Source organism: Promicromonospora umidemergens (assembly GCF_024171995.1).
Taxonomy (GTDB): Bacteria; Actinomycetota; Actinomycetes; order Actinomycetales; family Cellulomonadaceae; genus Promicromonospora; species Promicromonospora umidemergens.
In genome coordinates this window covers 510527-568197 of sequence record NZ_JAMTCT010000001.1, presented here as the reverse complement: position 1 = coordinate 568197, position 57671 = coordinate 510527, and the positions used below count along the sequence as shown (strand labels likewise).

General features: G+C 70.1%; 52 protein-coding genes and 2 pseudogenes (2 of these 54 running past the window's edge). 24 read left to right on the top strand and 30 right to left on the bottom strand.

The window, feature by feature from the left end; translation table 11 throughout:
- A protein-coding gene (locus tag APR04_RS02670) for a class II 3-deoxy-7-phosphoheptulonate synthase (protein WP_253867674.1) crosses the window boundary here: on the bottom strand, positions 1-648 show its start. 729 nt of this gene lie to the left of the window's left edge; 648 of the gene's 1377 nt are visible here — the first part of the coding sequence; its start codon is at positions 646-648; its stop codon lies beyond the left edge, outside the window.
- Positions 649-679: 31 nt separating this feature from the next.
- Positions 680-1906 (bottom strand): pyrophosphate--fructose-6-phosphate 1-phosphotransferase, encoded by a 1227-nt coding sequence (locus APR04_RS02665; RefSeq protein WP_253867672.1) that lies wholly within the window; start codon positions 1904-1906, stop codon positions 680-682.
- 648 nt (positions 1907-2554) lie between these two features.
- On the opposite strand from APR04_RS02665, the gene APR04_RS02660 reads away from it, so the two are divergent.
- Positions 2555-3106, top strand: coding sequence for a GNAT family N-acetyltransferase (locus APR04_RS02660; RefSeq protein ID WP_253867670.1), 552 nt, complete (start codon positions 2555-2557; stop codon positions 3104-3106).
- A 104-nt stretch (positions 3107-3210) separates the two neighbouring features.
- Here APR04_RS02660 and APR04_RS02655 read toward each other — a convergent pair whose 3' ends face one another.
- Positions 3211-5043 (bottom strand): AMP-dependent synthetase/ligase, encoded by a 1833-nt coding sequence (locus APR04_RS02655; RefSeq protein ID WP_253867669.1) that lies wholly within the window; start codon positions 5041-5043, stop codon positions 3211-3213.
- 165 nt (positions 5044-5208) lie between these two features.
- On the opposite strand from APR04_RS02655, the gene APR04_RS02650 reads away from it, so the two are divergent.
- Positions 5209-6153: an ROK family glucokinase gene (locus tag APR04_RS02650; RefSeq protein WP_253867667.1), complete on the top strand. Its 945-nt coding sequence runs from the start codon at positions 5209-5211 to the stop codon at positions 6151-6153.
- 85 nt (positions 6154-6238) lie between these two features.
- Here the strand turns inward: APR04_RS02650 and APR04_RS02645 are convergent, their stop codons facing one another.
- Positions 6239-6886 (bottom strand): hypothetical protein, encoded by a 648-nt coding sequence (locus tag APR04_RS02645; protein WP_253867664.1) that lies wholly within the window; start codon positions 6884-6886, stop codon positions 6239-6241.
- 55 nt (positions 6887-6941) lie between these two features.
- Between APR04_RS02645 and APR04_RS02640 the strand changes: the two genes are divergently transcribed.
- The 4 genes from APR04_RS02640 to APR04_RS02625 all read left to right on the top strand — a co-directional run bounded on the left by APR04_RS02640 (position 6942) and on the right by APR04_RS02625 (position 12278).
- A complete protein-coding gene (locus APR04_RS02640; RefSeq protein ID WP_253867662.1) occupies positions 6942-7706 on the top strand; it encodes a lysophospholipid acyltransferase family protein in 765 nt (254 codons plus the stop codon).
- A 126-nt stretch (positions 7707-7832) separates the two neighbouring features.
- Positions 7833-9497, top strand: coding sequence for an alpha-amylase family glycosyl hydrolase (locus tag APR04_RS02635; RefSeq protein WP_253867660.1), 1665 nt, complete (start codon positions 7833-7835; stop codon positions 9495-9497).
- A 156-nt stretch (positions 9498-9653) separates the two neighbouring features.
- Positions 9654-10484 carry a phosphoribosylaminoimidazolesuccinocarboxamide synthase gene (locus APR04_RS02630; protein WP_253867657.1) on the top strand — a complete coding sequence of 277 codons (831 nt, stop codon included), beginning with the start codon at positions 9654-9656 and terminating at the stop codon, positions 10482-10484.
- Positions 10485-10532: 48 nt separating this feature from the next.
- Positions 10533-12278 (top strand): DEDD exonuclease domain-containing protein, encoded by a 1746-nt coding sequence (locus tag APR04_RS02625; RefSeq protein WP_372496056.1) that lies wholly within the window; start codon positions 10533-10535, stop codon positions 12276-12278.
- An 81-nt stretch (positions 12279-12359) separates the two neighbouring features.
- Here the strand turns inward: APR04_RS02625 and APR04_RS02620 are convergent, their stop codons facing one another.
- The 3 genes from APR04_RS02620 to APR04_RS02610 all read right to left on the bottom strand — a co-directional run bounded on the left by APR04_RS02620 (position 12360) and on the right by APR04_RS02610 (position 14139).
- The gene (locus APR04_RS02620; protein WP_253867654.1) at positions 12360-12719 is read right to left on the bottom strand and encodes a helix-turn-helix domain-containing protein; all 360 of its coding nucleotides are present in this window, start codon (positions 12717-12719) and stop codon (positions 12360-12362) included.
- Between the two features lie 66 nt (positions 12720-12785).
- Positions 12786-13754 carry an HNH endonuclease gene (locus APR04_RS30885; RefSeq protein WP_253867651.1) on the bottom strand — a complete coding sequence of 323 codons (969 nt, stop codon included), beginning with the start codon at positions 13752-13754 and terminating at the stop codon, positions 12786-12788.
- A 1-nt stretch (position 13755) separates the two neighbouring features.
- Positions 13756-14139 carry a helix-turn-helix domain-containing protein gene (locus APR04_RS02610; RefSeq protein ID WP_253867650.1) on the bottom strand — a complete coding sequence of 128 codons (384 nt, stop codon included), beginning with the start codon at positions 14137-14139 and terminating at the stop codon, positions 13756-13758.
- A gap of 162 nt (positions 14140-14301) precedes the next feature.
- Here APR04_RS02610 and APR04_RS02605 point away from each other — a divergent pair, with 162 nt between their 5' ends.
- The 6 genes from APR04_RS02605 to APR04_RS02580 all read left to right on the top strand — a co-directional run bounded on the left by APR04_RS02605 (position 14302) and on the right by APR04_RS02580 (position 26572).
- A complete protein-coding gene (locus APR04_RS02605; protein WP_253867648.1) occupies positions 14302-17181 on the top strand; it encodes a DUF1156 domain-containing protein in 2880 nt (959 codons plus the stop codon).
- Positions 17181-20633 (top strand): DUF499 family protein, encoded by a 3453-nt coding sequence (locus APR04_RS02600; protein ID WP_253867645.1) that lies wholly within the window; start codon positions 17181-17183, stop codon positions 20631-20633. Before APR04_RS02605 ends, APR04_RS02600 begins: the two co-directional genes overlap by 1 nt.
- Position 20634: 1 nt before the next feature.
- Positions 20635-22140, top strand: a complete 1506-nt coding sequence (locus APR04_RS02595; RefSeq protein WP_253867642.1) for an ATP-binding protein — start codon at positions 20635-20637, stop codon at positions 22138-22140.
- Positions 22137-23099 (top strand): PD-(D/E)XK motif protein, encoded by a 963-nt coding sequence (locus APR04_RS02590; protein ID WP_253867640.1) that lies wholly within the window; start codon positions 22137-22139, stop codon positions 23097-23099. The genes APR04_RS02595 and APR04_RS02590 overlap by 4 nt, the downstream gene beginning before the upstream one ends.
- Positions 23096-26164, top strand: a complete 3069-nt coding sequence (locus APR04_RS02585; RefSeq protein WP_253867637.1) for a Z1 domain-containing protein — start codon at positions 23096-23098, stop codon at positions 26162-26164. The genes APR04_RS02590 and APR04_RS02585 overlap by 4 nt, the downstream gene beginning before the upstream one ends.
- A 126-nt stretch (positions 26165-26290) precedes the next feature.
- Entirely contained in the window at positions 26291-26572 is a 282-nt protein-coding gene (locus APR04_RS02580; RefSeq protein ID WP_253867636.1) for an Lrp/AsnC family transcriptional regulator, read from the top strand.
- A 31-nt stretch (positions 26573-26603) separates the two neighbouring features.
- On the opposite strand, the gene qcrB (APR04_RS02575) is transcribed toward APR04_RS02580, so the two are convergent.
- From qcrB (APR04_RS02575) to ctaE, 6 genes are all read right to left on the bottom strand, one after another.
- Entirely contained in the window at positions 26604-28310 is a 1707-nt protein-coding gene (gene qcrB / locus APR04_RS02575; RefSeq protein WP_253867633.1) for a cytochrome bc1 complex cytochrome b subunit, read from the bottom strand.
- Between the two features lie 170 nt (positions 28311-28480).
- Complete coding sequence (locus tag APR04_RS02570) at positions 28481-29110, bottom strand: superoxide dismutase (RefSeq protein ID WP_253867631.1); 630 nt, start codon at positions 29108-29110, stop codon at positions 28481-28483.
- Positions 29111-29275: 165 nt separating this feature from the next.
- A complete protein-coding gene (qcrB, locus tag APR04_RS02565) occupies positions 29276-31000 on the bottom strand; it encodes a cytochrome bc1 complex cytochrome b subunit (protein ID WP_253867629.1) in 1725 nt (574 codons plus the stop codon).
- The gene (gene qcrA / locus APR04_RS02560; RefSeq protein ID WP_372496055.1) at positions 30997-32079 is read right to left on the bottom strand and encodes a cytochrome bc1 complex Rieske iron-sulfur subunit; all 1083 of its coding nucleotides are present in this window, start codon (positions 32077-32079) and stop codon (positions 30997-30999) included. Before qcrA ends, qcrB (APR04_RS02565) begins: the two co-directional genes overlap by 4 nt.
- Positions 32076-32855 carry a cytochrome bc1 complex diheme cytochrome c subunit gene (qcrC, locus tag APR04_RS02555; protein ID WP_253867627.1) on the bottom strand — a complete coding sequence of 260 codons (780 nt, stop codon included), beginning with the start codon at positions 32853-32855 and terminating at the stop codon, positions 32076-32078. The genes qcrA and qcrC overlap by 4 nt, the downstream gene beginning before the upstream one ends.
- A 104-nt stretch (positions 32856-32959) precedes the next feature.
- Positions 32960-33613: an aa3-type cytochrome oxidase subunit III gene (gene ctaE, locus APR04_RS02550; protein WP_253867625.1), complete on the bottom strand. Its 654-nt coding sequence runs from the start codon at positions 33611-33613 to the stop codon at positions 32960-32962.
- Positions 33614-33791: 178 nt separating this feature from the next.
- On the opposite strand from ctaE, the gene APR04_RS02545 reads away from it, so the two are divergent.
- Together APR04_RS02545 and trpD are read left to right on the top strand one after the other, a co-directional pair.
- Positions 33792-34229 (top strand): response regulator, encoded by a 438-nt coding sequence (locus APR04_RS02545; RefSeq protein ID WP_253867624.1) that lies wholly within the window; start codon positions 33792-33794, stop codon positions 34227-34229.
- The gene (gene trpD / locus APR04_RS02540; protein ID WP_253867623.1) at positions 34226-35296 is read left to right on the top strand and encodes an anthranilate phosphoribosyltransferase; all 1071 of its coding nucleotides are present in this window, start codon (positions 34226-34228) and stop codon (positions 35294-35296) included. The genes APR04_RS02545 and trpD overlap by 4 nt, the downstream gene beginning before the upstream one ends.
- A gap of 63 nt (positions 35297-35359) precedes the next feature.
- On the opposite strand, the gene APR04_RS02535 is transcribed toward trpD, so the two are convergent.
- The 4 genes from APR04_RS02535 to ctaC all read right to left on the bottom strand — a co-directional run bounded on the left by APR04_RS02535 (position 35360) and on the right by ctaC (position 39570).
- The gene (locus APR04_RS02535; protein ID WP_253867621.1) at positions 35360-36202 is read right to left on the bottom strand and encodes a hypothetical protein; all 843 of its coding nucleotides are present in this window, start codon (positions 36200-36202) and stop codon (positions 35360-35362) included.
- 244 nt (positions 36203-36446) lie between these two features.
- Complete coding sequence (locus tag APR04_RS02530; protein ID WP_253867619.1) at positions 36447-36848, bottom strand: cytochrome c oxidase subunit 4; 402 nt, start codon at positions 36846-36848, stop codon at positions 36447-36449.
- Positions 36845-38659 (bottom strand): aa3-type cytochrome oxidase subunit I, encoded by a 1815-nt coding sequence (ctaD, locus tag APR04_RS02525; protein ID WP_253867617.1) that lies wholly within the window; start codon positions 38657-38659, stop codon positions 36845-36847. The genes APR04_RS02530 and ctaD overlap by 4 nt, the downstream gene beginning before the upstream one ends.
- Entirely contained in the window at positions 38659-39570 is a 912-nt protein-coding gene (gene ctaC, locus APR04_RS02520; protein ID WP_253867615.1) for an aa3-type cytochrome oxidase subunit II, read from the bottom strand. Before ctaC ends, ctaD begins: the two co-directional genes overlap by 1 nt.
- A gap of 362 nt (positions 39571-39932) precedes the next feature.
- On the opposite strand from ctaC, the gene APR04_RS02515 reads away from it, so the two are divergent.
- Together APR04_RS02515 and APR04_RS02510 are read left to right on the top strand one after the other, a co-directional pair.
- Complete coding sequence (locus APR04_RS02515; protein WP_253867613.1) at positions 39933-41111, top strand: cysteine desulfurase family protein; 1179 nt, start codon at positions 39933-39935, stop codon at positions 41109-41111.
- A gap of 34 nt (positions 41112-41145) precedes the next feature.
- Positions 41146-41391, top strand: a complete 246-nt coding sequence (locus tag APR04_RS02510; protein WP_253867611.1) for a sulfurtransferase TusA family protein — start codon at positions 41146-41148, stop codon at positions 41389-41391.
- 133 nt (positions 41392-41524) lie between these two features.
- Here the strand turns inward: APR04_RS02510 and erpA are convergent, their stop codons facing one another.
- Together erpA and APR04_RS02500 are read right to left on the bottom strand one after the other, a co-directional pair.
- Positions 41525-41878, bottom strand: coding sequence for an iron-sulfur cluster insertion protein ErpA (erpA, locus tag APR04_RS02505; RefSeq protein ID WP_253867609.1), 354 nt, complete (start codon positions 41876-41878; stop codon positions 41525-41527).
- Positions 41879-42021: 143 nt separating this feature from the next.
- Complete coding sequence (locus tag APR04_RS02500) at positions 42022-42621, bottom strand: hypothetical protein (RefSeq protein ID WP_253867608.1); 600 nt, start codon at positions 42619-42621, stop codon at positions 42022-42024.
- Between the two features lie 28 nt (positions 42622-42649).
- Here APR04_RS02500 and nadA point away from each other — a divergent pair, with 28 nt between their 5' ends.
- From nadA to APR04_RS02485, 3 genes are all read left to right on the top strand, one after another.
- Positions 42650-43864 (top strand): quinolinate synthase NadA, encoded by a 1215-nt coding sequence (gene nadA / locus APR04_RS02495; RefSeq protein ID WP_253867606.1) that lies wholly within the window; start codon positions 42650-42652, stop codon positions 43862-43864.
- 13 nt (positions 43865-43877) lie between these two features.
- Positions 43878-44468, top strand: a complete 591-nt coding sequence (locus tag APR04_RS02490; protein WP_253867604.1) for a DJ-1/PfpI family protein — start codon at positions 43878-43880, stop codon at positions 44466-44468.
- Between the two features lie 80 nt (positions 44469-44548).
- On the top strand, positions 44549-45094 hold the full coding sequence (locus APR04_RS02485; RefSeq protein ID WP_372496053.1) for an acyl-CoA thioesterase: 546 nt from the start codon (positions 44549-44551) through the stop codon (positions 45092-45094).
- Here the strand turns inward: APR04_RS02485 and APR04_RS02480 are convergent.
- On the bottom strand, positions 45091-46470 hold the full coding sequence (locus tag APR04_RS02480) for a dipeptidase (protein ID WP_253867602.1): 1380 nt from the start codon (positions 46468-46470) through the stop codon (positions 45091-45093). The two genes, APR04_RS02485 and APR04_RS02480, sit on opposite strands and share 4 nt — an antisense overlap.
- 56 nt (positions 46471-46526) lie before the next feature.
- Here APR04_RS02480 and APR04_RS02475 point away from each other — a divergent pair, with 56 nt between their 5' ends.
- The gene (locus APR04_RS02475; RefSeq protein WP_253867600.1) at positions 46527-47147 is read left to right on the top strand and encodes a DUF3043 domain-containing protein; all 621 of its coding nucleotides are present in this window, start codon (positions 46527-46529) and stop codon (positions 47145-47147) included.
- 87 nt (positions 47148-47234) lie between these two features.
- Here APR04_RS02475 and APR04_RS02470 read toward each other — a convergent pair whose 3' ends face one another.
- Positions 47235-48248, bottom strand: a complete 1014-nt coding sequence (locus tag APR04_RS02470; RefSeq protein WP_253867598.1) for an aldo/keto reductase family protein — start codon at positions 48246-48248, stop codon at positions 47235-47237.
- 42 nt (positions 48249-48290) lie between these two features.
- Positions 48291-48995 (bottom strand): membrane protein YczE, encoded by a 705-nt coding sequence (yczE, locus tag APR04_RS02465; protein ID WP_253867596.1) that lies wholly within the window; start codon positions 48993-48995, stop codon positions 48291-48293.
- A gap of 192 nt (positions 48996-49187) precedes the next feature.
- On the opposite strand from yczE, the gene yczR reads away from it, so the two are divergent.
- Complete coding sequence (gene yczR, locus APR04_RS02460) at positions 49188-50696, top strand: MocR-like transcription factor YczR (RefSeq protein ID WP_253867595.1); 1509 nt, start codon at positions 49188-49190, stop codon at positions 50694-50696.
- A 56-nt stretch (positions 50697-50752) separates the two neighbouring features.
- Here the strand turns inward: yczR and APR04_RS31240 are convergent.
- Together APR04_RS31240 and APR04_RS31235 are read right to left on the bottom strand one after the other, a co-directional pair.
- A pseudogene (locus tag APR04_RS31240) lies at positions 50753-50863 on the bottom strand (hypothetical protein); the annotation flags it as partial.
- A 64-nt stretch (positions 50864-50927) separates the two neighbouring features.
- Positions 50928-51176: pseudogene (locus tag APR04_RS31235) on the bottom strand (TetR family transcriptional regulator); the annotation flags it as partial.
- Between APR04_RS31235 and APR04_RS02450 the strand changes: the two are divergent.
- Entirely contained in the window at positions 51136-51957 is an 822-nt protein-coding gene (locus APR04_RS02450; RefSeq protein ID WP_253867594.1) for a DUF8817 family protein, read from the top strand. The pseudogene APR04_RS31235 and the gene APR04_RS02450 sit on opposite strands and share 41 nt — an antisense overlap.
- A gap of 47 nt (positions 51958-52004) precedes the next feature.
- Here APR04_RS02450 and APR04_RS02445 read toward each other — a convergent pair whose 3' ends face one another.
- The 5 genes from APR04_RS02445 to APR04_RS02425 all read right to left on the bottom strand — a co-directional run bounded on the left by APR04_RS02445 (position 52005) and on the right by APR04_RS02425 (position 54988).
- Positions 52005-52802: a putative hydro-lyase gene (locus APR04_RS02445; RefSeq protein WP_253867591.1), complete on the bottom strand. Its 798-nt coding sequence runs from the start codon at positions 52800-52802 to the stop codon at positions 52005-52007.
- A 104-nt stretch (positions 52803-52906) separates the two neighbouring features.
- On the bottom strand, positions 52907-53116 hold the full coding sequence (locus APR04_RS02440) for a hypothetical protein (protein WP_253867589.1): 210 nt from the start codon (positions 53114-53116) through the stop codon (positions 52907-52909).
- Positions 53113-54204: a quinone-dependent dihydroorotate dehydrogenase gene (locus APR04_RS02435; protein WP_253867586.1), complete on the bottom strand. Its 1092-nt coding sequence runs from the start codon at positions 54202-54204 to the stop codon at positions 53113-53115. Before APR04_RS02435 ends, APR04_RS02440 begins: the two co-directional genes overlap by 4 nt.
- Positions 54201-54629, bottom strand: a complete 429-nt coding sequence (locus APR04_RS02430) for a hypothetical protein (protein WP_253867584.1) — start codon at positions 54627-54629, stop codon at positions 54201-54203. Before APR04_RS02430 ends, APR04_RS02435 begins: the two co-directional genes overlap by 4 nt.
- Complete coding sequence (locus APR04_RS02425; protein WP_253867582.1) at positions 54629-54988, bottom strand: hypothetical protein; 360 nt, start codon at positions 54986-54988, stop codon at positions 54629-54631. Before APR04_RS02425 ends, APR04_RS02430 begins: the two co-directional genes overlap by 1 nt.
- Before the next feature lie 148 nt (positions 54989-55136).
- Between APR04_RS02425 and APR04_RS02420 the strand changes: the two genes are divergently transcribed.
- The gene (locus APR04_RS02420) at positions 55137-56687 is read left to right on the top strand and encodes a leucyl aminopeptidase (RefSeq protein ID WP_253867580.1); all 1551 of its coding nucleotides are present in this window, start codon (positions 55137-55139) and stop codon (positions 56685-56687) included.
- A gap of 2 nt (positions 56688-56689) precedes the next feature.
- On the opposite strand, the gene APR04_RS02415 is transcribed toward APR04_RS02420, so the two are convergent.
- Positions 56690-57043, bottom strand: coding sequence for an oxidoreductase (locus APR04_RS02415; RefSeq protein ID WP_253867578.1), 354 nt, complete (start codon positions 57041-57043; stop codon positions 56690-56692).
- A 299-nt stretch (positions 57044-57342) separates the two neighbouring features.
- On the opposite strand from APR04_RS02415, the gene lpdA reads away from it, so the two are divergent.
- Positions 57343-57671: the beginning of a dihydrolipoyl dehydrogenase gene (lpdA, locus tag APR04_RS02410; RefSeq protein ID WP_253867576.1), read on the top strand. 1090 nt of this gene lie beyond the right edge of the window; 329 of the gene's 1419 nt are visible here — the first part of the coding sequence; it begins with the start codon at positions 57343-57345; the stop codon falls past the right edge of the window.

The window sequence follows — 57671 nt, the reverse complement described above, 5'->3', positions numbered from 1 at the left end:
CGTCTTCTCGTACCGGGCGTAGGCGGGGTTGCGCATGAAGCCCCGGTTCCACTCGTGTACCTGACGCAGGTCGGCGAAGCCGCCCTGCGTGAAGGCCCGCACCACGTTCGCCGTGGCCGCCGATATGCGGTAGGCCTGCTCGAGCCGCTCCGGGTCGGGCATACGGTCGGCCGACGTGAAGGGGAACCCGTTGATCATGTCGCCGCGGTATGTGGGCAGCGTGACGCCGTCACGCGTCTCCGTGTCGCTGGAGCGCGGCTTGGCGTACTGGCCGGCCATGCGGCCCATCTTGACGACCGGCGTGCTCGCGCCGTGCGTGAGCACGACGGCCATCTGCAGGATGGTGCGGACCTTGTTGCGGATGCGGTCGGCGTTCGCCTCGGCGAACGTCTCCGCGCAGTCCCCGCCCTGGAGCAGGAACGCCTCGCCCCGGCCGGCGGCGGCGAGCCGCTCGGTCAGGGTGTCGGCCTGTGCGGGCACCACGATGGGCGCGGCCTGGGCCAGGCGGCCTGTCGCAGCCGCCAGCGCGGCCGGGTCCGGCCACGTCGGCTGCTGGCGCGCCGTGAGCGTGCGGTAGTGGTCGAGACCCGCCGGGTCCGCCGACCGTTCGGCCGGACCTGTCTCGGCCGAATCTGTGACAGTGCTCATCGGATCGCCGCTCGTGGTGCCCGCACCGTGCTCAGTGCTCCGCGGGGGCGGCCGGCACGAGCGGCTGGCCGATGTCCGCGAGGATCTGCCCGAACCACTCCTGCGAGACGTCGAACGCCTTGCCGCCGGCGATCCGCGGGAACGCGATGGCCTTGAGCCGGTCGCCGTCCTCCTCGTCGTGGCCGATGACGCCGGACTCGCCACGCAGCGCGCACTCCACCGCGTAGTCGGTCATCGACTTGATGAGGCGCAGGTCGTCGCTGTTCGCGGCCGCGGCGCGCGAGTAGTAGCCAGACTTCTGCACCATCGTCTTCTCGGCGCCCAGCTTCTCGGCGAACTGCTTCGCGAACCACTGGCCAGGGTTGATCGTGTCGAGCTTGACGTGGCCGAAGGGGTCGCGCTCCACGGTCTCGCCCGCTGCCTCGAGCTGGGCCACGATCTCGTGCATGCCCGCACCCTCCGACAGGAAGATGTTGACGTTGCCGATCTCGTCCATGACGCCACGCAGGCGCTTGGCCTCACCCTCGAGGTCGATCTCCAGCTCCGGCAGGAACACCGCGTGCACGTCCCAGCGCTCGCGCGACAGGCCGAGGGCCGGTGCCCACTCCTGCTCGTCGAGCCACTCGCGGTACTTGCCGGCCGTCGCGGCGGTCAGCCAGCCGCAGTGGCGGCCCATGACCTCGTGCACGATCAGCATGCGCGGACCCACGCGGTTCTCACCGATGATGTTGGCCGCGAACTTCGCGCCCTCCTCTGCGGCGGTCCACGCGCCCAGCGACTGCTTGATCGGCACCACGTCGTTGTCGATGGTCTTCGGCAGACCCACGACGGTGAGCTCGTAGCCGTTGTCGTGCAGGTAGGCGGCGAGGTCGGCAGCCGTCGTGTTGGTGTCGTCACCACCGATGGTGTGCAGCACGTCCACACCGTCGGCCTTGAGCTGCTCCGCGGCGACGTGCAGCGGGTCCTGGCCCTCCTTGACGAGACCGCGCTTGACCGCGTCCTTGACGTTGGTCAGCTTCACGCGCGAGTTGCCGATCGGCGAGCCGCCGAAGCGGTGCAGGGCCGGAGCCTGCTTGCGGGCCTCCTCGTCGATCTCGATCTTGTTGCCCGTCAGCAGGCCGTGGTAGCCGTGCAGGTAGGCAATGATCTCGATCTCGGGGTCGAGCTCGGTGTAACGCTCGATCAGGCCGCCAACCGAGGACGACAGGCAGGGCGCGAAACCGCCGGCGGTCAGCAGGGCCACACGACGAACAGCCATCTTCAGGCGCACCTCTCATCGGGAAAAGTTCACGGGCACCACAGCCGGCGATCGCCCGCGCGGCACCCTTCGTCGTCATCCTACTGACGGCCGGGCACCGCGCCTGGCACGTCCGGTGAATGAGCACCGGGTGGTCAGGGGGGTCAGAGGTGGTCAGAGGTGGTCAGGGCCCGCAACGCACCGCTTACGCGCCGAACCGCAAGCTACGCGTCGTCCCGGCGGCGGCGCTGGGGGCCGAACCGCAAGCTACGCGTCGTCCCGCCTTCGCAAGGGCGACGCACCGGCGCCCAACCGCAAGCTGCGCGTCGACCCGGCCGCGCACCAGCGCCCAACCGCAAGCTGCGCGTCCACCTAGGGCTCGATCCGAAGGTTGCTGGTCACAACACGCACTGATCGACGCGCAGCGTGCGGTTGGGCCGCGTGAACGACGCCCAACTTGCGGTTCGACACCCGCCGACAGCAAGAACGACGCCCAGCTTGCGGTTCGACGGTAGTCGAAACCCGCCGACAGCAGAGCGACAACAACGTGCGGTTCGACGGCGGGCGCGGCGCGGCCCTGCCAGAAGTTGCTGCTCGACTCGGGCCCGCAGCGCGTGAGAGACTCCCTGGGAGCCTCCCGGTGCCTAGCGGCCCGGGAGGCTTTCTGTTATGACGATCCTTCCCGGCGCCCGGCCGCCACGACTCACCATTCGCCCGACGACGCCTGCCGACCGCCTCGTCCTGGAGCGGCTCTGGCTCCTGTTCCGGCACGACCTGTCAGAGGTGTCCGGCGCGCTCCCCGACCCGAGCGGCCAGTTCCGGCGCGAGCGGCTCGACGCCGCGTTCACCGAACCCGGGTGGCGCGGCCTGGTCGCACACCTCGAGCCGGCTGACGGCGGCCCGGCGTCGCCCGTCGGGTTCGCACTCGTGCGCGGGCTCGACGGCCCGGGCCGGGTGCTCAGCTCGTTCTTCGTGGTGCGGGGCGCCCGGCGAGCCGGCATCGGGCGCCGGCTCGCCGCGCACGTGCTCGCGAGCTTCCCTGGCCGCTGGGAGATCGCGTTCCAGGACACCAACCCGCCGGCCGTGCGGTTCTGGCGAGAGGTTGCGGCCGCCGCCGTCGGGCAGGAGTGGGACGAGGAGCACCGCGCCGTGCCTGGTCGCCCGGACCTGCCGCCGGACACCTGGATCTCCTTCACCAACCTGCAGGCCCGGTACACCTAGACGGCCGCCGGCACGAGATCGGTCGGTTGCTTCGAGATCGGTCCGCCGTTGGACCGATCTCGAGACAACCGACCGAAGTCACGCGTCGTGGCACCGACCGCAGCTCAGCCGATCAGGTGCAGACTCTCCTTGTTCTTGTCCGAGTACAGACGCTCGACGTCGGCGTCGAAGTCCTTGAGGAACACCGCGCGCTTCACGCTCTGCTTCGGCGTGAGGTACCCGTTCTCGATGGTCAGGTCGCCCGGCAGCACCGTGTACTTGCGGATCGACTCCGCCGTGGAGACCGCCTTGTTGGCGCGCTGCACGGCGGAGTCCAGCGCGGCGAGGACGTCGGGGTCCTTGCGCGCCTCGTCCACGGACAGCGCCGGCTTGCCGTGCATCTTCAGCCAGCCAGGCAGGCCCTCCGCGTCGAGCGTGACGAGCGCACCGATGAACGGCTTGTTGTCCCCGACCACCACACACTGGCTGACCAGTGCGTGCGCCCGGATGCGGTCCTCGAGGTTCGAGGGCGCCACGTTCTTGCCACCCGCGGTGACGATGATCTCCTTCTTGCGACCGGTGATCGTGAGGAACCCGTCGTCGTCCAGCACCCCGAGGTCGCCGGTGCGGAACCAGCCGTCCTCGGTGAACGACTCCGCCGTCGCCGCCTCGTTCTTGTGGTACGCCCGGAACATGTGGTGTCCCTTGAGCAAGATCTCCGAGTCGGCGGCGATCTTGACGCCACAGCCCGGCAGCTGCGGGCCGACCGAGCCGATCTTCGTCGCCGACGGGCGGTTCACGCTGGTCGGCGCCGTGGACTCGGTGAGCCCGTAGCCCTCGAGCACCTTGAGGCCCAGACCGCGGTAGAAGTGGCCGAGGCGCTCGCCGAGCGGTCCGCCACCCGACACCGCGAAGTCCGCCTGGCCGCCCAGCTTGGCGCGCAGCTTGGAGAACACCAGCGCGCTGGCGACCTTGTGCTGCAGCTTCAGGCTCAGGCTCGGGCCCGACGGCGTGTCCAGCGCTCGCGACCAGGCGATACCGGTCGCCGTGGCCCAGTGGAAGATCTTCGCCTTGCCGCCGGCAGCGGCCGTCTGCTCCGCGGTGTTGTACACCTTCTCGAACACGCGCGGCACGGCGAGGATGAACGTCGGCTTGAACTCACCGAGGCCGTTGACCAGCGTCGACGTATCGGGCCAGTGCCCCGTGACCACGCCACCGGCTACGGCGAGCACGTGGATGTAGCGCGCGAACACGTGGGACATCGGGATGAACAGGAGGGTGCGTCCACCGTCCTTGGCGAACACCTCCGGCACCGCCTCGACGGCGTTCACGGCGAGCGAGGCGAAGTTGCGGTGGGTGAGCTCGGCGCCCTTGGGCCTGCCGGTGGTCCCCGAGGTGTAGATGATCGTGGCGAGGTCGTCCAGGTCGGCGATGGCCCGGCGACGGGCGATCTCCGCGTCCGGCACGTCGGCGCCCTGTGCCGCCACCGTGTCCAGCGCGCCGTCGTCGATGACGAGCACGTCGGACAGGATCGGACAGGCGTCGCGCACCTCTGCGACCGTGGCGGCGTTGCCTGCGGTCTCGGTGAAGATGAGCTTCACCTCGGCGTCGGACGCGATCCACTCGACCTGCTCGGCCGCGGAGGTCTCGTAGATCGGGACGGGCACAGCGCCCGCGGCCCAGACCGCGAAGTCCAGCACGGCCCACTCGTACCGGGTGCGGCACATGATGCCGACCCGGTCTCCCGGCTCGATCCCGCGGGCCACGAGGCCCTTCGCCACAGCGACCACCTGGGCGTCGAACTGGCCGGCCGTGACGACTCGCCAAGGCTCGCCCTCACCGCCGGGTACCTCCATCATCGGCTTGTCGGCACCAGCGCCGACCCGCTCCGCGAGCACATCGTTAAGGTTGGAGGTGGGGGGCAGCTCGATAAGGATCGGGCTGAAGATCTCGTCCATTCTGACTCCAGTGGCAGTACTGACCGTGCCTGCAAAGATACCGGGAAACGGACGCCGTGTGTTGCGTCTCGCGCTGTCGCTACCCTGGGTGTGCGCACCGCTTCGGTGCAGCCCCCTTCTCGACGGCCCAGCAGGTCGTCGCGCAACGAGAGAACGTGAGGACGAATGCACGCCATCGGGGTGGACATCGGCGGCACCAAGATCGCTGTGGGAGTCGTCGACGAGGAGGGCAAGATCCTCGCCCAGGTGCGCCGGGACACGGACGCGGACGACGTCGCGAACATCGACCGGGCCATCGCTGACGCGTGCAACGAGCTCGTCAAGGAGCACGAGGTGAGCGCGATCGGCCTCGCCGCCGCTGGCTTCGTGAGCCCGGACCGGACATCCGTGAACTTCGCCCCGAACATCGCCTGGCGGGAGTATCCGCTGGCGGCGAAGGTCGCGGAGCTCGTGGACGCGGACCTGCCCATCATGGTGGAGAACGACGCGAACGCAGCCGGCTGGGCCGAGTTCCGCTTCGGCGCAGGCCGCGAAGCCACCGACATGCTCATGCTCACGGTCGGCACCGGTCTCGGCGGCGCCGTGATCTCCGAACGGGAGCTCGTGCGCGGCAAGTGGGGCATGGCAGCGGAGGTCGGGCACATGCGAGTCGTGCCCGATGGCCACTACTGCGGCTGCGGCCACGAAGGGTGCTGGGAGCAGTACGCGTCGGGCAGCGCTCTCGAGCGCGACGCCCAGCACGCCGCCGTAGCGCGCGTGAACCAGGCCACCCGGCTGCTGGAGCTAGCGGGCGGCGACCCGGCCGCGATCGAGGGCAAGATGGTCACGGAGGCCGCTCAGGAGGGCGACGCGCTCGCGATAGAGCTGCTCGCGACGCTCGGCCGCTGGATCGGCGAGGGATCGGCGTCGGTGGCGGCCCTGCTCGACCCGGAGCTCATCGTCATCGGCGGCGGCGTCGGCGCGGCCGGTGAGCTGCTGCTCGGCCCCGTACGGCGGGGCTTCGAGGCGCAGCTGTCCGCCATGGGCCACCGGCCCGTCGCGAAGATCGAGCTGGCCGAGCACGGCAACGAGGCAGGCATCGTGGGCGCTGCGGACCTCGCCCGCCGCTGAACCTCGCCGCTCAGGTCACCGCACAAGTCAGAAGCTCAGGTCACCTTCGGTGGCCTGAGCTTCTGACACTCTTACCTCAGATGCGTCACACGACGGCGCCGGGGCCGTCGTCGTCAGGGTCTCGTTGGTGGGGCATGCGCCAGATCAGCACGCCGAGGCCCGCCACGAACAGGCCGACGCCGATCTGCCCGATCAGCGGCGGGATAGCCACCGACGGCATCGCCGCCGACACGACCATCCCGACAAGGGCCAGCGTCGGCACGCCCACGACAAAGCTCCAGGCCATCGTGAGCAACGGGTCGCGAGACAGCAGCGAGGGCGGCACCGGCGGCGTGAAGTGGGACTCCGCCTCCTCGAGCGCCTCGGACTCCGGCGACAGCGGCCAGTCGCGCGGGCCGGCAGGCAGGATCACGCGCGGCCCCGTCGTGTGCTCGCCGTCAGCAGGGTCGGTGGCGCGCGCGTCGGCACCGTCGTCGGCAGGGTCGTCGGTGCGGTCGTCGATGCGGTCGTCGGCACGGTCGTCGGCGCCGCTCTCGTCATCGGGCCGCGAAGTCTGAGAGGATTCGGCGGGCTTCTCCGGGTCGGCGGCCGCGCCGTCGGCCCGCGAGACGTCCATGTCGCCGAGTGTGGCGACGATGTCGGCCCAGCGTGAGGCCACGTCGTCGTCGCCCAGCTCGCGTGGGGTGTCGCCGGGCACGTCGTCGTCTCGGTCGTCGGTGTTCGATGCGGCCATGGGCACACTCTATTGTCGTCAGGGGACCCGCGGGGTCGGGTCTTGAGGAGGAATTTTGTTCTACTGGGTGATGCGGAACCTCTTGGTCGGCCCGCTGCTGCGCCTCGCGTACCAGCCGTGGGTCGTCGGCGCCAAGAACGTTCCGCGAACAGGCCCGGCGATCATGGCCAGCAACCACCTGGCGGTGATCGACTCGTTCATCCTGCCGCTCCTGATCCCGCGCCGGGTGACCTTCCTCGCCAAGTCCGACTACTTCACGGGCAAGGGCGTCAAGGGCAAGATCGTGGCCTGGTTCATGACGGGCATCGGCATGATCCCTGTGGACCGCTCTGGCGGCGCCGCGAGCGAGGCCGCTCTGCGCACGGGGCTGCGTGTGCTGCGCGAGGGCAACCTGTTCGGCATCTACCCGGAGGGCACCCGCAGCCCCGACGGCCGCCTCTACAAGGCGAAGACCGGCGTGGCCAGGATGGCGCTGGAGTCGGGCGCCCCGGTCATCCCGGTCGCCATGGTCGACACCGACGTCGCCCAGCCGCCCGGGCGCGGCCTGCCCACGTTCATGCCGCTCGGCGCGGTGATCGGCGAGCCGCTCGACTTCAGCCGGTACAAGGGCATGGAGACCGACAAGTTCGTGCTGCGCGCCGTCGCCGACGAGATCGAGTACGCGATCCTCGCGCTGTCCGGCCAGGAGTACGTCGACGCTTACGCCGCCAGCGCGAAGGAGCGTGCGGCGCGCGGTGAGCCCCCGGTCCCCGCCTCCGATGAGGGGCCCGGCGGGCTGCCGCTGCCGGAGGTCGAGAAGCCGCAGCGCCCGCGGCGCTGACCCGGGCAGCCGTCAGGCGCTCAGGCGACCGGAGCGAGCCGAGCGTCTGACCCGCCCGGGCGTCGGTGTCCGCGCATAGCATCGTCGCAGAAGGGCCTTCCGCACCTCCTACGAAGGAGCAGACCGTTGACCTCCACCGCCGTCGACCTCGCCGCACGCCTGGGCCGCACCGTCCTGTACCAGATCTATCCGCAGTCCTTCGCCGACGCGGACGGCGACGGGATCGGTGATCTCGCCGGCATCTCCGGACGCCTCGACTACCTCGCCTGGCTCGGCGTGGACGCGATCTGGATCAGCCCGTGCTTCGTCTCGCCGTTCGCCGACGCCGGGTACGACGTCGCGGACTTCTTCCAGGTCGCGCCCCGGTACGGCACGAACGACGACCTGGCCCGGCTCACCGAGGAGGCCGGACGCCGCGGGATCTCCGTGCTGCTCGACCTCGTGGCGGGCCACACCTCGGACCAGCACCCGTGGTTCCGCGCGTCCGCCGACGACCCAGAAGACCACCGGTTCATCTGGAGCGACGTGCCGGTCCACGGCTTCGAACCGGGCCACGGCACGCGCGGCGGGTTCTACCTGCCGAACTTCTTCCCGGTCCAGCCCGCGCTGAACTACGGCTACGCGCGCCTCGACCCGGCCGAGCCGTGGCGCCAGCCGGTCGACGCTCCGGGCCCGCAGGCCAACCGCGAGGCGCTGCGCGAGATCATGGGGCACTGGTTCGACCTCGGGGTCGCCGGCTTCCGCGTCGACATGGCGTCGTCGCTCGTCAAGGACGACCCGGGGCACGTGGAGACGGGCAAGCTGTGGCGCGAGATGCGCTCGTGGCTGGACGACGCCTATCCCGGGCGGGTGCTGGTCAGCGAGTGGGGCAACCCGCGGGTGTCCGTCCCGGCCGGTTTCCACGCGGACTTCTTCCTCCAGTTCGGGGGCGACGACAACGGGCTCCCGATGCGATCCCTGTGGAACAACAGCGCCGGCACCGTGAACCCGGCCTGGGCCGAGGTACCGGCCTGGGCCGCCTCCGACGCGCGCGGTGACGCGGAGACGTTCGCCCGTGCCTGGCGCGAGGCGGCAGAGGCGATCGCGACCGCCGGCCGGGGCGGGGTCGTGGGTCTGCCGACCTCGAACCACGACTTCACCCGGCTGGTCGCGGGCGAGCGGGACGCCGAGCAGGCACGCGTCGGGCACGTGCTCACGCTGACGTGGCCCGCCATGCCGTCCATCTACTACGGGGACGAGATCGGCATGCGGTACGTGCCGGATACACCGACGCTGGAGGGCTCCCGCCTGAGCGCGACATACGATCGGTCGGGCTCACGCACCCCCATGCAGTGGGGCGACCTCCCCGACGGCACGCTGGGTCCTGGCAGTCCTGCCACCTCCACGTACCTGCCGCAGGACCCTGACCCGGGCCGCCCGACGGTCGCCGGCCAGCTCGGCGACGAGGACTCGCTGCTGCACCTCGTGCGCGAGCTCATCGCGCTTCGGCACGGCGACCACCGCCTCGACGTCGAGTCGCCCGTCGAGGTGCTCGCCACGGCCTACCCCATGGCGTATCTCCGGGGCGGGACGCTCGCAGTCGTGCTGAACCCGGGCCGCGCGGAGGTGCGGCTGCCGCTCGACGGCGCGGCGAACGCCCTGGAGCTTTTCGCCAGGAGGTGCCGCGTCGAGAAGGGCGAGGGCGGCCCCGACGTCGTGCACCTTGCCGGTCACGGCTATGCCGTGCTCGACCTGGCCGTCGAGCGAGACCGCTCCACCATTCGCGACGTTGATGTCGATGAGCTCGTATGAACTTCCTCCTCGCCGCTACCGCGCTCAAGCACGGGCTGACCGTCGCCACCCGCAACGAGAAGGACTTCGCAGACACCGGCGTCGCTGTCTTCAACCCGTTCTCGTAGCACCCGCCGCGGCCGGGTAGCACCCGCGTGACGGGTTAACCTTGGCCGCGTGGAACTGATCCGTAAGGGCAAGGTTCGCGAGGTCTACGCGGACGGCGACGATGTGATTCTGGTGGCTTCCGACCGCGTGTCGGTGTACGACGTGGTGCTGCCGACGCCGGTACCCGACAAGGGCGCGATCCTCACGCAGATCTCGCTCTGGTGGTTCCGGCAGTTCGCCGACCTGGTACCCAACCATGTGATCAGCGAGGACGTCCCCGCCGAGTGGCAGGGCCGCGCGGTGCGCTGCAAGCGCCTGGAGATCGTCCCGGTCGAGTGCATAGTGCGCGGCTATCTCGCGGGCGGGGGCCTGGAGAGCTACCGTGCCTCGGGCAGCGTCTCCGGCGTCGCCTTCCCGCCCGGCCTGGTGGAGGCCGACCGGCTCCCGCGACCTGTCTTCACGCCGTCGACCAAGGCGGACGAGGGCCACGACGAGTACATCTCCGTCGAGGAGATCGCCAAGGACCTGGGCGAGGAGACGACGAACCGGCTGCGCGACCTGTCGCTGGAGATCTACGACCGTGGCGCCGAGATCGCCCGCGAGCGCGGCGTCCTGATCGCGGACACGAAGTTCGAGTTCGGGACCGACACCGACGGCGTGCTGACACTGGCCGACGAGGTGCTCACCCCGGACTCCTCGCGCTTCTGGAAGGCGAGCGAGTACGAGCCCGGCCGCGGGCAGTGGTCCTACGACAAGCAGTTCGTCCGCGACTGGTCGTCCACGCTGACCGACTGGGACCGCACCTACCCCGGCCCGGCGATTCCTGCCGAGGTCGTCAAGGAGACCCGCGCCCGCTACATCGAGATCTACGAGCAGCTGACGGGCGAGACCTGGACCTGATCCGTCGGGCGGGCGGGCGTGTCAGTGGTGGCGGCTAGCGTGCTCGGCGTGAGCACCACCGCGTCCGCCTACCAGGCCACCTTTCAGGAGCTCGGCACCCCGCTGCGGGACGTGACCTTCGTGGTGGTGGATCTGGAGACCACCGGGACGAACGCCAAAGAGGGCGGCATCACCGAGATAGGGGCCGTGAAGGTGCGCGGCGGCGAGGTGCTGGGCGAGTTCCAGTCGCTCGTGAACCCGGGGCAGCCCGTGCCGGCATTCATCGCGCGGCTGACCGGCATCACCAACGCCATGGTGGCCACCGCTCCGGACATCGCGCTGGTGCTGCCGAGCTTCCTGGAGTTCGCGCGCGACACGGTGCTGGTGGCGCACAACGCGCCGTTCGACGTCGGGTTCCTCAAGGCCATGTGCGCCCGGCTCGACTACGAGTGGCCAGGTTTCGACGTCGTCGACACGGTGCCGCTCGCCCGGCGCCTGGTCACGCGCGACGAGGCGCCCAACCACAAGCTGTCCACGCTCGCCCGCCTGTTCCACGCGAGCGTCTCCCCCGACCACCGGGCGCTGGCGGACGCGCGCGCGACCGTCGACGTGCTGCACGCCCTCTTCGACCGCCTGGCCCCCATGGGCATCACGCACCTCGAGGACCTGGCGACGGCCGCTGACCCGGTGCCGCCAGAGGTGCGTCGCAAGCGGCACCTCGCCGACGACCTGCCCGACGCACCAGGGGTCTACCTGTTCCGAGGTCCGGGCGACGAGGTCCTGTACGTCGGCACGTCCGTCAACATCCGCAAGCGTGTGCGCTCGTACTTCACCGCCGCCGAGAAACGGAAGCGGATCACGGAGATGGTGCGCATCGCCGAGCGGGTCACGCCGGTCGCGTGCGCCACCCCGCTGGAGGCGCAGGTGCGCGAGCTGCGGCTCATCACAGAGCACGCCCCGCGCTACAACCGGCGCTCGAAGTTCCCGGAACGGCACTCCTGGGTGCGACTCACCGACGAGGCCTACCCTCGGCTCTCGGTCGTGGGCGGCGTGGTCGCGGGCGCCGCGCACATCGGCCCGTTCGTGTCCCGGCGCACGGCACAGGAGGCCGTTCATGCCCTGCACGACGCCCTCGACCTCCGCCAGTGCACCGCGCGCATACCTCTGGTCTCCAAGAACCCGGGCAGCCCGTGCGCCCTGGCCGGCATGGGGCGCTGCTCCGCCCCGTGCATGGCGACGCAGGCTCCCGACACCTCCTACGCGCAGGTGGCCGACGCCGCCCACCGCGCGCTGACCGGTGACCCCGGCCCGGTGGTGCGGGCGCTCTCCGACCGCATCGCGACGCTCGCTCACCAGGAACGGTACGAGGAGGCGGGCGAGGTCACACGGCGCCTGCGCGCCTTCGTCTCGGGTGCGCACCGAGCGCAGAAGCTGGCGCCGCTCGCGGCATGCGCTGAGCTGGTCGCCGCACGGCCGTCGGGCATCGGCGACGCCCCGGGCAAGCCCGGGGGCTGGGAGGTCGTCGTGATCAAGCACGGTCGGCTGGCCGCTACCGACGTCTCCGCGCCAGGTGCGAATCCCCTCCCCCTGGTGTCCGCGCTGCGCACCACGGCGGAGCACGTCGAGCCTCCGGTCCCGCCGGCGCCCGCCGCGCACCCGGAGGAGACCGACCTGCTGATCGCGTGGCTCGACTCCCCCGGCGTCCGGCTGGTGCACCTCAGCGACACGTGGGCGTGCCCGGTGCGCGCGGCGGGGGCGCATGCGGACCTGGCGTGGGCGTCGGACCGGGTGCGGGTGGAGATGGCGGTGTCGTGACGTGCTACCGCCGAGGAGATCTGACGTTGCTGTCACGCGTGGGGTGTACCACCATGAGCGGTACACCCCCGGATGCTTCGGCTACCGGTTAGAAGGCCCTCGCATCGCGGGGGCCTTCGGAATGTCGAGGTGCGCCGCGATACGCAGATAGGTGACCAGCCGAGCCCGAATCGCCGACAAGTCCACACCGTCCGGATGAGCCGTGTGGGCGGTCACTCGGACGCGTTCTCCCAAGGGCGCCTTCTCGATCAGCTCTGCATACGGCACCGCGAGCGCTCGCGACAGGGCCAAGAGCTCGGAGGCCTTGGGCTCCTGCTGTCCACTCACGATGCGGCTGACGGCCGAATGGCCGAGGCCCGTCTCGTTCGCGAGTGCATCCTCACTCAGTCCGGCATTCCCCGCCAGCCTCGCGATTCGCTCGCCGAGCATTGATGATTCCATCGTGAACAACCACCTCCCGACTACGAAGTCTGGCTGCCGCGGCTGATATCCGCACCACGCCTTCCTTCACGCCGCCCGCCGGAACACCTCGTCCATGTGCCATTCCAGCGCGACCGGGTCCGGCCGGTCCGCGCGCCGCTCCGGCACCAGCAGCTCCGCGCCGGCCCGCCCGTAGTACCAGTCGCCATTACCCGTGTCCTGACGAAGCCGCGGGCTGACCTGCAGTCGGTAGCCCGCATCGAGCCCGAGGTAGCCCGCGTCGTACAAGGCGTGCACGTCGGAGCGCAGCAACAGCCCGTTGTCCACCCGGTTCTGGCCCGCCGCTGCCACGGGCCGGATGTGCGCCGCCTCCAGCGCCGCCGAGATCCGGTTACCCGTTACCGCGCAGGTGCGGTCGTAGGCAACGGTCACCGCGGCGCGAAACTGCCGCTGCCCTGCACGCACCTGCACGAGCCCAGGCTGCTCCCGGAACACCGGCCCGCGGATCACGGTCGGGAGCCCGGCGTCACCGGGCATGCGCAGGCCGCCGCTGGACTCCAGGAGCCGCCACAGCGCGTCCTCCACGTACGAGCCCGCCGCACGGGGGTACGACTTGCCCCGCACGATGTTCCCCGCGAAGTCCGACGGCGCGGCGAGTGACGCCTCGTCGTCCGCGAAGAACACGCCGCCCAGGATGATGCAGCCGATGCGCGGGTCTTCTCCGGGGCCGACCGGGTTCGCGGAGCGGGTCCGGAAGCGGACGATCGCGTCGCGCAGGGCATCGACCGAGGCGACGCCGTTGCCCTCCCCGAAGAACCGCCACGCCTCGGAGACGGTCAGTATCCGGTACTCCATCAGGAAACCGCCACCCACCAGGCGGTTGGCCGGGTAGTGCGTCTTGAACAGGAACGGGTCGCCCCGGCCGATCGCCTTGAACGACGCCGACGGCGTGGGTAGCCAGAAGTTGACCTCCGCGAGGTCGGGGCGAGCGTGAAGGAATGCGGCCCAGGCATTGTCGGTGACGCCGACGTAGGCTCGCTCCCCTGGTCCGGTCACGTCAGGAGATCCGCGCGCTCGGCCGAACCTGGGGCGGCAACGGATGCTGCCCGACGGCGTTCGCGACCTCGCTGTCGATCCCCGGCCAGAGCCGCTCCCCGATCACGCGGTACTCCGCCTGCGGCACTCCCTGCGGGAGCAGCACCGTCACGGGAACAGCGAGCGCCTGGGCGATCTCCACCAGCTTGCGGATCGACGGGTTCCCGTCCGAGCCCTCGCCCGAGCTCCGGGACCGCTCGATGTTCTGCAAGTGCGATCGGGAGAGTCCCACCACGTTCGCCAGCTCTGTCTGCGAGACCTTCCGGAGTCGTCGGACCGCTGCGACACGCCGCCCGATCTCCTCGGCGTAGGCCGACCAGTCCAGGTCCAGGTGGGTTTCCGACACGAGAACCCACGCTCACCGTTGCGGATACGCAACGCTGCCCAACATGTAGGGCTCTTCACGAGCGCCGTGCCGGGGCTCGATTCACCCGCCCGCACGGCTCTTCACCCGGCCGCGCGACCGGGGCGGCCAGGCCGAGGTCGACAGGCCCAATATATTGAGCCTGTGACATCTCCGGGGAACCGCCGCAAGCTCATCGAGGTCTCGATCCCGCTGGAGGAGATCAACGCAGAATCGGCCCGGGAGAAGTCGATCCGGCACGGCCATCCCTCGACGCTCCACCTGTGGTGGGCCCGACGGCCGCTCGCCGCGGCCCGCGCGGTCCTCTTCGCACAGCTCGTGGACGACCCCTCCTCGGACCCCGACCTCTCCGAGGACGAGGTCAAGGTCGAGCGGGAGCGCCTGCACGACATCATTCGGCGGCTCGTGAAGTGGGAGAACATCTCCGACGAGCGCCTCTACGCCGAAGCCCGCGCGGAGATCATGCGGTCCACCGGTGGCAACCCGCCCGCGATCCTCGACCCGTTCGCCGGCGGCGGCACCATCCCCCTGGAGGCCCAGCGCCTCGGGCTGGAGGCCCACGCGAGCGACCTCAACCCCGTCGCCGTCCTCATCAACAAGGCGCTCATCGAGATCCCGCCGAAGTTCGCCGGGCGTCCGCCTGTGTTCCCCGGCGCCGCCGACACCAAGATGGGCGACTGGCCCCGCGCCACCGGCCTCGCCGAGGACGTCCGCCGCTACGGCGCCTGGATGCGGGACCGCGCACAGGAGCGCATCGGACACCTCTACCCGCAGGCCGACGTCCCCGTCCTCGGCAAGGACCGCGAGCCCACCGGCAAGACTGAGAAGGCCACGGTCATCGCCTGGATCTGGGCGCGGACGGTGACGTGCCCCAACCCGGCGTGCGGAATCCAGATGCCGCTCGTGCGGTCCTGGTGGCTCGGTAAGAAGAAGGGCAAGGAGGCCTACGTCGTCCCCACGGTGGTCGACGACGCCACGGTCGCCTCGGGCAGGCGGGTCGCCTTCTCGATCGGTCACGACCCGAAGAGGGCGCCGACGAAGGACGACGACGGGACGATGTCTGGTCAACGGGGTGGGCACTGCCTTGCATGTGAAACATTCATCTCGGCCGCGGTGGCACACAGGCAGACGGATGTCCCCAACGAGGACAAACCAGACTCAGCACTTGTCGCTGTAGTAGCCGAAGGCAAACGCCGACGCATATATCTTGAGCCGACGGCTGAGCATCTTGAAGCGGCGCGCTCTGCTCGTCTAGCTGGTCTCGCGATCCGCGCAGACGACACGGCACTCGCGCCAGGAGCGCGAGGAACGTTCGGGGGAAACGCACAAGGACGCAGATGGGGCTTCTTCGCCTTCTCGGACTACTTCACGGATCGGCAACTCACCGCACTGACCACGTTCAGCGACCTCGTAGCCGAGGCTCGCGAGCAGGTCCTGAAGGACGCCCACGACGCCGGCCAGCCGGAAGGCATCCGTCTCGCCGACGGCGGCACGGAAGCGGAGGCCTACGCCGACGCGGTCGCCACGTACCTCAGTCAGGCTGTCAGTCGGCTTTCATCGACCAACTCATTGCTGTGCCGTTGGAACTCCGCCCCGTCGAAGGAGAGTGTGTCGGATACCTTTGCTCGGCAGGCGTTGCCGATGGTCTGGGACTACGCAGAAGGCAATGCGTTCTGCAAGGGGCCTTGTGACCTTGGGTGGAGCGCTGGTTGGGTCGCAAAGGCCATCGACGCGCTGCCTTCCGAGAGAGTGGGCTCAGCCCACCAGGCCGACGCGTCAACCCGCGACTACACCAACGTGATCGTCTCCACCGACCCGCCCTATTACGACAACATCGGCTACAGCGACCTGAGCGACTTCTTCTATGTCTGGCTCCGTCGCTCCCTGCGCCCGGTCCACCCCGCGCTGTTCAGCACGATGCTCGTCCCCAAAGCGGAGGAACTGGTCGCCAACTCCTACCGCCACGGCGGTAAAAGCGCAGCCGAGAAGTTCTTCGAGACCGGCTTCGCGCACGTCTTCGGCCGGGCACGCCAGGCCGCGAGCGCCGACTACCCCATCACCGTCTTCTACGCCTTCAAGCAGGCGGAGCTCGAGAAGGAGGGCGTGGTCAGCACCGGCTGGTCCACGTTCCTGGAGGGCATGATCCGCGAGGGCTGGACCATCACCGCAACGTGGCCGGTCCGCTCCGAACGCGGGGGGCGCATGATCTCGGTGGGCACCAACGCCCTCGCCTCCTCCATCGTCTTGTCCCTCCGTCCCCGCCCGGCCGACGCGCCGCCGTCGTCCCGCCGGGCATTCCTCGCCGCGCTGCAGCAGGAGCTCCCCGCTGCCCTGGTCGACGTCCGCCAGGGCGGCGTCGCCCCGGTGGACCTCGCGCAGGCCGCGATCGGTCCAGGCATGGCGATCTACTCGCGGCACTCGGCGGTGCTGGAGCCGGACGGCTCCCGCATGCCGGTCAAGACAGCGCTCGCCCTGATCAACCAGGTGCTGGACGAGGTGCAGTCCGAGGCGGAGGGCGAGCTCGACTCGGACAGCCGCTTCGCCCTGGCCTGGTTCTCCCAGTACGGCTGGGCCACCGCGGCCTACGGCGAGGCGGTGGTGCTGGCCAGGGCCATGAACACCTCGGTAGAGGGACTGGCCGAGGGCGGCATCCTGCGGAGCGTGGCGGGCAAGGTGAACCTCGTCCGACCGTCGGACCTGCCCGGACTCTGGGATCCCACCGCCGACGTGCGGATCTCCGTGTGGGAGGCCACCTGCCACCTGGCCCGCATCCTGTCCGACGAGCACGGCGGCCTCGATGCCGCCGCACCCGTGTTCGCGGCAGCGAGCACGCGAGTCGACCCGGAGGCTGTCCAAGCCCTCGCCTACCGCCTGTACACGCTGGCCGACTCCAAGGGCAGCCCAGAAGCACGCGTCTTCAACGCGCTGGGTGGCTCGTGGGCCGAGCTCACGAGCCTCGCCCGCGAGGCGGCACCCGCTCCCGGCCAGGGTGCGTTCGACTTCAACGGTGACGAGGACAACTGATGGCACGCAGCAACCGCGAGTACGTCGGCCGCGCCCTGGAGGTCCTCGCCGGTGCGCTCGACCCGTTCATCGAGCGCACCGTCGCACCCCACCTGCCGCCCGGTCATGCGGGCACCCTGGACTGGACCTCCCTGCTCGCGGCGAAGGACGCCACGAACGGCAAGGCCGGGCAGAGCTACGACCGCGCCGACCCGCAGCTCCAGTTCCGCATCATCACCGAGCCCATGGGTAGCCTCGGCTACGTCTTCAACGGCGTGCTGTCACGCACCGAGCAGGGACTGGCGGGCGAGCTGCGTGCCACCCGCAACGACTGGGCGCACAACAAGGCGTTCACGTCCGAGCAGACCCGGCGCGCCCTGGACACCACAGAGCTGCTGCTGCGCGCCATCGGCGACGTGCGCAAGGCGGACGAGGTCAAGGCGATGCGGCTCGAGGTGCAGCGGGCCGAGTACGAACGAGACACCAAGAAGTCGGTCAAGGCTGCGGTGGTCACCGGCACCGCGGACGCCGACCTGCCGTCGTGGCGCGACGTACTGCCACCGCACAAGGACGTGGCCGAGGGCCGCTTCGCCAGCTCGGAGTTCGCCGCCGACCTGTTCGGCGTCGCCTTCCCCGACCATCCGGGCGCGACCCCCGTCGACGCCGAGTACGCCGACCCCGTCGAGTTCTTCCGTCGTACCTACCTGACCGACGGTCTGCGCGAGCTGCTGCGCCGGTCGACCATGCGCATCGGCGGGGACACGAACGCGGACGCCGTCATCAACCTGCAGACCACATTCGGCGGCGGCAAGACCCACTCCATGCTCGCCGTGTGGCACCTGTTCTCCGGCCGCGCTCTCACGGACTTCCCCCAGGAGGTCCAGGACGTGCTCTCCGGAGGTGACCCGTCCGCCGTCGGGCAGGCTCTCGGCCGCGAGGTGCAGCGGGTCGCGATCGTGGGGAACGAGATCGCGCCCGGACAACCGGACACCAAGCCCGACGGGACCGTGGTGCGCACCCTGTGGGGCGAGCTCGCGTGGCAGCTCGGCGGATCCGAGGGGTACGCGCACGTGGCCGAGGCCGACCGCACGGGCACCAACCCTGGAGCCTCGCTCCGAACGCTCCTCGCCGCGTACTCGCCGGCGGTGGTCCTCATCGACGAGTGGGTCGCCTACGCGCGGCAGCTCAACCGGCGGGACGACCTTCCCGCAGGCGACTTCGAGACCCAGTTCACGTTCGCACAGACCCTTACCGAAGCGGCCAAGTCCGTTCCGGGCGCGCTCCTGCTCGTCTCGGTACCTGCCAGCGATCGGCTGCTCACCGGTGACGAGGAGGCCGGCGCCTCGGATCTCGAGGTCGGCGGCGAGTTCGGCCGGGCGGCCCTGGCGCGGCTGGACAACGTGATCCGGCGTGTCGCCTACCAGTGGGCGCCGGCATCGAAGGACGAGTCGTACGAGATCGTGCGGCGCCGCTTGTTCGAGCCCGTCGACGACGAGCGCAGCCGGCTGATCGGCGTCACCGCCCGAAAGTTCACCGACTTCTACAAGAAGCACACCGGCGAGTTCCCCACCGAGGCCGCGACGGCAGCGTACGAGGCACGGATGCGCGCGTCGTACCCGATCCACCCCGAGCTGCTCGACCGGCTCTACGCCGAGTGGTCCACGCTGGAGAAGTTCCAGCGCACGCGCGGCGTGCTGCGCCTCATGAGCGCAGTGGTGCACCAGCTCTGGGTCGCCCGCGACCCGGCCCCGCTGATCCTGCCGGGCTCCGTCCCCCTGGGCTCGAGCGAGATCCGGCGCGAGGTCGTGCAGTACCTGTCCCCCGCCTGGGACGCGATCATGCAGTCCGACATCGACTCCGACGGTGACGGCGCCACACCCGTGGCCCGTGCGGTGGACGGGGAGCGCTCGCTGCTCGGCGACCGCTCGGTGACCGTCCGCACGGCGCGCGCGGTGTTCGTCCAGTCCGCTCCCACCACCGGCTCCCAGGTCAAGGGCGTCGAGCGCAAGCGGCTCCTGCTGGGCATGGCCCAGCCCGGGGACGTGGTCGGCAACGTCAGCTCGGCCCTCCAGGCTCTTGCCGACCGGTCCTCGCACTTCTACGTCGGCGACTACCGCTACTGGTACGACACCCAGAAGTCGCTCAACCGGGAGGCCGCCGAGCGTGCCCGGCACCTGCCCGTGGAGCGCGTCTGGGAAGAGGTCGTCCGTCGGCTCAAGGCCCAGGCGCCCCGGGCCACCGTCGAGCTCGCCGGCGTGGTGGTCGCCCCGGAGTCCAGCGCGGACGTACCCGACGACGACGCGGTGCGCCTGGTCCTGGTCCACCCGCGGTTCCGGCACACGGCCAAGGACCTCGGCAGCCCGGCGGCCGCCTTCGCGCTGGACGTGCTCCGCAACCGAGGCACCGCCCCGCGGTCGCTGCCCAACACCGTGGTGCTGCTCGCCGCCGACACCCGACGCTGGGACGAGCTGGAGTCGACGGTGCGCTCCTTCCTCGCCTGGTCGTCCGTGCTCGGAGAGAAGGTGTCGCTCGACCTCACCCAGGCCGCTGCCGCCCAAGCAGAGAAGACGGTCAGCCTCACCGACCAGACGGTGACCGATCAGATCGCCGGTACCTGGGTCTGGGGCCTGCACGCCGTGCAGCCTGTCGCCTCCGAGCCGCTGCGGGTCAGCCAGGTGCGGTGCGACGGCGGGGAGAAGCGGCTCGCCACCCGCGCCGGCACCCGCTTCGTCAAGGAGGACCAGCTGCGGGTGACCACCACGCCCAAGATGATCTGGCTCGACCTCGGGGAGCACCTGCGCGCACGGTGGAACACCGGGCACCTGAGCGTCGGCGAGCTGTGGGGCTACTACAGCAAGTACCCCTACCTGCCGAGGCTGCGGGATCGGTCCGTCCTGGTCTCGGCAGTGTCCGACGCGCTGTTCGACGCGGCCTTCGCCGGCCAGGGCTTCGCGCTCGCCGAGGGATACGACCACGCGACGGGCCTCTTCACCGGTCTTGCCGTTCCCCTGGAGGACACGGAGTTCGGCCCGGTGACCGACTCCACCCTGCTGGTCCGCCCGGACCTGGCCGTGGCCCAGCGGCAGCGCGAACGCGAGGCGGCCGCCCAAGCGAGTACGACCAGCGAGACCAGGACCGGGGCCACCGCCGATCCTGGTGCAGGTGGTGCCTCAGCCTCGAAGCCGGCGCCGGTCGGCGGACCCCCACCGCTGGCATCGACGCCGACTCCACGCGTCCCGAACGCCCGGTACCGCGCCCGCGTCGACGTCGATGCCGACGCCGACCTCGGCGCGAAGTTCAGGGACTTGGTCGACGAGCTGCTGCTGCACCTGCAGCAGGCCCGGCCCGACGTCCTGGAGCTGACACTGGAGGTCACCGCCGAGAAGGCTGAGGGCTTCGACGCGAGCACGGTGCGTACGGTGCGAGAGAACGGCCGGCAGCTCGGCGTCGAGTCCGAGTTCCGGGAGGGCTGACGTGTCGGTCCCCGAGCCCGTCTCCAGCCGCCGGGTCGCCCCGGACCCGGCCATCGCGTCCGCCGTCGGGCGTCACCACACCCTGTCCACCGCGATCGCCGACCTGGTGGACAACGCCGTCGATGCCGGCGCCCGCAACATCCTCGTCCGGTTCGTGCTGCACGGCGGGCGCGCCACCGGCCTCCAGATCGTGGACGACGGGTCGGGGATGGACGAAGACGCCATCGACTCGGCGATGGCCTATGCCCGCCGCCGTAGCTACGGGACGGCAGAGCTCGGCCACTTCGGGATAGGGCTCAAGGCCGCTTCCCTGAGCCAGGCCCGCACGCTGGTCGTCTGGTCGCGGCAGGCGGGACGTACCGCCGTCGGACGGCGGCTGCGTCGCGAGTCGCTCGACTCCGGCCCCCTTGTCGAGGCCTTCGGAACCGGCGACGCGGCGACAGCACTCGATAAGGTCGACGCCGGGTTCGCGATGGCCTCAGGGACCCTCGTCGAGTGGCAGGACGTCGATGCGTTCCTGCGCTCCACCGAGGCGATGCAGCAGGGCGTCTGGCTCGAGGACACGATCGACCGCCTCGTCATGCACCTGGGACTCGTGCTGCACCGCATCCTCGCCCGTGGGGAGGTACGGCTCACGATCGAGGAGTACGAGGACGGCTTCCCGGGCGCACCCCGCGCCGTCGGCCCGCTCGACCCGTTCGGCTATCGCGGGACGGAGCCCGGCTATCCGATCGGCCTCGTCGCCGACGTACCCGGTGGCTCCGTCGCGCTCCGCGCCCACCTCTGGCCGGCCACGGAACGCCGATCGCCCGCTTTCCATGTCGGGGACAACGACGGGCAGGGCCTCTACGTCTATCGCAATGAACGCCTGCTCCAGGCCGGCGGCTGGAACGGCCTGGCCCACCGCTCGCAGGATCTCGAGCTCGCCCGCGTCGAGCTGGATCTCGACGCCGTCACCGGGGCTCACGTCACCTTCAACCCGGAGAAGACCGGCGTGGTGCTCGACGCGACCCTGGCCGACGCTGTGCTGAAGGCGCGAGCTGGGTCGGGCCTGTCGTTCGCAGGGTTCCTCGACCGGGCTCGCGACAGCTCGCGGGAGGCGCGTCGACGGCGAGGCCGGCCGATCGCCGTCGTGCCGCCGAGGTTCGGCCTGCCACCCTCGCTCCGCACCGCGTACGCAGAGGCGACCGAGACCGTGCCCGGCGAGGAGCCGTTCGACATCCGCTGGCGAACTTTGCCCCCTGACAAGGTCTACGAGATCGACCGTGAAGCACGGCTCGTCAAGGTCAACGCCCGGTACCGGACCGCGATCGTCGGCGGCCGGAGCAACCGCAACAACGACGCGCCCCTCGTCAAGACTCTGCTGCACCTGCTGCTCGCCAACCACCTGACCAGCACGAAGAACGGGGCACGGATGAAACGGGAGACCCAGGCCTGGCAGGAGCTGGTGCTGGCCGCGGTCCTTGAACAGCAAGCGCAGCTCGACGGCGGGACAGGCCTCCCATGACGGCTCTCCCCCAGCTCAGCCCCGCCACGCTGGACGCGTACCTCTCCGCGAGCGCCACGACCCTGCAGACGGTGTGCAGCTCGCCGGAATGCTTGCTCGCCGTGGACCCGAGCCGGCAGAACCTCGAGCTGTGGACGCCCGACGACGGTACGTTCCCGGACCTGGGACGTTTCGCACGCGTCGGCGTGACGCAGACCGAACGCGACGGTGGTACCTGGAACGTGCTCACGGTGCCCGCCAAGGATCTGCGGTACGAGGCGTACGGGCTGCTGGTCGCCATCATCGAGGCGATGCGCGGCGGCGCCTCGTTCGCTGCGGGGACCAACGCCGCGCTGACGAATCTTCGGGCTCTGCTCATGTCCCGGCCACGGCTCAGCGAGGCGCAGCAGGTGGGCCTCGTGGGGGAGCTCCTCGCTGTCCGGTCGCTCCTGGGCTCATCTGGCCCGCACGACGTTCTGCACTGGTGGCTCGGCCCGCTCGCCGAGCAGCACGACCTTGCGCTCCCGGGGTATGACGCCGAGGTGAAGACCACGCTGTCCGAGCGGCGCAGGCACACCATCTCGGGCACCGGCCAGCTCACCCCGACGCCGGGGCGCCCGTTGTGGCTGGTCTCGGTCCAGCTCACTCGTGGCATGGACGGGGCGTCGCTGCCCGGCTTGGTCCACGACGTACGGCGCCTGGTCCATCGGGACCACCGGTTCGAGGACCATCTCGAGCGCCTCGGCTGGCACGACGAGGATGCCGACCTGTACGAGACCGCCTACGTGCAACGTACGGCACCGACCGCCTACCTCGTCGACACCCGGTTCCCCGCGGTGACGGCCGACCGCCTGCACGCCGTCGTACCGCGTGACGACCTCGTCGACCTGCTGACCTACCGCGTGGACGTGACAGACCTCGATGCCGACGAGCCCGGCGGGCCGCTGACCTCGTTCTTCTTCGAAGGGACCCCATCATGAGCGACCCGGTCACCGACGCTGTCGTTCGCGGTCTGCACGGAATGGAGGGCCACGGGCCCGAGCCTCTGCTCGACGTCGTGACGTTCTACCTGCGCAGGACCGGCGAGACCGTCGGTGTGGCCGACCTCGTGGAGCAGATCACTTCCGACGACCCCAACGGCCCTGCCCGCGTGGAGTTCACCCAGCGGCTCGGCCGATGGGATGCCGCGGATCCCGAAGGATGGGCCGTCGGGACCGTGCCGCACAGCGAGTCACGACGTCGCCGGATCGTGGAGCAGCTCGATCTCGGCACCGATGCCTACGACTGGCTTCTGGCCGCCTATCCCCTCCAGGGCGGCGCGGTCGTCATCGCAGACGAGCTGCCGTGGGACCCCTGGTACACGGACGAGGTCGCCATGCAGCAGTCGTTCTACTGGACTGCGTATCGCGACTATCTCAAGGACGTCAAAGAACTTCCCCCCTCCTCGGTAGCGGACCTTGACGCCACGACCTTCGAGGTGGTGCGTCGCCTGGCCGATCCGATGAGACCGGAGCCGTACCAGTCGAAGGGTCTGGTGGTCGGGCACGTACAGAGCGGCAAGACCGCGCACTTCGCGGGCACCATCGCCAAGGCTGTCGATGCCGGGTACCGCCTGGTGATCGTGCTGACCGGGACCATCGAGCTGCTGCGCGGCCAGACGCAGCGCCGCCTCGACATGGAGCTCGTCGGGCGGGAGAACCTGCTGGGCGGACGCGACCCCGCCGACCCGGAGCAGGCAAGGGACATCGACTACGTCAAGTCGCACGACCGTGACTGGAAGGACGGCCGCTTCGTCAGTCTGGGCGGGCAGCCGCACGACCTGCTGAAGCCCGGTATCCGGCGCCTCACGTCCGCGGACGACGACTACAAGGCCCTGAGGAACGCGCTCGGCTACCTGGACTTCCGGCAGACCGACCATCTGGCGGCCCCCAGCCTCCCGCTCTTCGACCCGAAGAACCTGCCACGCGTCGACGTGCGGCTCGCCGTCGTGAAGAAGAATGCTTCTGTCCTGGCCAAGATCGTCAAGGATCTCAAGGCGATCAGCGCACGCCTCGACGACATCCCCACACTGATCATCGATGACGAGGCCGACGAGGCGTCCGTCAACACAAGGCGGCCCAAGGGGAGCGAAGAGGAAAGGAACCGGACCGCGATCAACCGGCACATCGCCGAGCTCCTGAAGATGCTGCCGCGTGCTCAGTACGTGGGTTACACGGCCACGCCGTTCGCGAACGTGTTCGTCGACCCCGACGACGAGGCAGACATCTTTCCCAAGGACTTCATCGTGTCGCTCACCCCTCCGGCCGGGTACATGGGCGGACGGCAGTTCCACGACCTGAACCGCGACCCGAACGACGAGCCAGAAGCTGACCTGGCGACCTCGAACGAACGGGCGTTCGTTCGAGGGCTGTACGCACCCGCCGACGACGACACCGCGCGCGACGCCGAGCTCAGGTCTGCTCTGGACGCCTACGTGCTCAGTGGTGCGATCAAGCTGTACCGAGCCAGCGCACAGAGCCACCCCGACCGGTTCCGGCACCACACGATGCTGGTGCACGAGAGCCGTCTCCAGGATGACCAGGCCGAGCTGGCGGACGCCGTCCGCCGGGTATGGAAGGAAGCCGGCTACTCGTCGCCGGCCGGCATGCGCAGGCTGCACGAGCTGTGGCGAGACGACTTCGCGGCTGTATCGGCAGCTCGAGCGCCACACGAGGCGTTCCCTGCTGAGTTCACCGCTCTGCGTCCGTTCATCGGTGAGGCCGTAGGCCGCATCTCACGAGGGCGCTCACCCGTCGTGGTGGTCAACGGCGACAAGGACCTGGCCAAGGTGCAGGACCTGCTCGACTTCCAGGCGGACGACGTCTGGAAGATTCTCGTCGGTGGCGCCAAGCTTTCCCGTGGGTTCACCGTCGAGGGTCTGACCACGACGTACTACACCCGCCGCGCCACGTCTGCCTCCACGCTCATGCAGATGGGCCGCTGGTTCGGGTACCGCTCGGGCTATGGCGACCTGGTTCGCCTGTTCATCGGCCGCGCGGTACCGGCTCCCCGTAGCTCGACCGTGGATCTCTACACCGCCTTCGAAGGCATCGTCCGCGACGAGGAAGAGTTCCGCGCGCAGCTCCGTCAGTACCAGGGCGTCGACGAGGGGGGCCGACCGAGGGTGCGCCCGATCGACGTGCCGCCGCTGGTCTACCAGTCCGTTCCCTGGCTCCCCCCGACGGCACGCACCAAGATGTTCAACGCGCGGCTGATGCTTCAGGGTGTCGGCGGACGGGCCGAGGACTTCCTTCGACAGGACGATCGCAGTCCCGCCACCAACGCCGAGCACTTCGAGGCCATGTTGCCCCTGCTCACCGCGGCCGGCTCAGAGGCAGACTTCTTCTCGGTGTCCGAGCAGGAGCCGGACGCCACCAGGCAGGACGGTCTTCCGCCGCATGGAAGCTATCGTGCCCGATACGGAATCGTGAGCACAGACGCTGTTCATGACGCCGTCGCTCGGTTCCACTGGACAGAGAACTACGACTTCACTCCGTCCCTGGAGATGCTCAGCCAGATCGAGGCGGTGCGCACGATCCTGGACTGGCTGGTGATCATGCCGGTTCCGACCACGAGCGGCCATGCCAAGATGACCACACGGTCTGTCTCCGGCCATGACGTGCCGGTCTCCCGTCGCGCTCGTCGCCGCGACCGAGCGGGATTTGTCGGCGCGGACCCGAAGCGACGCGACATTCTCGAGATCGTCGCTGGTGGCCACCGGCTCCGCGCCTGGGGAGACCGGGCCGAGGTGCTGCTGGGCACTGACCGCTTCAAGCACATCGCCGACGACTTGTTGAGCCCGACCAGAGGCGCCATCCTGCTCAACTTCGTCGCTGACGCAAAGGACCACTACGAGCCCGCTCGGCTGCCGAAGCCGGCGGTAGTACCCGGGGATATTGCCACAGTGTTCACCTGGGCCCTTCCCTACCTCGCCGCGCCGGCTGGACGAGTCGCCTTCAGTGTCCGTGTGAAGGGCGCGGGAGCGACAATCGAGCCATCGACCTGAGTTCATGACTCGATCCTTGTACGTGGGGGGCCGCCGCCGGTCGGTTGTCCACAGGCCTGATCCGATCTTCCGGGCCCGCCGGACCACAGTCGCTCACATTCGACGATGCCTGGATACGATGGCGGCATGCTGACCGCGATCGTCCTCATCGACGCCGAGACGTCCCGCATCCCCGAGGTCGCGCAGGAGGTCGCGAACATCGACGGAGTGAGCGAAGTCTTCTCCGTGACGGGCAAGACCGACCTCGTCGCCATCGTGCGCGTACCAGAGCACGAGCAGCTCGCCGGCGTCGTGTCCGACACGGTGAACAAGGTGCCCGGTGTGCAGAACACCGAGACCCTCATCGCCTTCCGCGCCTTCTCCAAGGCGGACCTGGAGCAGGCGTTCGCCCTCGGGCTCGACGACTAGCCCCTCGATCACCAGCCCGACGACGGGCGTGCTAGTCGCTGTGTCGCGGCCCGCCGCCGACAGCGCCTGCGCCGGTCGGCGCCTTCGGCTCGGCCTCGTCGTGCCGGCCGGGCTCGATCTCGTCGTGCCGGCCGTGGGAGTGCGCGGCCTCGACCTCGGCAGGCGTGACAGGTGACACGCGGTCCTCGTAGAAGAACCGGGACAGCTTCTGCCAGCGCCGGTCGGACCGGTACCCCGGGCGCCGCACGCCACGCCCGTCCGTGAGGGGCTGGATCTCCAGCGGCTCCGGCGACTCGTAGCTGACGCGCAGCCAGCGCTCCTCCTCGTCGAGCGGAGTGTGCACCTCGATGTACTCGCCGTTGGCGAACCGCACGATGCGTCCGGACTCGTGGCCGTGCAGCACCAGCTCACGGTCCTTGCGCTGCAACCCGAGGCACACACGTTTGGTGACCCAGAACGCGAAGACCGGCCCCACGAACACGAGGACGCGCAAGGTCCAGGTGATCGCGAAGATGTCGAGCGAGAAGTGCGTGGCGATGAGGTCGTTCGTCGCAGCCAGGGAACACACCACGAACGCGACGATGATCGCCATGCCCATGCCGGTGCGCGTCGGCCGGTTGCGGGGCCGGTCCAGCACGTGGTGCTCCTTGTGGTCACCGGTGACCTTCGCCTCGAGGAACGGCCACCCGAACAGCAGCGTGAAGAGGATTCCCGGGACCACCAGGGCGGGAATCAGCAGGTTCATGCTCAGGGTGTACCCGCCGATGACCCACTCCCAGCCCGGTCCGGGCATGAGCCGCAGCGCGCCGTCGACGAACAGGATGTACCAGTCCGGCTGCGTGCCCGCCGAGACGGGGGACGGATCGTACGGGCCGTAGTTCCACACGTTGTTGATCGCCATCGTGCCGCCCATCAGGGTCAGCACGCCCGCGATGATGAAGAAGTTGCCCGTCATCTTGGCCACGTACACCGGCAGCGCCGGGTAGCCCACGACGTTCTTGTCGGTGCGCCCACCGCCCGGGTACTGGGTGTGCTTCTGCAGCACCATGAGGAACAGGTGCAGTGCGATCAGAGCGATCAGCAGGCCGGGAATCACGAAGATGTGCAGGGTGAAGAGCCGCGGGATGATGTGGTGGCCGGGGAACTCGCCGCCGAACACCAGGATCGACAGCCAGGAGCCGATCACCGGGATCGACTTGACCACACCGTCGATGATGCGCAGCCCGTTGCCGGACAGCACGTCGTCGGGCAGCGAGTAGCCGGTGAAGCCGGCCGCGAGCGCGAGGATCAGCATGACGGCGCCGACCAGCCAGTTGACCTCACGTGGCTTGCGGAAGGCGCCGGTGAAGAAGATCCGGAACATGTGCACCACTATCGAGAACACGAAGATCAGCGCGGCCCAGTGGTGCACCTGCCGCATCAGCAGACCACCGCGCACCTCGAACGACATCTCCACGGTGGAGCTGAACGCCGCCGACATGAGCTGGCCCTCCATGGACGGCGGGTGCTCGCCCTCATAGCGCACCAGCGCCATGGACGGCTCGAAGAACATCGTCAGGAAGAAGCCCGAGGCGATCAGCACGATGAACGAGAACAGGGCGATCTCGCCCAGCATGAAGGACCAGTGGTCGGGAAACACCTTGCGCGCGAACTCCTTGACCAGCACACCGATGCTCGTGCGCTGGTCGAGATAGTCGGCGGCCTTGCCGACGCCGTTCGGACGCTGCTGCTTTGCCACGCCATCACTCCTGGGGTAGGAGACATGTGCCCTGCCAGTAGAACCAGTAGACACCGTGCCAGGTGCTGCCTTCCACCCGGATGACGAACTGGCGGCCTGGTTCGTGACAGGAAAGATCCGGCGCACCCTCGGGAGATGGTCCCCAGGGTGCGCCGGATCTGGTCAGCCGGTCAGGCCGACGGGACGATGAGGCCCGCGGTCTGCGTCTTGGCCCGGCCCAGGCGCTCGGAGACGTTGCTCCAGGACACGAGGTTCCACCAGGCCTTGATGTAGTCCGGGCGCACGTTCAGGTAGTCGATGTAGTAGGCGTGCTCCCAGCAGTCCAGCATCAGGACCGGGGTGAGCGCGAAGGGGATGTTGCCCTGCTGGTCGAACAGCTGAACCACGACCAGCTTCTGACCGATGGAGTCCCAGGCCAGGACGGCCCAGCCGGAACCCTGGACGCCGGCGGCAACGGCGGTGAAGTGCGCCTTGAACTTCTCGAACGAGCCGAAGTGCTCGTCGATCGCGGCAGCGATGTCTCCGGTCGGCTCGCCACCGGCCCCTGGCGCCATGTTCGTCCAGAAGATCGAGTGGTTGATGTGACCGCCGAGGTTGAACGCGAGGTCCTTCTCGATCTTGTTGACGTTTGCCAGGTTGCCCGTCTCGCGGGCCTCCTCGAGCTGCTCGAGGGCAGTGTTCGCGCCCTTGACGTACGTCGCGTGGTGCTTGGAGTGGTGTAGCTCCATGATCTTGCCCGAGATGTGCGGCTCGAGCGCGGCGTAGTCGTAGGTCAGGTCAGGGAGCGTGTAAACAGCCATTGCTGAGGTACCTCCAGGATCGGGCCGCACACCGGACGGTGTGCGGGGGAAGACGCCGTCCTGGTCGCGCGCCGCAGTGGTGCCCGCCGGGACGGCAATGGCCCGTGTCCCCGGCCGCATTCGCGGACCGGGAGACACAGGCCATCGCTTGGTGTCGCAGGTCGCTCAGTGCTCCCGCGAGGTGGTTCCCACGCCGGCCTCGACGGCCTGACGCTCGGAGCCGTTCAGCTGGTCGTGGCCGTTCGGCTCGTCGTGCTCGCCGTGCGAGTGCGCGACCTCCGCCGGGGTGACGGGTGCCACGCGGTCCTCGTAGAAGAACCGGGACAGGCCCTGCCACCGCTTGTCGGCGCCGTAGCCCTTGCGCTTGACCCCTCGCGCGTCGGTCTTCGGGGCGATCTCCAGCGGAGCCGGCGCCTCGTAGTTGACGCGCAGCCAGCGCTCCTGGTCGTCGAGCGGAGTGTGGACCTCGATGTACTCACCGTTCGCGTAGCGCACGATGCGTCCCGACTCGTGGCCGTGCAGCACCAGCTCGCGGTCCTTGCGCTGCAGCCCGAGGCAGATGCGCTTGGTGATGTAGTACGCGAACACCGGCCCGACGAAGAACAGGACGCGGAACACCCACGTGATCGCGTTGATCGACAACGCGAAGTGTGTGGCGATGAGGTCGTTCGACCCGGCCAGGGCCAGGATGATGAACGCCGCAAGGAAGGCGACACCCAGGCCCGTGCGCACTGGCACGTTGCGCGGGCGGTCCAGCACGTGGTGCTCCTTGTCGTCGCCCTTGACCCGCGCCTCGACGAAGGGGTAGACGATCAGGAACGTGAACAGGATGCCGGGGATGACGACCGCCGGGACCAGCACGTTCAGCGGGAGCGTGTATCCGAGGATCACCCACTCCGTGCCCGCGCCAGGCATCAGGCGCAGCGAGCCCTCCAGGAACAGCATGTACCAGTCCGGCTGGGCGCCGGCGGACACGGGCGAGGGGTCGTACGGGCCGTAGTTCCAGACGTTGTTGATCGCCATCGTGGCGCCCATGAGCACCAGCACACCGGCGACGATGAAGAAGTTGCCGGTCATCTTGGCCACGTAGACCGGCAGCGCCGGGTAGCCGACCACGTTCTTGTCGGTACGGCCACCACCCGGGAACTGAGTGTGCTTCTGCAGCACCATCAGGAACAGGTGCAGCGCGATCAGGGCCAGCAGGATGCCGGGGATCACGAAGATATGGAGCGTGAACAGGCGAGGCACGATGTGGTGGCCCGGGAACTCGCCACCGAAGACGAAGTACGACAGGAACGAGCCGATCACCGGGATCGACTTGATCACGCCGTCGGTGATGCGCAGACCGTTGCCGGACAGCACGTCGTCGGGCAGCGAGTAACCGGTGAAGCCGGCGGCCAGACCCAGAATCATCAGGACGATGCCGACGATCCAGTTGATCTCACGCGGCTTGCGGAAAGCGCCGGTGAAGAACACGCGCATCATGTGCACCACGATCGAGGCCATGAAGATCAGCGCGGCCCAGTGGTGGATCTGCCGCATCAGCAGGCCGCCGCGCACCTCGAACGACATCTCCAGCGTCGAGGCGAACGCGACCGACATGAGCTGCCCGTGCATGTTCGCCGGGTGCTCACCCTCGTAGGTCTCGAGCGCCATCGACGGCTCGAAGAACATCGCCAGGAAGAAGCCCGAGGCGATCAGGACGACGAACGAGAACAGGGCGATCTCGCCCAGCATGAAGGACCAGTGGTCCGGGAAAATCTTGCGCGCGAACTCCTTGACGGCGACGCCGATCGAGGTGCGCTGGTCGAGGTAGTCGGCAGCCTTGCCGACGGTCGTCGTCGGCTTGGCCGGTGCCTCACGGTTGGTGTCGTGGGTCGCGGTGCTCACTTCAGGCGCTCCCAGAAGCTCGGGCCGATGGGCTCGGCGAAGTCGTGCTGCGCCACGAGGTAGCCCTCGGAGTCAACGGTGATCGGCAGCTGCGGCAACCGGCGGTTGGCCGGGCCGAAGACGACCTTCGCGCTGTCGGCGATGTCGAACGTCGACTGGTGGCAGGGGCACAGGAGGTGGTGCGTCTGCTGCTCGTAGAGCGCCACCGGGCAGCCCACGTGCGTGCAGATCTTCGAGTAGGCGACGATGCCCTCGTACGACCAGTCCTCGCCCTCGGGCGACTGGTCGGTCAGGAGGTCCTCCGGGTTGAGGCGCACCATCAGGACGACGGCCTTCGACTTCTCCGTGATCCACTCGTGCGTCTCGCGGAACGCCTCGGTGGTCTCCGGGACCACGTGGAACACCGAACCCACGGTGACGTCGGTGGCCTTGATGGGACGACCTGACGGGTCGATCGCGAGGCGCATGCCACGCTTCCACATCGTGTGCTTGAACTTGGAGATGTTCCAGTCGCCGCCCACCGAGCCGATCAGCGGGACGGCGATCGCGAGCGGGAACAGCGCCAGGGAACCGAAGAACGCGCCCTTGAGCATGCCGCGGCGACCGACGACCCCCGAGTCGGCGAGGCCCTCGTTCAGGTCGTTGACCGCGGCCTCGCGGTCCTCGGCCTGCGTCGCGAGCGTGTGGCGCTCCTGCACGTACTCGTGGTCACCCATGAGCGCCTTGGCCCAGTGGATGCCGGCGATGCCGATGCCGAGCAGCGATACCGCGAGGCCGAGGCCGAGCAGCAGGGTCGACAGCCGGACACCCGCCGTCGTGCCGTCCGGCGGGACCATCACGTAGGCCACGATCGAGCCGATCGTGCCGAGGATCGACAGGACGAACAGGAGGGTCACTGTCCGCTCGGCGCGCTTGGCCGCACGGGGATCCGTGTCGGTGAGGCGCTTCTTGTGCTCCGGTACGCCCGGGTCCTGGAACCGCTCCACGGACCCGACGGCGGTACCCGTCTCCGGGGGCACCGTCACGTCGGCGGAGGTGTCGCCCAGGTCGTTCTGGTTCTCGTTCTGGTTCTCGCTCACGAGGACTTCGCTCCGATCCACACCGCTGCACCGATGAGCAGGCCCATGCCGACCACGAACGCCCACAGGCCCTCGGACACCGGTCCGAGAGCACCGAGCGAAGCGCCGCCGGCCGATCCGTCGCGCTGCTCGACGAGGAAGGAGATGATGTCGCGCTTCTCCTCGGGGTTGATGTTCGCGTCGTTGAACACGGGCATCGACTGCGGGCCGGTGAGCATCGCCTGGTAGAGGTTCCGCTCGGACGTGTCCCACAGCGGAGGCGCGAACTTGCCCTCCGAGAGGGCACCGCCGGCGCCCACCGCGTTGTGGCACATGGCGCAGTTGGTGCGGAACAGGGCCATGCCGTTGGACGGGTCACCCAGTGAGGCGTCCACCTGCTCGTCCGTGGGGATGGCAGGGCCGGCGCCCAGCGAGGCGACGTATGCGGCAAGGGCCGCGGTCTGCTCCTCGTTCATCTGCCGCGGCTTCTCCATCGCCTGCAGGCCGTTCATCTGCATCGGCATACGACCGGTCGACACCTGGAAGTCGACGGCAGCTGCGCCGACGCCGACCAGGGACGGCACGCCGTCGGTGCCTTCTGCGTTCGAGCCGTGGCACGTCGCGCAGTTGGCCTGGAACAACTTCTTACCGGTCTCGATGTCCGCGGTGCTGACGGTCTCGGCCTGAGCCGTACTCGGAGCCAGGGCGGCGTAGACGCCGCCCGTGGTCAGCAGCGCCAGCAGCAGAAGCACGACCGGAGCCAACCGGTGGTGCCTGCGGGCGGCGAGTGCCTTCACGAAAATGTCCTCGTCTCGCTGTGAGTGTTTGAGCTTCTCTGTCATGAACCTGTACCACCGCAGGACCACGCCGACACACGCCCCCAGGCGTGGCCGCCACGGGGTCACTGCAGCAGGTAGATCACCGCGAACAGCGCGATCCACACTACGTCGACGAAGTGCCAGTAGTAGGACGTGACGACCGTGGTGGTGGCCTCGTGGTGACCAAAGCGCTTGGCGGCGAAGGAGCGGCCGAGCACGAAGAGGAATGCGATCAGACCGCCGAGCACGTGGAGGCCGTGGAAACCGGTGGTCATGTAGAAGACCGAGCCGTACGCGCTGGACGAGATCGTCAGGCCGTGCCCGATCAGCTCGGCGTACTCGAAGATCTGGCCGCCGATGAAGAACGCGCCCATCACGTAGGTCATCGTGAGCCACTCGTGCATGCCCCACGTCCAGAACTGGTAGAGCTTCCCGGAACGCGACGGCTTGAACTGCTCAGCCTTGAAGACCGCCCACTGGCAGGTGAAGGAGGACAGCACCAGGACGATCGTGTTGATCGTGGAGAAGGTGATGTTCAGCTTGTCCGCCTGCAGCGCCCACTCCTCGGCCGGCATGGTCTGCCGGACCGTGAAGTACATGGCGAAGAGCGCTGCGAAGAACATGAGCTCGCTCGCGAGCCAGACGATCGTCCCGACCGAGACCGGGTTCGGACGATTGACTGTCACGTGCTGGTGCGTGGGGGTGGCTGCAGCCGTTGCGGTCGACACGACAGCCATTATGGCCGACGTTCGAGCGTCCCGAACGCCGAAGCGCCACGGGCGCTCGCGTCGAATCTCACAAAGTCCTTCAAACGTCCTACCTGCGGCGTCTCTTGCTGACGTGATCCGGCAGAGTGCCATGAAAAGAGGGCGGACAGATCTGCCGTGCGAGCAGGGACTGTGCCACGATCGACGCATGACCGGCATGACGACGGATGTGACCAGCGCAGGTGCGGACGGCGTAGCGACGTCGAGCCCGCGAGTCCTCCTGTACAGCGACGACCGCACAGTGCGTGAGCAGGTACGACTCGCCGTCGGCCCGCGCCTGCACGCAGGTGCGCCCGACATCGAATGGACCGAGGCCGCGACCCCCGCCGCGGTGGTGGACAAGGCCGACAACGAGAAGTGGGACCTGCTCGTCCTCGACGGTGAGGCCGACCAGACCGGCGGCATGGGCCTGTGCCGCCAGCTCAAGAACGAGATCTACGAGTGCCCGCCGGTGCTAGTGCTCACCGGCCGTCCGGAAGACGCGTGGCTCGCGTCCTGGTCCCTGGCCGACGGCGTGGCCTCCCGCCCGCTCGACGCCATCAAGGTCCAGGAGGCAGTCGCGAAGCTCCTTGCGGGCACCGCGTGAACCCCGAGGCACCCACCTGGTCCGGCTTGCTCGCCGGACTGATCACCGGAACCGACCTGAGCCAGGCCGAGGCCGGCTGGGCGATGGACCAGGTGATGACGGGCGAGGTCTCCCCCGTCCAGCTCGGCGGATTCCTCGTGGCGCTGCGCGCCAAGGGTGAGACCGTCGAGGAGCTTTCCGGCCTGACCGACTCGATGGTCCGGCACGCGACCCGGATCGACGTGCCGGGACCCTCCGTCGACATCGTCGGCACCGGCGGCGACCGCGCGCACACCGTGAACATCTCCACGATGGCGTCCGTGGTCATCGCGGGCGCGGGCCTGCGTGTGGTGAAGCACGGCAACCGGGCGGCCTCGTCGTCGTCGGGCAGCGCGGACGTGCTGGAGGAGCTCGGCATCCGGCTGGACCACCCGCCGGAGCGGGTGGCGCAGATCGCCCGCGAGGCGGGCATCACCTTCTGCTTCGCCGCTGCCTTCCACCCGTCCATGCGGCACGCCGGCCAGACCCGCAGAGAGCTGGGGGTGCCGACGGCGTTCAACTTCCTGGGGCCGCTCACCAACCCGGCACAGCCGCGCGCCGCCGCCGTCGGCTGTGCCGACGCCCGGATGGCGCCGCTGATGGCCGGCGTGTTCGCCGAGCGCGGCAAGTCAGCGCTCGTGTTCCGGGGCGACGAGGGCTTGGACGAGCTCGCCGCCACGGCGGGCGCCACCGTGTGGGAGGTGCTCCCCGACGCCGAGATGGGCACGATCGTCGAGCACCGCCTCGACCCGGCCGCCGACCTCGGGCTCACGCGTATCAAGGTCGAGGACCTGCGCGGCCACGACGCCGCCTACAACGCTGGGGTCGCCCGCGCGGTCTTCGCCGGCCAGGACGGCCCTGTCCGCGAGACGGTGCTGCTCAACGCGGCGTCCGGCCTCGTCGCCGACGGCACGCTGCCCGGCACCGGCACCAGCTCCGGGACGCTCGTGGAGCGTCTCACCGCCGGGATCGAGCTGGCGGCGCAGGCCGTGGACTCCGGCGCGGCACAGGACGTCCTGGACCGCTGGGTCGCGGCCAGCAAGGGCTGACAGACGGAACGCACGGGCCGGGTACCCGATGGGTGCCCGGCCCGTGCTGTCACCGCAGACCGGTCACCGCTGGACGATCTGGTCCGCCGGAGGCGCCTCGATCGCGAGGTCCTCGCCCCACCGGCTGAACTCGGCCGTCGAGATGAGCTCCTGCCCGTCGACGGTCATGGTGACCGCCACCCGCGCCGGGCGGTCGGACTTGTCCAAGGCGTAGACGGCGGTCATCTCGCCCATCGCGTCCACCATCTCAGGGTCCAGCTGCTCGACCTGCGGACCGGTCACCTTGGCGGGGTCCAGGACCAGGGTGTACAGGTCGACCTCTGTCCCGTTGACGGTGTCCGTCCCGCTCGCCTCGAACGACACGATGCCGTCCTTGAAGCCCTCCAGCTGCGCCCTGGGGTTCGGCACCTCGGACATCGACTGGAGCGAGCTCATAGCGGGGTCGCTCATCAGCTCCTTCTCGGTGGCCTTGACGTACTTGCCATCGGTAGCCTCGCCCACCGAGATGTAGTAGGTGTCGTCAACGACGATCATCGAGAGCCCCTTGTCCTGGACGTCCATGGACGTCGACATCCGGGGCGACTCCGGGTCGCTGGCGTCCACGTCCATCGGAATGGTTGCACCGGCCAGACCCGCGGCCTCGGCCAGAGCGCCACTGTAGGACGACTCGATGTGCATCGTGGTCGCGGACTCCTGTGCGCCGCCGACGCGCTCCACGAACGTCGCCTGCGTCATCTCTGCCGTCTTCGCCTCTGTCGTCTTCGGCTCTGCCGGCTTCGACTCTGCCGTCCCCGGCTCTGTCGTCTCCGACGCAGCGTCCGGCACAGCGGCCGGCGCAGTGTCGTCGGCCGCAGCGCCACAACCCGCCAGGCCGACTGCCAGCAGTCCGGCGGCTGCCAGGGACACGATCCTCTGAGAAATTCGCACTACGTACCTCTCTTGGTCCCGCCACCGTGGGTGCCCTGTGCACACCGGTTTCCGGTTGGCGACCCTCGATGGAATCAGCCGCTCGCACCGCGCGCATACCCAAGGAGTGAAGTAGAGGGTGAAATTCCCAGCGGGCGAGCAAGAGAAAGCCGGCCGGTGCGCCCCAGGGGCACATCGACCGGCTTTCCTGCTCAGCCGGTACCAGGCGTAAGCCAGTCCAGCGTCAGTGCGAGTGGATACCCCGCGAGTACTCGAACACCCAGCCCACCAGCGCGATCACCGCCGCGCAGAAGCCGATGTAGAACACCCACCAGCCCACGGCCAGGCCGAGGAAGCAGATCGCGGCGGAGCCTGCGATCGCCAGCGGCCACCAGCTCCAGGGCGCGTAGACGCCCTGGTCACCGGCAGCGTCCTCGATGTTGCCGTTCGGGTTGTCCTCAGGACGAGCGTCGATGCGCCGGGCCGTCAGGGCCAGGTACGCACCGATCATCGCCACCAGACCGCCGACCAGCGGCAAGCCCAGGAACCCGACGGGCTCCTGCCAGTCGGTCATGTACCCGTAGACCACACCGCACAGGATGAAGAAGGGTGTTCCCCAGAGGAACAGCCGCGCCTCGATCTTCACTTGTCGGTCCCCTCGTCCGGCGTGTCAACGACCGTCGTGCTGCTCTGCTGCGGTGTCCCGCCGCCGTCCGCCGTGCGCTGCTGCGCCTGCGTGTCCTGGCCCCGCCGGTCCGCCTCGCCGTAGATGTTGTCGAGCACGCCCCTGTTGTACTCGGGGTGCTCCATCGCGACGACCTCCGGGTGGTGCAGGTCGAAGGCCGGCGACTCCGAGCGGATGCGCGGGAGCGACGTGAAGTTGTGCCGCGGCGGCGGGCAGGACGTGGCCCACTCGAGCGAGCGGCCGTAGCCCCACGGGTCGTCGACGGTGACCAGCGGCGCCTTGCGCGAGGTCACCAACACGTTCCAGAGGAACGGCAGCGTGGACGCCGCGAGGAGGAACGCGCCGATCGTGGAGACCTGGTTCTCCCAGGTGAAGCCCTCCTGCGGCATGTAGTCCGCGTACCGGCGTGGCATGCCCTCGACCCCTAGCCAGTGCTGGATGAGGAACGTCATGTGGAAGCCGACGAAGAGCAGCCAGAAGTGCAGCTTGCCCAGGCGCTCGCTCAGCATCCGGCCGGTGAACTTGGGCCACCAGAAGTAGAAGCCCGCGAACATCGCGAAGACGACCGTACCGAAGACGACGTAGTGGAAGTGCGCCACCACGAAATACGAGTCCGACAGCTGGAAGTCCAGGGCGGGGCTCGACAGGATGATGCCGGTCAGGCCGCCGAAGAGGAAGGTCACGAGGAACCCGATGCTCCACAGCATCGGCGTCTCGAACGTGAGCTTCCCTCGCCACAACGTGCCGATCCAGTTGAAGAACTTCACACCGGTGGGCACCGCGATGAGCATCGTCATGAACGCGAAGAACGGCAGCATGACCGCGCCGGTCACGTACATGTGGTGGGCCCAGACGGTCACCGACAGGGCGGCGATGGCGATGGTCGCGTAGACCAGACCCGTGTAGCCGAAGATCGGCTTGCGGCTGAACACCGGGAAGATCTCGGACACGATGCCGAAGAACGGCAGCGCGATGATGTAGACCTCGGGGTGACCGAAGAACCAGAACAGGTGCTGCCAGAGAATGGCGCCGCCGTTCTCCGGGTTGAAGATCTGCGCGTCCAGACGCCGGTCGGCGCCCAGCGCGAACAGTGCGGCGGCCAGCGGCGGGAACGCCATCAAGATCAGCAGGCTGGTGACCAGCGTGTTCCACGTGAAGATCGGCATCCGGAACATGGTCATGCCCGGGGCTCGCATCGTGATGATCGTGGTGATGAAGTTGACCGCACCGAGGATCGTTCCGAAGCCCGCCAGGGCGAGGCCGAACACCCAGAGGTCACCACCGAGCCCTGGGCTGAAGGTGGTGCTCGACAACGGCGCGTAGGCGAACCAGCCGAACGACGCGGCGCCCTGCGGCGTGAGGAAGCCCGCGACCGTGATGAGGCCACCGAACAGGTACAGCCAGTAGGCGAACATGTTCAGGCGAGGGAACGCGACGTCGGGCGCGCCGATCTGGAGCGGCATGATCACGTTCGCGAAGCCCGCGAACAGCGGGGTCGCGAACAGCAGCAGCATGATCGTGCCGTGCATCGTGAAGAGCTGGTTGTACTGCTCCTTGCTCTGCACGAGCTGGATGCCCGGCTCGAAGAGCTCCGCCCGGATCAGCAGCGCCATCAGGCCGGCGATGCAGAAGAACAGGAACGACGTGATCAGGTACAGGTACCCGATCGTCTTGTGGTCAGTGGACGTGATCCACTTGATGACGGTCCGGCCGAGCGTCTGGCGCCCGGGCGCCAGGCCCGGGATCAGCTCGGTCGTGGTCGCTGCGGCCATCAGTGCCCAGCCTCCTCTTCCTCGGCGTCAACCGGGCCTTGTGTCCGGGCGAGGTCCATACCGAGCTCGCCGGTCTGTCCCTTCGCCGCCAGCTCCGCCATGTGGGCGTCGTACTCCTCCGCGGACACGACCTTCACGTTGAAGAGCATCCCGGAGTGGAACTCGCCGCAAAGCTCTGCGCACTTGCCGGCGTACGTGCCCTCACGGGTCGGCGTCACCTGGAACGTGTTGGTCCGGCCCGGGATCATGTCCTGCTTGTACAGGAACGCGGGGATCCAGAACGAGTGGATGACGTCACGCGAGTCCAGCGTGAACTCGACGGTCTCGTCCACCGGCAGGTAGAGCGTCGGGAAGGACTGCGAGGTACCGGGCGCGCCGTCGACCTCGTCCTCCTCGGTGACGCTGCCGGGGTCGGCCTCGTGCTCGCCCGAGTCGTAGACGTCCGCGTCGAGATAGTTGAAGTCCCAGCTCCACTGCTTGCCGATGACCTGGATGTGCTCGGTCGCGTTGCCGTCGACGGTGTTGATCGCCGTCACGTCGCGGTCGGTGTACCAGAACAGCACGAGCACCATGATGATCGGCACGGCCGTGTACATGAGCTCGAGCGGCAGGTGGTAGCGCGTCTGGACCGGGAGCTGGTGGTCGTCCTTGCGTTTCCGGTACGCCGCGATGCACCAAAGGATCAGGCCCCAGGTCACGATGCCCACAGCAAGGGCGGCGATCCACGAGCCCACCCAAAGATCGGTGATGCGTCCGGTCTGGTTAGTCACCTCCCCGTCGGTATAGCCGGGCAGGTATCCGCGCTGAACGGAATCACTGGCACAACCGGAGGCCAGGAGTGCGACGCCGACGGCAAGAGCCGACGCGCGCATGATGGCCCGCCGGGTGCGGGTAGGTGGCTGCGAGTGCAAGGGAGGCCTTTCACGTCTCGTCCGGCGCGTCGCACCGGTTTCCTCCCGAGCTCCACGCAGAACCTTCGTCCTCGATGGGTGCAGCCTAGCGCGCTCCGGAGCCGGATGATGCCCGGAGCGGGCCCTCCTGGACGTGATCCTCTCCGCATCCGGGCCGCGCATCGACGCTGTTCAGGACACCGGCCAGGGACGTGTCAGAACGATCCACGTGACGGGCCGACCGCTACGGGTGCGAGGATCAGGCGAAGGACGGCGGAAGCATGCCGTACTCCGCCGTCAGCGCTCGTCGAAGGGTGCTGACCGAGCCGGTGACGAGCCGGATTCCGGCGGACCCGAGCCGCGACACAGGAGCAGGAGGACGTGTGAGCCACGCCACCCCGGACACTGCCACCCCGGGCGCCATCAGCCCCGGCACCACCAACCGGGTGCATCTCGACAACGGCGGACGAGCCCCGTGGCACCCGCTCGCCCGGCAGGCGTTCGAGCAGGCCGTCGCCGACGGCTGGGCGGACCCGCGCAGACTGCACGCGGAGGGCCGGCGCGCGGCCCGCCTGCTCGACGGCGCCCGCGAGGCGGTCGCGGCGGTGCTCGGCGCGCGGGCCCAGGAGGTCCACTTCACTCCTGGGCACACCGCGTCGCTCCATGCGGCGGTCGCGTCAGCCTCCGCAGCCCGCCGGCGGGCCGGCAGCGCGATCCTCACCAGCGCCGTCGAGCGCTCGGCCCTGCTCAACGCCGCCCGTGTTGCGGGCCGGCAGAGCACGGTCCCGGTCGACCGGCTCGGCCGGGTCGACGCCGAGGCGATGAACGCCGCCGTCCGGGTGCCCGGCGCGGCGCTGGTGGCGCTGCAGCACGCGAACGGGGAGGTCGGCACGGTCCAGCCGGTCGAGGCCGTGCACGACGCCGCACGGGCGGCCGGCGTCCCCCTCCTGGTCGACGCCGGGGCGAGCGTCGGGCACGTGGCGGTACCCGATACGTGGGATCTCCTGGCCGCCGACCCCGCCGACTGGGGCGGGCCGGCAGGCGTCGGGGTGCTCGCGGTCCGGCAGCGGGTCCGCACGGCTCCGGTGGGGCCGGAGGACGAGGACCCGTGGGCGCCCGGCGGCGTGAGCGTGCCCCTCGCGTTCGCCGCGGCGGTCGCGCTGCAGGCCGTCGAGGCCGACCGGGTGGCGCAGGAGGCCCGGCGCCGAGAGCTCGTCGAGCACGTGCGGGCACAGGTGTCGCGTATCCCCGACGTCGAGGTGGTGGGCGACCCGGACGGCCGGCTCCCCCACGTCGCGACCTTCTCGTTCCTCTACGTGGACGGCGAGGCGCTGGTGACTGAGCTGGACCGGAACGGGTTCGCCGTCGGGTCGGGCTCCGCGTGCACCGCGAGCACACTCGAGCCGTCGCACGTGCTGGCCGCGATGGGCGTGCTCACGCACGGCAACGTGCGGATCGCCCTGGACCGCGGCACCACCGCCGACGAGGTCGACCGCTTCTGTGCGGTGCTGCCCGGCGCGGTGGCGCGGGTCCGGGAGATGCTAGCGGTCGGTGGCCTCTGACGTGTCAGAGGCCGGAGTCACTAGGGTGACCTGTGTGTCTGAAACGGTGGTGGACGCGCGAGGGCTGCGCTGCCCCCTGCCCGTCATCCGGCTCGCGGCGGCCGCTAAGGGCCTGCCTGCGGGCACGGAGCTGACCGTCCTGTCGACCGACCCCGCCGCCAGGTTCGACGTGCCCGCGTGGTGCCGGATGCGCGGGCACGAGCACGTCGCGACGGTCGAGCACGCGGCAGAGCCAGGGGACGAAGCCGGCGGCTGGGCCGTCACCGTGCGCCTGCACTGAGCGCAGCCACGCCGGCGCCGGTGCCCGCCGCCCGATGCCCGCCGCCCACCGCCCGGGCACAAGGAAACGGGCCGGTCACCGCGAAGGTGACCGGCCCGCCGTCGTGCAACGTCCTGTGGACGCGGAGCTCAGATCAGGAGAACGACCCGCCGCAGGCACACGCGCTGCCTGCGTTCGGGTTGTCGATCGTGAAGCCCTGCTGCTCGATGGTGTCCTTGAAGTCGATGGTGGCGCCCTCGAGGTACGGCACGCTCATCTTGTCCACGACGACCTCGACGCCGTCGTAGTCACGCAGCGCGTCCCCGTCGAGCACACGCTCGTCGAAGTAGAGCTGGTAGATCAGCCCGGAGCAGCCACCAGGCTGCACCGCGACGCGAAGACGCAGGTCGTCGCGGCCCTCCTGCTCGAGCAGGCTACGGACCTTGCCCGCGGCAACGTCGGTGACGGTGACGCCGTGGGTCCCGATGTCCGTGGTCGTGTCGGTCATGTCATCTCCCGATCGTGTTCGACATACCGGTAGTCGATGTCTCAGCGGTGCCAACCCATCGGGCCGTCCGTCTGTTCCCGTCGCCGGTCTGTTGAAGAAGATCGTACGCCCACGGACCGGCCGGGCCCATCACCGTCCGGCGCTCAGCGCGCCCAGCCCGGCGTCCAGGTCCTGGCCACGCGGGCGACGTCGCCGTCGACCGCCTCGTGCACCCCGCTGAGGCCCGCCGTCGACCACTCGCGCCTGCTCACCTCGCTGCTCTCGGTGACCACGACGACCGGGACGGCGTGCGGTGCCGCGGCGGCAGCGGCCTCGACCACGACGCCCCGGTGCAGCGTCTCGCCGTCGAGCCGCGTGACGTACGCCACGACGACGTCGGCGCCGGCGGCGACCTCCGCGAGCGCCGCGCGTTCCGCGCGGGGCAGCGCGGACGGCGCTGGGCCTGGCGCGGTCGGTCCGGGGTGGGCGGGCCCGATGTCCTGCGGCCCGACGGCGTCCGGCGGCCCTACGGGGATCGCCGACCCGGCCAGCAGCACACCTCCGCTGCTGCCCGTCCCGTGGCCGGCCGGAGCGGTGAGCACTCCGCCCTGGCTCGGCGCTCCGGCGGAGGCTCTGCGGGCGCCCGGTACGCGCACCGCACGCGCCTCGGTGCCGGTGTGGGGCGCGGCGTCGCGCCACGCGGAGGCGAGTCGCTCGGCGTCGGGCAGGGTCTCGGCAAGCAGCAGCACGTGCACACCAGGCATCGTGGCACTGTCGTGACCGCATGTCATCATGGTGACTGTGAGCACTCTGCTGGCTGAACACTCCGGCTTCTCCGAGCCCGCCCCGTCACCGCTGCTTCTGCTCGGCCAGGGCCGTGACCTGGCCTCCGAGCGTGGCGTGGAGTGCGTGGGCGAGCTGCCTGCACCGAGCGACCCGAACCTCGTCGAGCGGGCCCGCGCCGCGCGGGCCGCCCTGGGCAGCCGGGCGTTCGTGCTGGGCCACCACTACCAGCGTGACGAGGTCATCGACTTCGCGGACGTCACCGGCGACTCCTTCAAGCTGGCGCGCGAGGCCGCTGCCCGCCCCGAGGCGGAGTTCATCCTGTTCTGCGGGGTGCACTTCATGGCCGAGAGCGCGGACATCCTCACCTCGGACCAGCAGCGGGTGGTGCTGCCCGACCTCGCGGCGGGCTGCTCCATGGCGGACATGGCGGCGATCGGCCAGGTCGAGGAGGCCTGGGCGGTGCTGCAGGACGTCGGCGTCGCGGACTCGACGGTGCCCGTCACGTACATGAACTCGTCGGCGGCCATCAAGGCGTTCACCGGGCGGCACAGCGGCACCGTGTGCACCTCCTCGAACGCCGAGGTCGCGCTGCGCTGGGCCTTCGACCAGGTGGGCGGCGTCGACGGCACCGGGAAGGTGCTGTTCCTCCCGGACCAGCACCTCGGCCGCAACACCGCGGTCCTCGAGCTCGGGATGTCCCTGGACGACTGCGTGGTCTTCGACCCGCGCAAGCCGAACGGTGGGCTGACCGACCAGGAGCTGCGCGACGCCCGGATGATCCTGTGGCGCGGCCACTGCTCGGTGCACGGCCGCTTCTCGGTGCAGAACGTCACCGACATCCGCGCGGCGGTGCCCGGCGTCAACGTGATGGTGCACCCCGAGTGCAAGAACGAGGTCGTCACGGCCTCCGACTACGTGGGCTCGACCGAGTACATCATCAAGCAGCTGGACGCGGCCGAGCCGGGCTCGTCGTGGGCGATCGGCACCGAGCTGAACCTGGTGCGCCGGGTCGCCAGGGCGCACCCGGACAAGAACGTGCACTACCTCGACTCGACGGTGTGCTTCTGCTCCACCATGAACCGCATCGACCTGCCCCACCTCGTGTGGGCCATGGAGTCCCTCGTGGAGGGGCGAATGGTCAACCAGATCGTCGTGGACGCCGACGACGCCCACTGGGCCCGCGTGGCGCTCGACCAGATGCTGGCCCTCCCAGGACTCTGACCGGATCGAGCACATGAGCGGCAACGGCGGGCTGCGCATCGGGATCTTCGTCTTCGACGGGGCGGAGGAGCTCGACGTCGTCGGGCCGTTCGAGGTGTTCGCGGAGTGGGGCTCCCACTCGCAGCTGCGGCCGTCGGTGAGCACCTTCTCCTGGGACGGTTCCGGGGTGCGGCTCGCGAAGGGCCTGCGGATCCTGCCGGCGCACGGCGCGGACGACGTCGGGCCGCTGCACGTGCTGGTCTACCCGGGCGGGCTGGGTACCCGGCAGCTGCTGGCCCAGGCCGGGCACCTCGAGTGGTTGCGCATGATCCGCAAGCAGACGCCGATCATGGCCAGCGTCTGCACGGGTGCCCTGTCGTTCGCGGCCGCCGGGCTGCTGGCGGGGCGGCCTGCCACGACGCACCACAACCACTACGACGAGCTCACCGACCTCGACCCGAGCATCCTCGTGGACACCGAGGCGCGGTACGTGGACGACGGCGACGTGGTCACGTCCGCCGGGGTGTCCTCGGGGATCGAGATGGCGCTGCATCTCGTCGAACGGCTGGAGACGACGGCGGTGGCGCGGTCGGTGCGGTTCGAGATCCAGCACCCCGCCGGCTGACCGAGCCAGGTCCCGGCCCCTCGGGGCGCGTCGAGGCGGCCAGTATCTGATACTGCCGGTGCTCGGTATAACCTTCGAGCATGGCTCGCATGCTCCAGCTCACCTGGACCGGACTCTTCCCGCGCAAGGCCCGCCCCGGACAGACCCTGCTCGACCCGTCGGTCACCCGGATGCGCGTCGGCCCCCTGGACCTCGACTCGTACCTGCACGTCAACAACGGCACGTACCTGCAGATGATGGACGTGGCCCGGAACAACCAGATCGCCGACCTCGGCATGTTCCCGATCGCCCGCGAGAAGGGCTGGGCGCCGGTGGTCGCGGCGTCGACCATGAAGTACCGCCGATCCCTGCAGCCGTTCGACCGGTTCGAGATCACCACCCGGATCGTGGGCTGGGACGAGCGCATGTTCTACCTGGAGCAGGTGTTCACGCGAGGCGACAAGCTGTACGCCCGTGGGATCGTGGCCAGCCGGTTCCTGGACCGCAAGGGCAACCGGATCTCGGCGTTCGAGGTGGTGCGGGACATGGTCGGCGAAGAGCTGCCGTCCCCCGAGCTCCCCGAGGACGTGGCGGCCTGGGCCCGCGCGATGGACGTCGCACCGCGCGAGCCCGCCACCCGCAGCTAGAGCCCCTCGCCGACCTTCGTCAGCAGCAGGGCCTCGGCGAGGACCACCTTCTGCAGCTCACCCAGGTGCACCGACTCGTTAGCGCCGTGCGCCCGCGAGTCCGGGTCCTCGACGCCGGTCACGAGGATCGCGGCGTCGGGGAAGACCTCGAGCAGGTCGGCGATGAACGGGATGGACCCGCCCATGCCGACGTCGACCGGAGCGGTGCCCCACGCCTCGGTGAACGCCGCACGCGCGGCGCGCATCGCCGCCGAGTCACCCGGCGCGAGGAACGGCTTGCCCTGCTCGCCGGGGCTCCACGTCACCTGCGCGCCGAACGGCGCGTGCTTCGCCACGTGCGCGGCGAGGGCCTCGTCGGCCGCCGCAGGGTCCTGGCCGGGGGCCAGCCGCAGCGAGATCTTCGCCGTGCAGCTCGGTGCGAGCGTGTTCGACGCCGCGGCCACCGACGTGACGTCCATGCCGATCACGGACAGCGCCGGCTTGGTCCACAGCCGCCCGGCGACGCTGCCGGTGCCGACGAGCGCTACGCCGTCGAGCAGGGAGGAGTCCGCCCGGAGGTCGGCCTCCTCGTAGTCGACCTGCGGTTCGGGTGCGGCGACCAGGCCCTCGATCGCGACGTCGCCCGCCTCGTCATGGAACGTGGCGACCAGGCGCGACATCAGGGTGACGGCGTCCAGCACGGCGCCACCGAACATGCCCGAGTGCACGGCGTGGTCAAGGACCCGCAGCTCGACGTCGCCGTCGACCAGGCCACGCAGCGACGTCGTCAGGGCGGGGACACCGATCTTCCAGTTGCCGGAGTCCGCCACCACGATGACGTCGGCGGCGAGCAGGTCGCGGTGCGCCTCCAGGAACGCGCGGAACGACGGCGACCCCGACTCCTCCTCGCCCTCGAGGAAGACCGTGACCCCGACGGGCAGGTCCGCACCGTCAGGCAGACCGAGCGCCCGCAGCGCCCCCAGGTGGGCGACGATGCCCGCCTTGTCGTCGGCCGCTCCACGGCCGAAGAGCCGCTCGCCCACCTGGGTGGGCTCGAACGGGTCGGTGTCCCAGGTAGCGGGGTCGCCCGGCGGCTGCACGTCGTGGTGCGCGTACAGCAGGACGGTCGGCGCACCCTCCGGCGCGGGCCTGCGCGCGACGACGGCGGGCGCACCCGCCGTGCCGTCCGGGCGCGGCGCGGACAGGATCTGGACGTCGGGCAGGCCGGCGTCACGCAGGAGCTGCTCCGTGGCCGCGGCGCTCGCGGCGACGTGCGCCTGGTCGAACGCGGCGGCCGAGACGCTCGGGATGCGCACCAGCGCCTCGAGGTCGGCCTGCAGGGCGGGGAACAGCTCGGCGACGCGGGCGCGGAGGGCCACGGTTGTATCGGAGGTCACCGCCCCACGTTAACGGCTCGCAGCGGGGCACTGCCGCGAGCCATTAGGCTGGGGAGGTGTTCTCCCGCAGCAAGACTCCGACCCCCGACGGCGTGACCCCCGTGGGCGACTCCCCCGACGAGGTGACGTCCGCGTCCGGGACGACGCCGGCCGGCGTCCCCACGAAGGGACGTCCCACGCCCAAGCGCAACGTCGCGCAGGCCGCGAACAAGCGTCCTCTCGTACCGAACGACCGCAAGGCGGCGCGCAAGACCCAGCGCGAGAAGTCGCGCATCGACCGCGAGCGCGCCTACCAGGCGATGCAGACCGGCGACGAGCGCTACATGCCGGCAAAGGACAAGGGCCCGGTGCGCCGGTACGTGCGCGACTTCGTGGACGCGCGCTGGAATCTCGGCGAGTTCTTCCTGCCGGTCGCGTTCGTCTTCCTGTTCGCGACGTTCTTCACCTCGCAGTACCCAGAGCTCAGCATCGTCGTGATGCTCGGCCTGTACGGGTTCCTGTTCCTGACGATCATCGACGCGTGGCTCCTGTGGCGGTCGCTGAAGAAGCGTCTGACCGCGAAGTTCGGCGACGTCCAGCGCGGCCTTCTCATGTACACGATCACGCGCGCGTACCAGCTGCGCCGGTCGCGGCTGCCGAAGCCGATGAGCAAGAAGCGCGGCAACTACCCGGAGTAGTGCCGCTGACCGGAGCAGTACCACTGACCATGCACCTGCTGCCAGGACGAGGCTCGATCTGGCAGCAGGTGCATGGTCGTTCTCCGATCAGACCGGGCGCTTCTTCGGCATGCCCTCGAGGGTCTTGGCCGGGTCGCGCTCGACCACGCCGGCCAGGGCGTCGTCGATCTGCTTCATCAGCTCGGCGGGGATGGTCACACCCGACGCCTTGACGTTCTCCGCCACCTGCTCCGGGCGCGACGCACCCACGAGGGCCGCGGCGACGTTGTCGTTCTGGAGCACCCACGCGACGGCGAGCTGCGCCATGGACAGGTCCAGCTCGGCGGCGACCGGCTTGAGGTTCTGCACGGCGGCAAGGGTCTCGTCGTTCATGAAGCGGCTGATCGTCTGTGCGCCGCCCTTCTCGTCGGTGGCCCGGGAGCCGGCCGGCGCGGGCTGACCCGGCAGGTACTTGCCGGACAGCACGCCCTGGGCCATGGGCGACCACACGATCTGCGACACGCCTGCCTCCTTCGACGCGGGCACGACCTCGTCCTCGATGACGCGCCACAGCATCGAGTACTGCGGCTGCGACGAGATCAGCTGGAAGCCGAGCTCCTTCGCCAGTGCGGCGCCCTGGCGAATCTGGTCGGCGCTCCACTCGGAGACGCCGATGTAGAGGGCCTTGCCCTGGCGGACGACGTCGGCGAACGCCTGCATCGTCTCCTCGAGCGGGGTCTCCACGTCGAAGCGGTGGGCCTGGTACAGGTCGACGTAGTCGGTGCCGAGGCGGGTCAGGGAGCCGTTGATCGACTCCATGATGTGCTTGCGGGACAGGCCCACGTCGTTGGGGCCCTTCGGCCCGGTGGGCCAGTACACCTTCGTGAAGATCTCAAGACCGGCGCGGCGCTCGCCCTTCAGCGCGTCACCGAGGACCTGCTCCGCCGCCGTGTTCGCGTACGCGTCAGCGGTGTCGAACGTGGTGATGCCCGCGTCGAGGGCGGCCCGGACGCACGAGGTCGCGACGTCGTTCTCCACCTGCGACGCGTGGGTGAGCCAGTTGCCGTACGTGATCTCCGAGATCTTGAGACCACTGTTACCGAGGTACCGATAGTTGACCATAACGACACCCTACGACAGGGCGCTCGAATCGAATCGACCCTCTCAGCCGCGCGCCACCAGGCCGGACGGCGCGAACCACCGCACGCCGACCTGCACCACCGGGCCGACGCCGAGCGCGAACGCGACGGTGGCCCAGCCGAACGTCCCGCCAAGCAGCACGCCGACCACCACGACAGTGACCTCGATGGCCGTCTTGACCAGCCAGACGGGCCACCCGGTCAGCCGCACCGCGCCGGTCATCAGCCCGTCACGCGGACCCGGCCCGAGCCGGGCACCCACGTACGCGGCCGTGCCAAGGCCGTTGAGGACGATCCCGCCCAGGGCGAGCCCGATCGAGGGCGCGAGCGCCGGGTCGGGCAGCAGCACCTCGAGGAGCCAGAGCGCCGGGTCGATCACCAGGCTGAGCAGGATGATGTTGGCGACCGTCCCGATACCCGGCCGCTGCCGGAGCGGGATCCAGGCCAGCATCACGAGGATGCTGATCCCGAGCACCACCCAGCCGTAGGCAAGGCCGGTCCGTCCCACGATCCCCTGGTCCAGCACGGACCACGGCATGGCCCCCTGGTTGGCGTGCAGCATCATCGCCATGGAGGCGCCGAACACCAGCAGGCCGAGCACGAGCTGGACGCCGCGACGCGCCGGGCTCATCGCGACGGTCCGCACCGGTGCGGGAGCAGGGTCGGGCTCGGCCGGCGGTACCGCGGGGAGGAGTGCATCGTCGGCCGGGCGGCCGCTGGTGGTCGTCATGTGCCCATGATGCGGACCATTGGCCTTGTCTTCCATGGCCAATAGGGCAAGAGTGGACCCATGTCCGCTGCGCCTCACGCCGCGATCCCCAGCGCGAGTCCCACGACGACACCCAGCACGGCACCCGGTCCGGTGCCCCGATCCACGTCACGACGCACGTCCCCGCCCACCTCCCCACCACGTTCCAGGTCGATGCCGACGGCGGCGCCCGCGTCGTCGCCCGTCGTCCTGCGGCACCTCTCCTCCGCCGCCGCCGCGCGCCTGCTCGGCGCCTGGCACGCCGGCGGGCCGGCCTATGTCGCGCTCGCCGACGCGCTGCGCTCCGCCGTCCTGTCCGGCACCCTGTCGCCCAACACCCGTCTGCCCAGCGAGCGCGATCTCGCGGCCGCGCTGCACGTCTCGCGCACCACCACGTCCGGCGCGTACGCCCGGCTGCGGGACCTGGGGTTCGCGGCCAGCCGGGTCGGGTCGGGGACGGTCACCACGCTGCCACAGGGCCGCGTCGAACGCGGACCACGGCGCCCGGCCGGCGGAGACGCCCCGGTGGCGGACGAGTCGCTGCAGCATCCCGGGGCCCGGAACGCCAGGCCCGCCGCCGTCGGCCACCTGGACCTGTGGCAGGCGACGCCGTCCGCGCCGCCCGAGCTGCACGACTCCTTCGCGCGGGCCCTGGACAGCCTGCCCGCCTACCTGGACTCGGGCGGCTACGAGCCGTACGGGCTCGCACCGCTGCGCGAGGCGGTGGCCGCGCGCTACCGCGAGCGCGGGGTGCCCACCACGGCGGACGAGATCCTCGTGACCACCGGCGCCCAGCAGGCGATCGCACTGCTGGCGCGCACGCACCTGCGCCCGGGCGACCGCGCGGTCGTCGAGTCGCCCACCTACTTCCACGCCCTGGAGGCGATGCGCGAGGCCGGCGGCCGCGTCGTCGGCGTCCCGACCGGCCCGCTCGACGTCGACCTGCTCGCCTCGACCGTGCGCCGCACCCAGGCCCGACTGGTGTATCTGGTGCCGGACTACCAGAACCCGACGGGCTACCTGCTGTCCGCCGAGGAACGGGCCGCCGTGCGGGAGGTCGCCGACCGGAACGGCGTCACCGTCGTGGGTGACGAGACGCTCGTCGAGCTCGGGCTGGACGGCGGTCCGACGCCCCCGGCCTTCGCCGGGCGCGGGACCTCGCCGCACGTGGTGTCGGTCGGGTCGGCGTCGAAGGCCTTCTGGGGCGGCCTGCGGGTCGGCTGGATCCGGGCCCACCCGCGGATGATCGCGCAGCTCGCGCGGGCGCGGCAGTCCATGGACATCGCGACGGCGGTCCTGGAGCAGCTCGCTGCGACGGACCTGCTCGGCCGGCGCGCCGAGATCATGGTCGGTCGGCGGGCCATGCTGCGCGAACGGCGCGACCTGCTCGTCGGCCGGCTCCGGGAGTCGTTCCCCTGGGAGGTCCCCCTGCCCGCCGGCGGCCTGTTCTGCTGGGTCGACCTGGGCAGGCCCGTCGCGCAGGCCTTCGCCGCGGCGGCCGCGGCCGAGGGGGTGCTCGTCGCAGCGGGCCCGCTGTTCACGCCCGACGGCGACGGGGCCGACTCACGGGTGCGCCTCACGTTCACCCGCTCGCCCGCTGAGCTGGCCGACGCCGTACCGCGCCTGGTCCGGGCATGGGGACGAGTGGCCGGTGGTCGGCGCCGGGCGAGCTCGCGGACGTAGGCGCTCAGCATCCGCTTGACCTCGGTGATGATCACCGGCCGGTCCCCCGGGGCCGCGGCGGTGATCGTGGGCATCGCCGCCTGGACGACCTGGATCATGAGCCGGCCCGACAGGTGCAGCTCCACGGCCGACCGTTCCGGGAACCTCGTCTCCAGCAGACCGAGCACCCGGCCCTCCAGCGCCTCGTGGATGGGCCGGGTCGCCGCCACGAGGCCCGGTGTACAGGGAGCCCGGTGAGATCCCGACCTCGGCCGCTATCGCGTTGGTCGTCGTCTTCTCGTAGCCGTGCGCGGCCAGGACTCGGGCTGCGGCCGCGACGATCTCGCCGATCCGCCGCTCACCACGGGCCTGCCGCTTGCGCGGCGCCGTGCGCTCCTCCGCGCCGTCGGCCCCCCGGGTCTCCAGCAGTCGTCTGGTACGCGTCTGGCACGCTGGTGCGATGACCGACACTGAGCATGCCACCGCGGCGGACACCACCATCGCCGCGGTGACCGGCGGCGCCTTCATGGTTCCGATGCTGCCCTGCGGGGACATCGACGCCATGGCCGACTTCTGGACCGGCCTGGGTCTCAGGGTGACGTACCGGCAGCGCCGCCCTAACCCCTACCTGGCTCTGGAGCTCGGCCGTATAGCGCTCCACTACTACGTGATGCCCGAGTGGGACCCGGACCAGTCCCACTCCACGTGCGCCCTGGTGGTGCCGGACACCGAGCCGATCTACGACCTGTTCGCCGCTGGGCTCAGGGAGCGGTTCGGGCGGCTCCCGGTCAGCGGGCTCCCGCGAGTCACGCGGCCGCGGCGCCGGGCGAACAATGCCGGCCTCTCCGGGTTCAGCCTGGTCGACCCGGCCGGCAACTGGGTCCGGGTCTCCCGCGCGCCCACGCCCGACACCCAGCCGTCCGCCCCGGACGGCGATGTCACCGAGTGGACCGGGACGCCGGGTGCCGGAACGATCGTGCGCGCTCTCGACGCCGCGGTGGTCCAGGCGGACTCGCACGGCGACCCTGTGCAGGCGCGCAAGATCCTCGGCGGTGCGCTGCGCCGGGCGTCAGGACCGGACGACTCCGCTCTGCCGGTACCCGAGCTGGCGCCGGCTCTCGCCTACCTGGTCGAGCTGTGCGTCCGCACCGGGGACGAGGAAACCGCACGGTCCACGTACGCCCGGCTCACGGCCCTCGCCGGGGGCGACCACGCCCCAGTCGACCGCGCGGCCCTCCACGCCGCTCTCACCGAGGCCCGCGCGGTGCTCCCCGCACCGTGAGCACCGCGCCGTGAGCCCTGGACCGGCAGCCTCGGCACGGCACCACGTCACGGCACCACGTAGTTCGAGTTCCGGGCGTCGGTGATCGCCATGTGCCCGGGCGCGTGACCGATGGCGAACGACGGGCGCGACCTCATCACGGCCGCCTGCGGCGTCACCCCGCACGCCCAGAACACGGGGAGCTCGCCGTCGCGGACCTCCACCGCGTCCCCGAAGTCCGGAACCGCCAGGTCCGAGATGCCCAACGCCGCCGGGTCACCGACGTGCACCGGCGCGCCGTGCACGGCGGGGTACCGGGAGGTGATCCGGACCGCGTCCGCCACCTGGTTCGCCGGGACCGGACGCATCGACACCACGAGCGGGCCCGACAGGTCTCCCGCCGGGCGGCACTCCCGGTTCGTGCGGTACATCGGCACGTTGGACCCGGCCTCGATGTGGCGCACGGGAACCCCCGCCTCCAGGAGGGCCGCTTCGAAGGTGAAGCTGCAGCCCACCAGGAAGGTGACCAGGTCGTCGCGCCACAGCTGCGTGACGTCGGCCAGCTCCTCGGCGAGCTTGCCGTCGCGGTACACCCGATAGGCGGGCAGGTCGGTTCGGAGGTCGCCCGCGAAGATCGACGCCGACGTCTCGCCCGGCTCGGTCACATCCAGCACCGGGCACGGCTGCGGGTTGCGCTGGGCGAACAGCAGGAAGTCGTACGCGTCGGCCCGAGGCAGGGCGATCAGGTTGGCCTGGGTCCACCCCGCGGCCCAGCCCGACGTCGGCACGCGCAGCCCAGCGCGAAAAAGCGCCCTGGCCTGGTCCGGTGTGAGCTGGTCAGGAGCGGTCTCCGCGGCGAGGTCCATCGGACCATCGGACCATCATGCCGCCGACCGGTGCAAGCGGCTCGCACCCCGGTACCGAGAAGGTTCAGCCGACGTTCCAGGATCTTCGGCTGAGGATTTCCGACTCAGGGCGTCCGCAGCTCCACGCTCGGGGCCGCCGGGGTGCCGTCGTGCAGCAGGCGTGCCTGCACCGCACCGGCCTCGGCCAGCGCACGCCAGTGCTCGCCGAGCCACTGCTCGGCGTCGTACTGCGCGGTGAAGACGGGGGTCAGGGGCTCGCTCAGGCGACGCCCCTCGGCGTCGTCAAGGGCCCACTCCCACTGCGGACGGATCATCCCAGCCTCCCGCTTGCTGTCGAGCCGGCCGAGCGGGTCAGCGCGCGGTTGATCCGCGACGCCCACAACGGTCCCTCGTAGACGAACGACGTGTAACCCTGGGTGAGGTCGGCTCCGGCGCGCAGGTAGGCGCGGACGTCGTCGGCCCTCGTGATACCGCCGACGCCGATGATGACCGGGCCGGCACCGAGCCGCTCGCGCAGCCGCGCGACGACCTCGATGCCCCGGCCCAGCAGCGGCGGGCCGGACAGCCCGCCGGGGCCGCGGTCGTGGCCGATCGTCGTGTTGACGGCGACCACGCCGTCCAGCCCCAGCTCGAGCACCAGGTCGGCGACGGCGTCGACGTCGTCGTCCGCGAGGTCGGGGGCGATCTTCACCAGCAGCGGGATCCTGCGGCCGCCACCCGGCGACACGGTGGCGTTCGCCTCGTCGGCCGCTGCGCGCACCGCCTCGAGGATGGGGCGCAGGGACTCCGTCGCCTGCAGGTCGCGCAGGCCGGGGGTGTTCGGGGAGGAGACGTTGACCACGAGGTAGTCAGCCCAGGGGGCCAGCAGCCGGGCCGACGTCGCGTAGTCGGCGGCGGCGCCCTCCGGCGGAGCCACCTTGGTCTTGCCGATGTTGGCGCCGACCACTATCGCGCGGCCGGCCGCGGTGCTCCGCAGCTCCCGCAACCGGTCCGCGGCCGCCGCTGCGCCCTCGTTGTTGAAGCCCATCCGGTTACGTACGCCGCGGACGTCCAGCTCGCGCCACATGCGCTGCTTCTCGTTGCCGGGCTGCGGGCTCGCGGTGACCGTGCCGATCTCGATGAACCCGAAGCCGAGCATCGTCAGGCCCCGGACCGCTCTCGCGTTCTTGTCGAACCCTCCGGCCAGGCCGAACGGCGCGGGCACCACCCGGCCGAAGATCCGCACGCTCCCTGGCCCGCCCGCCCGCTGCCCCAGGTAAGGGGCCACGGCGCCCTGCACGACGTCGCGCAGCACCGGCACCTTCCCGGCGCGCTCGATCAGGGCGAACGCGAGCTCGTGCGCGCGTTCCGGGTCCATCCGACGGAAGGCGGCGTTGAACAACAACGAGTACGGCCAGCTCATGCAGTCCTCTCCTCGGGCGTGCTGCGCGACGTCCGCCACAGCCACCACAAGCCCACGAAAGGCAGGACGAGCGGCACGTAACCGTAGCCCTGGCCGAACCCGGACCAGACGGTTGACTCGCCGAACGCCTGCGCGTCGGCGAGCGACAGCGCGCCGACGGTCACGACGCCCACTGCCTCGATCCCGACGGTGATCCATGCGACCAGGCGCCAGGTGGGGCTCCCGATCGCCAGTGCGAACGTCGCCACGACATAGACGACCGCGGCGAGCGTGGACAGCGTGTACGCGACGGGTGCCTCGGTGAACTTCACGACCAGCTCGTAGGACGACCGGCCCAGGGCGGCGAACGCCAGGATCCCGTACACGGTCACCAGGACCCGGCCGAAGCCCTGCCCGGTCCGTCGTCCGACGGTCCGCTGCGCCATCATGCCACCGTCCAGATCTGCCACATGCGCCACTCCAGGAACGCCACCGTCAGGGACGCCACGAGCAGCACCACCGAGCTCCACCTGGTGCGTTCTGCGAACGCCCACGCGGCGGCGACCGGCAGGATCACCAGGGTCGTGGCGAAGTAGCCCCAGAACAGCAGCGGATCGCCAGCTCCGGCACCGGTGGCGCCCTGCACGATCGCTACGACGCCCTGCACCAGGACGACGACCTCGATCACCGCCCCGCCCCACAGCTGGTTCAGGACGACCGCGCGGTCGCGGGCCACGAACCAGGCGGCCCATCCGGCCAGGGCCACGCACAGCGCGACCACGAGGAGGACGAGGGCAAGGATCACGTCCCGCAGACTACCGGGCAGCCCCTGCCGTGCGGCAATCGGACGGTGCGTGACCTGCGCCTCTATGAGGTCGCCAGGATGAGGCCGGCAGGATGAGGCCGCCAGGCCGGCCGACCGGGTGTCGGAGGCGCGGGATACGATCGGCCTCGTGACCTCCGTTATCCTCTCCAGCAAGAATCCCACCGCGGTGAAGGCCGAAGCGCTCGTGGTGGCGACCGCCCAGACGTCGGACGGCGTAGCCGTCGTGTCCGACCAGCTTCCCACCGACCTGCTGACACAGCTCGAGTCGCTCGCGCCGCAGCTCGGCGTGACCGGCGCACGCGACGAGGTCCGCAAGATCCCGGCCGGCCCCAAGCTCGCCGTCGACGTCCTGGTCCTGACAGGCCTGGGCGAGCGCGCCGAGGACGGCACGTTCGCCACCGAGACCCTGCGGCGCGCCGCGGGCGCGGCGACCCGCGAGCTCGCGGGCCTCAGGTCCGCCGCGATCGCGCTGCCCGCGTCCGACGACGACGAGATCACCGCCGTGACCGAGGGCGCCCTGCTGGGTGCCTACGTCTTCAACCGGTACCGCACCACCGGCAGGTCCACCGAGAAGGAAGCGGCGAAGGACGCAGCGAAGGACGCCAGGAACCGCAAGGACCCCGTCGCGGCCATCGAGATCCTGACGCCGCTGCACAAGAACGCCAAGGCAAAGGTCGTCGCCGAGCGCGCCCAGGTCGTCGCCGCCGCGGTCCACGCCGCTCGCGACCTGGTCAACACGGCGCCCAACGAGCTGTACCCGGCCACGTTCGCCGACGCCGCGAAGGCGGCCGCCAAGGACGTGCGGCACGTCAAGGTGACGGTCCTGGACGACAAGCAGCTCGCCTCCGGTGGCTACGGTGGGCTCACGGCCGTCGGCCAGGGCTCCGCGCGCGGGCCGCGCCTCGTCAAGGTCGCCTACACGCCGGCCAAGCCGAACGGGAAGGTCGCGCTGGTCGGCAAGGGCATCACGTTCGACTCCGGCGGCATCTCGATCAAGCCGGCCGCGGGCATGGAGGCCATGAAGTCGGACATGGCCGGCGCCGCCGCCGTCCTGTCCACCGTCGTCGCCGCCGCGAAGCTGAACCTGCCGCTCGCGATCACCGGTTACCTCTGCCTCGCCGAGAACATGCCGGGTGGCAACGCCCAGCGCCCCGCCGACGTCGTCACGATCTACGGCGGCAAGACAGTCGAGGTGCTGAACACCGACGCGGAGGGCCGCGTGGTCATGGCCGACGGCCTGGTCTCAGCGGTCGAGGACGGCCACGACGTCGTGCTCGACATCGCCACCCTGACCGGCGCCCAGGTGGTAGCGCTCGGCACCCGCACCTCCGCCGTCATGGGCACCGACACGGTGCGCGACGAGGTCAAGGCCGCCGCCGACGCCTCGGGCGAGCTGTTCTGGCCCATGCCTCTGCCGGAGGAGCTCAAGTCGAACATCAAGTCGAAGGTGGCCGACGTCGCCAACTCAGGCCCACGATGGGGCGGCATGCTCAACGCCGGCCTGTTCCTGCAGACCTTCGTGGGCGACCACCCGTGGGCCCACCTGGACATCGCGGGCCCCGCGTTCAACGACGGCGGCGCGCACGGCTACACGCCCGGCGGCGGTACCGGCGTGGGGGTCCGCACCCTGCTGGGCTTCCTCGAGGGCCGGGCTGCTGCGGAGAAGGCGGAGAAGTAGAGCTACTTCGACCTGCGCTGCGCGCTGTTCCAGTCGCGCATCCGCTGGGGGTAGCCGGTGAACCGGACGTTGTACACCGGCACCCCCAGCTGGTTCGCGATGTCGAACGCGGTGCGCTCGTCCGGCACCCGACGCCGTGTCCACTCGCCCGTGGTCGCCACGAGCAGGATCGTGCTGGGGATGTCCGTGGTCGGCGGCTCCACGTAGGCCTCGACCCCGACGCGCGACCCGATGAACTCACCAAGGTGCGCCACTGTCTGGCGGCGCGCATCGTTGCCGCTGGGGCGCGATCCGCTGCCGGACGAGGAGCGTCGCTGGAAGAAACGCGCGAGCGAGCTACGGGACTGGCGGGGCATATGTCGAGACTACTAGCGCGATCGCCACCGTCCTAGGCATCTCCACGTGATTCCAGGAAACCCACAGCTCCTGTTCACAGGCAGGTATCCGCCCGGTACAGGCCCACGGTCCCCGCGCGGCCCCGTCGCATCTCCGCTCACAGCCCCGGTTGCCCGTCAATGTCGCCACGGTCACACCCGACAAGCCGGGTTCACAATTGGGGCCACGCCCGCTGAAGTGTCAAGATGGCATGCGGTGCTCACTATCTGCCCGCTGTCCGACCGACAGCGCCACCACCCTGTCAACGAGGAGCCAGCACGTGCCTACGCATGACAATCCGGCCACGTTCGACGTCGTCGTGCTCGGCGGTGGCAGCGGTGGCTACGCCACCGCGCTCCGGGCCGCACAGCTGGGTCTGAGCGTGGCGCTCGTGGAAGAGAGCAAGCTCGGCGGCACCTGCCTGCACGTGGGGTGCGTCCCCACCAAGGCGCTCCTGCACGCGGCCGAGGTGGCCGACGCCGCCGCCCACGGCGCGCAGTTCGGTGTCCGCTCCTCGCTGGACGGCATCGACATGGCGGGCGTGCTCGCCTACAAGGACTCCGTGGTCGCCGGCCTGTACAAGGGCCTGCAGGGTCTCGTCGCCTCGCG

What these genes read in the sequence shown, in the direction of transcription:
- APR04_RS02665 (WP_253867672.1), bottom strand. Translation starts at nt 1,906, where the DNA reads ATGGCTGTTCGTCGTGTGGCCCTGCTGACCGCCGGCGGTTTCGCGCCC.
- APR04_RS02660 (WP_253867670.1), top strand. Translation starts at nt 2,555, where the DNA reads ATGACGATCCTTCCCGGCGCCCGGCCGCCACGACTCACCATTCGCCCG.
- APR04_RS02655 (WP_253867669.1), bottom strand. Translation starts at nt 5,043, where the DNA reads ATGGACGAGATCTTCAGCCCGATCCTTATCGAGCTGCCCCCCACCTCC.
- APR04_RS02650 (WP_253867667.1), top strand. Translation starts at nt 5,209, where the DNA reads ATGCACGCCATCGGGGTGGACATCGGCGGCACCAAGATCGCTGTGGGA.
- APR04_RS02645 (WP_253867664.1), bottom strand. Translation starts at nt 6,886, where the DNA reads ATGGCCGCATCGAACACCGACGACCGAGACGACGACGTGCCCGGCGAC.
- APR04_RS02620 (WP_253867654.1), bottom strand. Translation starts at nt 12,719, where the DNA reads ATGGAATCATCAATGCTCGGCGAGCGAATCGCGAGGCTGGCGGGGAAT.
- APR04_RS02600 (WP_253867645.1), top strand. Translation starts at nt 17,181, where the DNA reads ATGGCACGCAGCAACCGCGAGTACGTCGGCCGCGCCCTGGAGGTCCTC.
- APR04_RS02590 (WP_253867640.1), top strand. Translation starts at nt 22,137, where the DNA reads ATGACGGCTCTCCCCCAGCTCAGCCCCGCCACGCTGGACGCGTACCTC.
- APR04_RS02585 (WP_253867637.1), top strand. Translation starts at nt 23,096, where the DNA reads ATGAGCGACCCGGTCACCGACGCTGTCGTTCGCGGTCTGCACGGAATG.
- APR04_RS02580 (WP_253867636.1), top strand. Translation starts at nt 26,291, where the DNA reads ATGCTGACCGCGATCGTCCTCATCGACGCCGAGACGTCCCGCATCCCC.
- APR04_RS02570 (WP_253867631.1), bottom strand. Translation starts at nt 29,110, where the DNA reads ATGGCTGTTTACACGCTCCCTGACCTGACCTACGACTACGCCGCGCTC.
- ctaE (WP_253867625.1), bottom strand. Translation starts at nt 33,613, where the DNA reads ATGGCTGTCGTGTCGACCGCAACGGCTGCAGCCACCCCCACGCACCAG.
- APR04_RS02545 (WP_253867624.1), top strand. Translation starts at nt 33,792, where the DNA reads ATGACCGGCATGACGACGGATGTGACCAGCGCAGGTGCGGACGGCGTA.
- ctaD (WP_253867617.1), bottom strand. Translation starts at nt 38,659, where the DNA reads ATGGCCGCAGCGACCACGACCGAGCTGATCCCGGGCCTGGCGCCCGGG.
- erpA (WP_253867609.1), bottom strand. Translation starts at nt 41,878, where the DNA reads ATGACCGACACGACCACGGACATCGGGACCCACGGCGTCACCGTCACC.
- APR04_RS02500 (WP_253867608.1), bottom strand. Translation starts at nt 42,621, where the DNA reads ATGCCTGGTGTGCACGTGCTGCTGCTTGCCGAGACCCTGCCCGACGCC.
- nadA (WP_253867606.1), top strand. Translation starts at nt 42,650, where the DNA reads ATGGTGACTGTGAGCACTCTGCTGGCTGAACACTCCGGCTTCTCCGAG.
- APR04_RS02490 (WP_253867604.1), top strand. Translation starts at nt 43,878, where the DNA reads ATGAGCGGCAACGGCGGGCTGCGCATCGGGATCTTCGTCTTCGACGGG.
- APR04_RS02485 (WP_372496053.1), top strand. Translation starts at nt 44,549, where the DNA reads ATGGCTCGCATGCTCCAGCTCACCTGGACCGGACTCTTCCCGCGCAAG.
- APR04_RS02470 (WP_253867598.1), bottom strand. Translation starts at nt 48,248, where the DNA reads ATGGTCAACTATCGGTACCTCGGTAACAGTGGTCTCAAGATCTCGGAG.
- yczE (WP_253867596.1), bottom strand. Translation starts at nt 48,995, where the DNA reads ATGACGACCACCAGCGGCCGCCCGGCCGACGATGCACTCCTCCCCGCG.
- yczR (WP_253867595.1), top strand. Translation starts at nt 49,188, where the DNA reads ATGCCGACGGCGGCGCCCGCGTCGTCGCCCGTCGTCCTGCGGCACCTC.
- APR04_RS02450 (WP_253867594.1), top strand. Translation starts at nt 51,136, where the DNA reads ATGACCGACACTGAGCATGCCACCGCGGCGGACACCACCATCGCCGCG.
- APR04_RS02445 (WP_253867591.1), bottom strand. Translation starts at nt 52,802, where the DNA reads ATGGACCTCGCCGCGGAGACCGCTCCTGACCAGCTCACACCGGACCAG.
- APR04_RS02440 (WP_253867589.1), bottom strand. Translation starts at nt 53,116, where the DNA reads ATGATCCGTCCGCAGTGGGAGTGGGCCCTTGACGACGCCGAGGGGCGT.
- APR04_RS02435 (WP_253867586.1), bottom strand. Translation starts at nt 54,204, where the DNA reads ATGAGCTGGCCGTACTCGTTGTTGTTCAACGCCGCCTTCCGTCGGATG.
- APR04_RS02430 (WP_253867584.1), bottom strand. Translation starts at nt 54,629, where the DNA reads ATGGCGCAGCGGACCGTCGGACGACGGACCGGGCAGGGCTTCGGCCGG.
- APR04_RS02415 (WP_253867578.1), bottom strand. Translation starts at nt 57,043, where the DNA reads ATGCCCCGCCAGTCCCGTAGCTCGCTCGCGCGTTTCTTCCAGCGACGC.